The organism is Lentzea waywayandensis (assembly GCF_900115955.1).
Lineage (GTDB): Bacteria > Actinomycetota > Actinomycetes > Mycobacteriales > Pseudonocardiaceae > Lentzea > Lentzea waywayandensis.
The window spans coordinates 53,798-111,468 of sequence record NZ_FOYL01000002.1 but is presented as its reverse complement, the minus strand read 5'-3'; the positions used below and the strand labels follow the sequence as shown (position 1 = coordinate 111,468).

At 69.7% G+C, this 57,671-nt stretch carries 20 protein-coding genes (2 of these 20 running past the window's edge); 16 read left to right on the top strand and 4 right to left on the bottom strand.

Annotated features, from left to right (window positions below; genetic code table 11):
• Both BM417_RS05440 and BM417_RS05435 read right to left on the bottom strand, forming a co-directional pair.
• Positions 1-58: the 5' end (the start) of a DUF6891 domain-containing protein gene (locus tag BM417_RS05440; RefSeq protein ID WP_093588685.1), read on the bottom strand. Its footprint begins 860 nt before the window's first position; only the first 58 of its 918 coding nucleotides appear in the window; it begins with the start codon at positions 56-58; its stop codon lies beyond the left edge, outside the window.
• A gap of 52 nt (positions 59-110) precedes the next feature.
• Positions 111-1,622 (bottom strand): ArnT family glycosyltransferase, encoded by a 1,512-nt coding sequence (locus BM417_RS05435; protein ID WP_177320303.1) that lies wholly within the window; start codon positions 1,620-1,622, stop codon positions 111-113.
• A gap of 609 nt (positions 1,623-2,231) precedes the next feature.
• Between BM417_RS05435 and BM417_RS05430 the strand changes: the two genes are divergently transcribed.
• From BM417_RS05430 to BM417_RS05375, 12 genes are all read left to right on the top strand, one after another.
• Positions 2,232-29,066 carry a non-ribosomal peptide synthetase gene (locus tag BM417_RS05430; RefSeq protein ID WP_093588683.1) on the top strand — a complete coding sequence of 8,945 codons (26,835 nt, stop codon included), beginning with the start codon at positions 2,232-2,234 and terminating at the stop codon, positions 29,064-29,066.
• Positions 29,067-29,258: 192 nt separating this feature from the next.
• Complete coding sequence (locus BM417_RS05425; RefSeq protein WP_093588682.1) at positions 29,259-41,063, top strand: non-ribosomal peptide synthetase; 11,805 nt, start codon at positions 29,259-29,261, stop codon at positions 41,061-41,063.
• 12 nt (positions 41,064-41,075) lie between these two features.
• Complete coding sequence (gntD, locus tag BM417_RS05420) at positions 41,076-42,086, top strand: guanitoxin biosynthesis L-enduracididine beta-hydroxylase GntD (protein ID WP_218164360.1); 1,011 nt, start codon at positions 41,076-41,078, stop codon at positions 42,084-42,086.
• Between the two features lie 14 nt (positions 42,087-42,100).
• The gene (locus tag BM417_RS05415; protein ID WP_093588681.1) at positions 42,101-43,945 is read left to right on the top strand and encodes an ABC transporter ATP-binding protein; all 1,845 of its coding nucleotides are present in this window, start codon (positions 42,101-42,103) and stop codon (positions 43,943-43,945) included.
• The gene (locus BM417_RS05410; RefSeq protein ID WP_093588680.1) at positions 43,938-45,722 is read left to right on the top strand and encodes an ABC transporter ATP-binding protein; all 1,785 of its coding nucleotides are present in this window, start codon (positions 43,938-43,940) and stop codon (positions 45,720-45,722) included. Before BM417_RS05415 ends, BM417_RS05410 begins: the two co-directional genes overlap by 8 nt.
• A 14-nt stretch (positions 45,723-45,736) precedes the next feature.
• Positions 45,737-46,855 carry a capreomycidine synthase gene (gene vioD, locus BM417_RS05405; RefSeq protein WP_093588679.1) on the top strand — a complete coding sequence of 373 codons (1,119 nt, stop codon included), beginning with the start codon at positions 45,737-45,739 and terminating at the stop codon, positions 46,853-46,855.
• Positions 46,842-47,873: a guanitoxin biosynthesis L-enduracididine beta-hydroxylase GntD gene (gene gntD / locus BM417_RS05400; protein ID WP_218164359.1), complete on the top strand. Its 1,032-nt coding sequence runs from the start codon at positions 46,842-46,844 to the stop codon at positions 47,871-47,873. The genes vioD and gntD (BM417_RS05400) overlap by 14 nt, the downstream gene beginning before the upstream one ends.
• A gap of 13 nt (positions 47,874-47,886) precedes the next feature.
• Positions 47,887-48,117: an MbtH family protein gene (locus BM417_RS05395; protein WP_093588678.1), complete on the top strand. Its 231-nt coding sequence runs from the start codon at positions 47,887-47,889 to the stop codon at positions 48,115-48,117.
• Between the two features lie 437 nt (positions 48,118-48,554).
• Positions 48,555-49,871, top strand: a complete 1,317-nt coding sequence (locus BM417_RS05390; RefSeq protein WP_093588677.1) for an alpha-lytic protease prodomain-containing protein — start codon at positions 48,555-48,557, stop codon at positions 49,869-49,871.
• Positions 49,872-50,493: 622 nt separating this feature from the next.
• Positions 50,494-51,885, top strand: coding sequence for an MBL fold metallo-hydrolase (locus BM417_RS05385; RefSeq protein WP_093590675.1), 1,392 nt, complete (start codon positions 50,494-50,496; stop codon positions 51,883-51,885).
• On the top strand, positions 51,882-52,457 hold the full coding sequence (locus tag BM417_RS05380) for a rhodanese-like domain-containing protein (protein WP_093588676.1): 576 nt from the start codon (positions 51,882-51,884) through the stop codon (positions 52,455-52,457). The genes BM417_RS05385 and BM417_RS05380 overlap by 4 nt, the downstream gene beginning before the upstream one ends.
• A gap of 5 nt (positions 52,458-52,462) precedes the next feature.
• On the top strand, positions 52,463-53,311 hold the full coding sequence (locus BM417_RS05375; RefSeq protein ID WP_093588675.1) for a sulfite exporter TauE/SafE family protein: 849 nt from the start codon (positions 52,463-52,465) through the stop codon (positions 53,309-53,311).
• Between the two features lie 89 nt (positions 53,312-53,400).
• Here BM417_RS05375 and BM417_RS05370 read toward each other — a convergent pair whose 3' ends face one another.
• Positions 53,401-53,574: a YbbN family protein gene (locus BM417_RS05370; RefSeq protein WP_407656081.1), complete on the bottom strand. Its 174-nt coding sequence runs from the start codon at positions 53,572-53,574 to the stop codon at positions 53,401-53,403.
• A 189-nt stretch (positions 53,575-53,763) separates the two neighbouring features.
• Between BM417_RS05370 and BM417_RS05365 the strand changes: the two genes are divergently transcribed.
• Positions 53,764-54,027 carry a metal-sensitive transcriptional regulator gene (locus BM417_RS05365; protein ID WP_093588674.1) on the top strand — a complete coding sequence of 88 codons (264 nt, stop codon included), beginning with the start codon at positions 53,764-53,766 and terminating at the stop codon, positions 54,025-54,027.
• Here the strand turns inward: BM417_RS05365 and BM417_RS05360 are convergent.
• Positions 53,994-55,721, bottom strand: a complete 1,728-nt coding sequence (locus BM417_RS05360) for an aminotransferase class V-fold PLP-dependent enzyme (RefSeq protein WP_093590672.1) — start codon at positions 55,719-55,721, stop codon at positions 53,994-53,996. The two genes, BM417_RS05365 and BM417_RS05360, sit on opposite strands and share 34 nt — an antisense overlap.
• Positions 55,722-55,832: 111 nt before the next feature.
• Here BM417_RS05360 and sqr point away from each other — a divergent pair, with 111 nt between their 5' ends.
• The 3 genes in view from sqr to BM417_RS05345 are tightly spaced (at most 20 nt apart) and all read left to right on the top strand, a layout consistent with a single transcriptional unit that may run on beyond the window.
• The gene (sqr, locus tag BM417_RS05355) at positions 55,833-57,071 is read left to right on the top strand and encodes a type III sulfide quinone reductase, selenoprotein subtype (protein ID WP_093588673.1); all 1,239 of its coding nucleotides are present in this window, start codon (positions 55,833-55,835) and stop codon (positions 57,069-57,071) included.
• Positions 57,072-57,084: 13 nt separating this feature from the next.
• Complete coding sequence (locus BM417_RS05350) at positions 57,085-57,402, top strand: TusE/DsrC/DsvC family sulfur relay protein (RefSeq protein ID WP_093588672.1); 318 nt, start codon at positions 57,085-57,087, stop codon at positions 57,400-57,402.
• Between the two features lie 20 nt (positions 57,403-57,422).
• Positions 57,423-57,671: the 5' portion of a DsrE/DsrF/DrsH-like family protein gene (locus BM417_RS05345; protein ID WP_093588671.1), read on the top strand. Its footprint extends 219 nt past the window's final position; 249 of the gene's 468 nt are visible here — the first part of the coding sequence; its start codon is at positions 57,423-57,425; the stop codon falls past the right edge of the window.

The window sequence follows — 57,671 nt, the reverse complement described above, 5'->3', positions numbered from 1 at the left end:
CGGAGGACACGCGGACGTGTCGTTCCCCGGTCTCCGCGCGCACCACGATCTCCAGCATGCGCAGACTCTATTAGGGCGGTCCGACCCTGTTCTCCGGCCCGCGGCCGTCTCTAATACGGCCCCACGAGCCGGTATCCGGGCCAGAGCTCGGCCCACGGCGCCCGTGGACCTCGGCACACCGAGACGGTCCGGCCCTGTTCCCTGGTCTCCAGTCCGTAGCCGTTGTCGATGCGCGCCACCGCCGTGCACTCGCGGAAGTCCCGTGCCAGCCGGTCGTCGTCCACACCCACCGCGATCACCACGTCCGCCGTGGCGGGCGGCGGTCCGCGGAAGTACAACTCGTTGTGCCCGCTGTAGATCCGGGGGAGCGGGTGGTCGTCCCGCATCCAGTGCAGCGCGCCCGCCTCGCCGAAGTTCCGTGTCAGCACGACGGCGCGCGGCTGTTCCTCTGCAGGCAGTGCGGCGTAGGCGTCGGCGACCTGAGCGACGAGTCGCGGCCAGCCGACGGTCTCCTCCGTGAGGCTCGTCAGCGTGTATCGCGCGGCCATCCGTTCCGGCCACACCGGCAGGATCAACGCCGCCTGCAGCACGGCGAACACCGTCAGCACCGTCACCGCCGCAGGCCACCGTGCCCGGCCTCGGGACAGCCACCCTGCCGCGACCACGGACCCCGCGGCGACCAGCGGCACCAGGTAGCCCTCGGTGTAGTCGATGCCGCTCGGCGCGAGGGCGAGCACCAGGGCCGTGCCGACGAGGTAGGCCACCGCGAGTGCCCGAGCCGGACGCCACTGCGGGCGGCGGAGCAGACCGGTCAGGCCCGCCACCAGGATCGGCGCCACCGCCGGCCCGACCAGGATCGCCACGTCGAAGGCGAACAGGATCCCGTCCGACCAGGTGCCCTCGGCCAGCGACCGCGCCATGACGAGCTGCGGCCAGCCGTTGACCGCCTGGTAGACCAGGTTCGGCGCGCTGATCAGCAGGGTCAGACCGGCACCGGCCCACAACCACCGGCTGCGCAGTTCCCGGCGCGGGCCCACCAGCAGCAGCGCCACGACCAGCGTCAACGGCAGCAGGAGAACGACGTACTTCGCGTACGTCGCGACCCCGCACGTGACACCCGCGGCCAGCCACCACCGGCCGTCCCCGCGCAGCAACGCCCGCAACGCGAACAACGCCACCGCGCACCAGGCGACCAGATCCAGGCTGTTGGTCAGCAGGAAGTGCCCCATGACGAGCACGGTCACCGAAGAGGCCGTCGCGGCCGCCGCGAGGACCTGCGCGCTGCGCCCGCCGCCGAGTTCCGCGGCGATGAGAGCGGCGAGCACCACGACCGCCACGCCGCACAGCAGGGCCGGCATCCGGACGCCCTGCACCGTGTCGCCGAACAGCAGCGCGCCCGCCTTCGCGAGCAGCGGTGTGAGTGGTGGCTGGTCGAAGTAACCCCAGCGCGGCTCGTCGCCCAGCATCCGGAAGTACAGCTCGTCGGCGGTGAGCCCGTAGTTCCCGGCGACCGCGAACAGCAGAGCGGTCTGGATCGCCGCGATCACCGCGACCGGACGTCGTGCGAGCGGTACCGCCGTTCTGGTCCGCGTTACCACGTCCTGCGGTGCCGTCACCGGCATTTCGCTCCTCCTCCGGTAGCGGGCGAAGGCGATGCTATCGACGTTATCGGCTTTTTCTATTGCTCCGATCGGAAGCATTTGTTTCGCGGTGAATTAAACATCTAGATGACTGAGTCGTCTGGAGGGCCTGTCATAGCACATTGCGGTGGCGAGGCGGCGTTCGGCGAGTGGCCATCTCATTTGGCCTGAGTGGTGCAAAGCCCTGCGAAATGGCGTTGCGGTCGTGTAGTGGCCAAAACTCGATGTATTTTTCCCGGGTGATCACTACGGGTGTTTGGTCGGGTGCGGGACGTGACGACATGCCAGGTGGTTGCCCGTGCGCGTATACGCGGAATCGATGAAATTTACATGATTGAAATTGGACTGTTCGGCGGATTCATGCTGGTTCTGAGCCTGGCTAATCTGCGTTAGTCCACTTCAGGTGGCACGGGGGTTTCTTCGGGGTGGGTGCTTGTCGCGGTCGGACGAGAAATGGTGCCTGTAATTGGGGGACGTGTACCACTTCGTTCGCGCGCGCGTTGGAAAGGTGCTCCTCCGTTCGCTGTATCTACGACTTGAGTCAACGCTCCGTGGTAGCGGGGCGGGTTCATACTTCGGAGGAGCGGTTCAGTGGTCGAGGGGGGTGCGCCTGGCGTTCGGCACTCGCTGACCGCGGCGCAGGTGGACATGTGGTTGTCGGCGGAGCTGTTGGGGGACGCTCCGGAGTTCAACCCTGCTCAGTACGTGGTGCTTCGCGGTCCTCTCGACGAGGAGCTCCTGCGCACGAGCGCCCGTGTCGTGGCCAGGGAGTCCGACGCCTATCGGCTGTTCTTCGGCGAGCACGCGGACGGCGCGCCGTGGCAGGCGTTCGCCGACGAGCTGCCCGCCGACGTCATGCCGGTGGTCGATCTGCGCTCGGAGGACGATCCGGCGGCTGCGGCGCGGGCGTGGATGCACGCCGACGGCGCCCGGCCGATCGACCACCGCACGGCACCGCTCTGGCGGTGGACGCTGCTGCGCGTCGCCGACGGCGAGAACTGGTGGTACCACCGCGCGCACCACCTCATCTCGGACATCTTCTCGTTCAACCTGCTCACGCAACGCGTGGCGGAGGTCTACGCAGGCGGGCACCGGCCCCGTTACTTCGGTGCCTGGGCCGACGTCGTCGCGGAAGACCAGGCGTACCAGCGATCTGCCGACCGGGCCGCGGACGAGCGGTACTGGCTGGACTCGGTCTCCGACACCGTGCGCGGTCGTCAGGACGAACGCCGCCCGGAACGGCAGCGGCCCTCACGGCGGCGCACGGTCGCGGTCGACGCGGCGCTGCGCGGCGCGGTTCTCGCCCGCTGCGCCGAGCTCGGTCTGCGCGTCCCGCACTTCCTCGTGGCGGCGTTCGCCGCCTATCAGCGGCAGCTGATCGATCGCGACGACGTGGTGTTCAGCCTCCCCACGGCCGCCCGCCGCAGTCCGCTGACCCGCGCGACTCCCGGTTTGCTGGCCGGCGTCGCACCGGTGGTCCTGCACCTGCCTCAGGACACGACGGTGCGGCAACTCGCCGAGGCCACCACAGCACGGCTGGCCGAGATCACGGCCCACTCGCGGTACCGGGGAGAGGATCTCGCCCGGCATCTCGGAGTCACCGGCACCGGCGCCTGGTTCGGTCCCACGCTCAACGTCGTCGACTTCAACCGGCCGCGCGACTTCGGGCCCGACGTGCACGCCGACGCGCCCCGCAACCTGGCGGTCGGCCCCATTCGCGACCTCACCGTCACCACTTACGGCTGGTCCCGTGGTGACCAGGCCTGGCTGGACGTCGACGTCGAGGACGGCGTGGCCGCCGACGCCGAACTGGCACTGCACGAGGAACGCTTCCTGGACGTGCTCGACCGGCTCGCCCGCGGGCCGGTCGACGAAGTCGCGTCTCCATCCACTGTGGACTCACGCCTCACCGGGCAGTGGGGAGCAGGAGCCGCGCCGGTCAGCACCTCGAGTGTTCCCGACCTCATCGCGAGCCACGTCGCGGCTCGGCCGGAGAAGCCTGCGGTCGTGTGCGGCGAAGACCGGATCTCGTTCGGCGAGCTCGGGGAACGGGCCGGTGCGCTCGCCGCCCGGCTTCAGCGGGCCGGTGTGACGGTGGGTTCGTCGGTCGCCGTGCTGGTGCCGCGTGGGCTCGAGTTGGCGGTGGCGTTCCAGGGTGTGTTGCGTTCTGGTGGCGTGTACGTGCCGGTGAATCCTGGGCTTCCTGCTGAGCGGCTGGGGTTCCTGCTGGCTGATGCCGGGGTGGTGGCGGTGGTCACGGTGTCGGTGTTGGTGGGGGAGTTGGCCGGGTTCGGCGGGGAAGTGTTGCTGGTGGACGGCGTGTCCGCAGACGCCGATCTGCCGGGCGTCCCGATCGACCTGTCCGCAGACGCCGGCCTGCCGCGCGTCCCGATCGACCTGTCCGCAGACGCCGATCTGCCGCGCGTCCCGATCGACCCGTCCGCAGGTCCCGGCTGGTCGCCCACCCCGATCGACCCCTCCGCACTGGCGTACATCGCCTACACCTCAGGCTCGACCGGCCGCCCCAAAGGCGTGGCCGTCACCCATGCCGCTCTCTCGTCCTACGTGGCGGGCTGGCGTGCCGGACTGGCCGAGTTGGGCGGACCGGGCACCGTGCTGTCCATGTCAGGCCCCGGGTTCGACGTGTCGATCGGCGACATGACGCGTGCGCTGGCGTTCGGCCAGACCGTGGTGTTCCTGCCGCACGACGAGGTCGTGTCGGTCGAGTCCCTGCACCGCACGTTGCTCGACCACGAGGTCGAGGTCGCCGAGATCGTGCCCGGCATGCTGCTGCGCGATCTCGCCGCCCACTGCCGTGAGGCGGGTCCGGTCGACTCGCTGCGCCTGGTCATCTCCGGCACGGACATGTGGACGTACGACGCGCTCGTGTCCGCCGTCGCGGCCGTGGCGCCCAACGCCTTGCCGGGCAACGTGTTCGGCGTGACCGAGGCCGCGATCGACTCGATCTTCCACCCGGTCACGGCCCGGCCGGAGCACGAGGGCGAGATCGTCCCGATCGGCGGGCCGCTGGCCGGTGTCGGCACCTACGTCGTGGACGGTCTGCTGCGGCCGGTGCCCGTCGGCGTCGAGGGTGAGCTGCTGGTCGGTGGTGCAGGTCTGGCGCAGGGCTATGTGGGCCGCCCGGATCTGACCGCGGAACGGTTCCTGCCCGATGTGTTCGGCCAGTCCGGTGGACGGTTGTACCGCACGGGTGACCGGGCGAGGTGGCGTGCCGACGGAGTGCTCGAGTTCCTGGGCCGGGTCGACGAGCAGGTGAAGATCCGTGGCTATCGGGTCGAGCCGGGTGAGGTCGAGGTAGTCATCGGTGACCATCCCGGTGTGCGTGATGTCGTTGTGGTGGCACGTGATGGCGGGCCGCACGGTGGCAAGCGCCTGGTCGCCTACGTGGTGGCCGAGGACGCCGGCGGTCTTGAATTGCGCTCCTGGTTGCGTGAGCGAGTGCCGGACTACCTGGTGCCGTCGGTGTTCGTGGCGCTGGATCGGCTGCCGCTGACGCCCAACGGCAAGGTCGACCGCCGCGGTCTGCCCGACCCCGAACCCGAGACGACCGAGGCCTACGAGGCACCCCGAACGTCCATTGAGGACTCCCTGGCGACCGTGTGGTCGCAGGTGCTGGGCGTCGACCGCGTCGGCGTGCACGACAACTTCTTCGAACTGGGCGGCGACTCGATCCTGAGCCTGCAGATCGTGGCGCGCGCCCGTGCCGCCGGTCTGGGGCTCGGCGTCGCCGAGGTGCTGTCCCACCAGACCGTTGCCGAACTGGCGGCCGTCGTGCGCGACACCCCTGTGGTGACGTTGGCTGAGCAGGGTGTGGTCACCGGTCCGGTGCCGTTGACGCCGATCCAGCACTGGTTCCTGGCGCAGGACATCGACGACCGGGACCACTGGAACTGGTCGGGCGTGTTCGAGCTGGCACCGGGTACCAGCGCTGGTCGGCTGGCCGGGGCACTCGACGCGCTCGTCGCCCATCACGACGCGCTGCGCCTCCGGCTCTCGCCCGACGGCCAGCACAACGCTCCTGTCGACGGCGGTGGGTTCCTGCGCGTCGTCGAAGGTGACGAGGCGGTGGTCGCCGAGATGACCGCGGCGCAGAAGTCGTTGCGGCTGGCCGATGGTCCGCTCGTGACGGCGGTCTTCTTCGATCGTGGCTCGGAGCCCGCGTGGCTGGGGCTCGTCGTCCACCACCTGGTGATGGACGGCGTGTCGTGGAACGTGCTGCTGGAGGACCTCGACAGCGTCTACCGGGGCGGAAGGCTCGGACCGAAGACCACCTCGTTCCGGCAGTGGGCCGACCGGCTCCAGACGCTCGACCCCAGCGGCGAACGGGACCACTGGGTCGCGGCGACGTCGGACGTGGTCGCGCTGCCGGTCGACGGCGACGGGCTCAACGACGAACGCTCCGCCCGGATCCACACGACGCTGCTGGACGCCGGGACGACCGCCGCGTTGATCGGCGACGCGCACAAGGCGTATCGCACGCAGGGCAACGATCTGCTGCTGGCGGCGCTGGTGCGCACGCTGGGCCCGTGGGCTGGCACCGATGAGCTGACCATCGACCTGGAGAGCCACGGTCGCGAGGCGATCGCCGACGGGATGGACCTGTCGCGCACGGTCGGCTGGTTCACGTCGATCTTCCCGGTGCGGCTGAGCCGCCACGAGGATCTCGGCGCGACGGTGAAGACCGTCAAGGAACAGCTGCGCGCTGTGCCGCGCCGCGGTGTGGGCTACGGCGCGTTGCGTTGGCTGCACGGCGATCTGGCCGACGCGCCGGAACGTCCGGTGCTGTTCAACTACCTGGGTTCCGCCGCGGGCGCCGGGGATCTGCTGCGCCGCGAGCTGCCCGTGGCCTTGCGGGGCGCCGCGACGGCTGGGCGGGGCACCCGGTCCCACGTGCTCAACCTCGAAGTGACCCGCACCGCGGACGGGCAGCTTCAGGTCGAGTGGCACTACAGCGCCGGCCTGCACGAGGCGGCGACGGTCGAACGGCTGGCCGAGACCTACCGGCGGGAACTGGAGGCGCTGGTCGAGCACTGCCGGTCCGGCGTCTCGGGTGTCACGCCGTCGGACTTCCCGCTGGCGTCGTTGACGCAGAACGAGATCGACCGGCTGGCGGCGCGGTTCCCTGGGCTGGCGGACGTGTACCGGCTGGCGCCGGTGCAGTCGGGCATGCTGTTCGGGGTCGTGGGCGCGCCGGCCGAGGACGACGGGCTCTACTGGGGCCAGGGGATCTACGAGCTCACCGGCACCGTCGAGGCCGACCGGCTCGCCGGTGCGTGGCGTTCGGTGGTCGCCCGCCAGGCTGCGCTGCGCAGCGGGTTCGTGTGGGAGGGCGTCAGCGAACCGGTGCAGGTCGTGCTGGCCGACGTCGACGTTCCTCTTGAGCTGCGCGACTTCTCCGGCCTCGACGGGAACACCCAGCAGGATCGCCTGCGTGAGCTGCTGGCCGAGGATCGGGCGCTGGGCTTCGACCTGGCCGCGCCGCCGTTGACGCGCCTGTACCTCGTCGATCGAGGTCTTGGGCAGTACTGGCTGGTCTGGGGGCTGTACCAGGGTCTGTGCGACGGGTGGAGCCTGCCGGTCGTCCTGGACGAGGTGCTGGCCGCCTACGACGGCTCGCCGCTCGCGCCGGTGCGGTCGTACCGGGAGTTCATCTCGTGGCTGGACCGGCGTGATCCGGACGAGTCCGAGGCGTTCTGGCGGTCCTGTTTGGACGGTTTCGAGGCGCCGACGCCGTTGCCGGTGGATCGCCTGGCGGCCAACCACTACGCGCAGGACCGGCGGCGGACCGCGCTGTCCGCGGACGTCACGGCCAAGATCGTCGACCTGGCCCGCCGCGAGCGCGTGACGCTGTCGGCGGTGGTGCAGGCGGCATGGGCCAAGGTGCTGTCGGCGACCTCGGGTGAGGACGACGTGGTCTTCGGCCTCACGGTGTCGGGCCGCCCGCCCGAGCTGACCGGTGTCGAGTCGACCGTGGGTCTGTTCATCAACACGTTGCCGGTGCGGGTCGTGGTGCCCTCGGACGTGCCGTTCACGTCGTGGTTGCGCGAGTTGCGGGACAACCAGGTTGCGGTGCAACGGTTCGAGTACACGCCGTTGGTCGACGCGCAGCGCTGGTCGTCAGTGCCCGGCGGCCGCGCGTTGTTTGACAGCATCGTCGTGCTGCGCAACTACCCCGGCGGCCAGACCCGTGTCGCCGACTTCGAGCTGTCGCCGCTGCTCGACTCGGTGGAGCAGGGCAACTACCCGCTCACCCTCGCGGTCGACGTCGATACCACGCTCAAGATCGAGGCCGAGTTCTCGACCGCCGCCTTCGACGCCGCGACGGTCGAACGCGTCCTCGACCAGCTGATGGTCGTGCTCACCGCCGTGGCGGAGCGGCCTGACCTGGCCGTGCGGGACGTGCCGTTGCAGCGGCCGGAGCAGGCCGCGGCTTTGGTGGCGTGGGGAGAGACTCCCGAGCCCGCCACCGAACGGCCGGTGCCGGACCTGATCGACGGCTGGGCCCGGATCTCGCCCGAGGTCGCCGTGGTGTGCGGTGCGGAGAGCCTGACGTTCTCCGACCTGGGTTTCCGGGCCGAAGCGCTGGCCGGCCGGCTCCAGGACGCCGGCGTGACGGTCGGTTCGAAGGTCGCCGTGCTGGTGCCACGCGGGATCGAGCTGGCGGTCGCCTTCCAGGGCGTGTTGCGCAGCGGTGGCGTGTACGTGCCGATCAACCCTGGGCTTCCCGCCGAACGTCTGGCGTTCCTGCTGGCCGACGTCGGTGCTGCGGTGGCGGTCACCACCTCGGCTCTGGCCGGTGAGCTGGCCGGGTTCGACCGGGTGCTGGTGCTCGACGACGTGTCTCCGGGTTTCGGTGCGTTGCCGGTGCGGATCGATCCCGACGCATTGGCGTACGTGGCCTACACGTCGGGCTCGACTGGGCGACCCAAGGGTGTGGCGGTGACGCACGCGGCGTTGTCGTCGTACGTGGCGGGATGGCGGGAAGGACTCGCCGACCTGGGTGGTCCGGGCACGGTGCTGTCGATGTCGGGCCCTGGGTTCGACGTGTCCATCGGGGACATGACGCGTGCGCTGGCGTTCGGCCGGACGTTGGTGTTCCTGCCGCACGACTCGCACGTGACGGTGGAGTCGCTGCACGAGACCTTGGTGGATCACGAGGTCGAGGTCGCGGAGATCGTGCCGGGCATGCTGTTGCGTGACCTGGCCGCGCATTGCCGGGAGGTCGGCCCGGTCAAGTCGCTGCGCCTGGTGATCTCCGGTACGGACATGTGGACGCACGACGCGTTGACGACCGCTGTTGCCGAGATCGCGCCTAATGCGGTGCCGGGCAACGTGTTCGGTGTGACCGAGGCGGCCATCGACTCGATCTTCCACCCGGTCGGTGAGGATCATCCCGCCGCGGTGGTGCCGATCGGCACGCCGTTGGCCGGGGCTCGGGCGGTCGTGGTCGATTCCACGATGCGGCCGGTACCGGTGGGTGTTCCCGGTGAGCTGCTGGTGGGTGGGTCAGGTGTGGCGCAGGGGTACGTGGGCCGGCCGGATCTGACGGCGGAGCGGTTCGTTCCCGACGTGTTCGGCGCGTCTGGTGGGCGGTTGTACCGGACCGGTGACCGGGCTCGCTGGCGTGCGGACGGGACCATCGAGTTCCTGGGTCGTGTCGATGAGCAGGTGAAGATCCGTGGGTATCGGGTCGAGCCTGGTGAGGTCGAGGTCGTCATCGGCGACCACCCCGACGTGCGTGATGTCGTTGTGGTGGCACGGGATGGTGGGCCGCACGGTGGTAAGCGCCTTGTCGCGTATGTCGTCGCGGAAGGCGAGTTCAGCGGATCGGTCCTGCGCTCTTGGCTGCGGGAGCGGGTGCCGGACTACCTGGTGCCGTCGGTGTTCGTGGCCCTGGATCGGCTGCCGCTGACGCCGAACGGGAAGGTCGACCGTCGTGGTCTGCCCGACCCGGAGCCGGAGATTCTCGCCGAGACGTACGTCGCGCCCCGGACCGCTGTCGAGGAGACGCTCGCGGCGGTGTGGAGTGGCGTGCTGAGTGTTGACCGTGTTGGCGTTCATGACAACTTCTTCGAGCTTGGCGGCGACTCGATCCTGAGCCTGCAGATCGTGGCGCGGGTGCGCGCGGCGGATCTGGGCGTCGACGTGGCGGACGTGTTCGCCCACCAGACGGTCGCCGAGCTTGCTCTCGCCGTGCGCGAAACGCCGGTGGTCTCGCTGGCGGAGCAGGGTGTGGTCACCGGACCGGTGCCGTTGACGCCGATCCAGCACTGGTTCCTGGCACAGGACATCCCCGACCGCGACCACTGGAACTGGTCGGGCATGTTCGAACTGGCCCCCGGCACCGATCCTGGCCGGTTGGGACAGGCGCTCGACGCCCTTGTCTCCCATCACGACGCGCTGCGCATCCGGTTCGGCGCCGAGCAGCACAACGCGCCGGTCGACGGCGGCGGGTTCCTGCGCGTCGTCGATGGTGATCAGGCTGTGGTCGCCGAGATGACCGCGGCGCAGAAGTCGTTGCGGTTGGCCGATGGTCCGCTTGTCGCGGCCGTGTTCTTCGATCGCGGCTCCGAGCCCGCGTGGCTGGGTTTGACCGTGCATCACCTGGTGATGGATGGCGTGTCGTGGAACGTGCTGCTGGAGGACCTCGACACCGCGTACCGCTCGGAGGCGTTGGGGCCCAAGACGGCCTCGTTCCAGCAGTGGGCCGAACACCTGCTGGAGCTGGAGGCCGGCGGGGAACGTGACCACTGGGTCGCGGCGACCTCGGACGTGGTCGCGCTGCCGGTCGACGGCGCCGGCCCGAACACCGAGGCGTCCGGTGCCGTGGTGAGCACCTGGCTGGACGCCGACGCCACCGCCGCGCTGTTCGGCGAGGCGCACAAGGCTTATCGGACGCAGGCCAACGACCTGTTGCTCGCCGCCCTGGCGAACGTCCTGGGGGAGTGGGCAGGCACCGATCACGTCACGGTCGACTTGGAGAGCCACGGTCGCGAGGATCTGGATCTGTCGCGCACGGTCGGCTGGTTCACGTCGATCTTCCCGGTGCGGCTGAGCCGGCACGAAGGTCTTGGCGCGACGGTGAAGGCGGTCAAGGAACAGTTGCGTGCTGTGCCGCGCCGTGGTGTGGGCTATGGCGCTTTGCGCTGGTTGCAAGGTGAGTTGGCCGATGCGGTGGATCGGCCGGTGTTGTTCAACTACCTGGGTGCTTTCGACGCCGTCGACTCGGTCGGGCTGATCCGGCGCGAGCTTCCGGCCGAACTGGCCGGTCCGATGCAGGGGCCTGGTGGGACGCGGGCCTACCCGCTGCAGTTGGAGGTCGTCCGCGCGGACGACGGCCGGCTGCGGATCGACTGGCTGTACAGCACGAACCTGCATCTCGCAGGCACCGTGAAGCGGATCGCCGACCGGTACGTCGAAGCGTTGCGCGCGTTGGTGGCGCACTGTCAGTCCGGAGTTTCCGGTGTCACGCCGTCGGACTTCCCGTTGGCGTCGTTGACGCAGAACGAGTTCGACGGGCTCGCTGGGCGTTATCCGCTGACGGACGTGTATCGGTTGGCGCCGGTGCAGTCGGGCATGTTGTTCGGCGTCGTGGGCTCTCCTGTCGACGGTCTTTACTGGGGGCAGAGCGTCTACGACCTGGCCGGTCCGGTCGACGCCGAACGGCTGGCGCGGGCGTGGCGGTCGGTGGTCGGCCGGCATGCCGCTCTGCGCAGCGGGTTCGTGTGGGAGGGCGTCAGCGAACCGGTGCAGGTAGTGCTCGCCGATGTCGGCGTTCCGGTCGAGGTGCGCGACTTCTCCGGCCTGGACTCGGACACCCAGCACGTCCGGTTGCGCGACCTGTTGGCCGAGGATCGGGCGCTGGGCTTCGATCTGGCCGCGCCGCCGTTGATGCGGTTGTACCTGGTGGACCGCGGCGAGGGCCGGTTGTGGCTGGTGTGGGGCCTGTACCAGGGTTTGTGCGACGGGTGGAGCCTGCCCGTCGTCATGGACGAGGTGCTGGCGGCTTACGACGGTGCGTCGCTCGCTCCGGCGCGGTCCTACCGCGAGTTCATCGCGTGGCTCGACGGACGTGATCCGGACGAGTCCGAAGGGTTCTGGCGGAAGAACCTCGACGGCTTCGAGGCGCCCACGCCGTTGCCGGTGGACCGGCTGGCGGCCAGCCACTACGCGCAGGACCGCCGCAAGACCACGCTGGACGAGGCCGTCACCACCAAGTTGGTGGAGCTGGCGCGGCGTGAGCGCGTGACGCTGTCGACGGTCGTGCAGGCGGCGTGGGCCAAGGTCCTGTCGGCGTCGTCCGGTGAGGACGACGTGCTGTTCGGTCTGACCGTCTCCGGTCGTCCGGGCGATCTGACCGGCGTCGAGTCGATGGTCGGCCTGTTCATCAACACGCTGCCGGTGCGGACCGTGGTGCCCGCGGACGTGCCGTTCACGTCCTGGCTGCGCGAGCTGCGCGACAACCAGGTCGCGCTGCAACGCTTCGAGTACACGCCGTTGGTGGACGTGCAGCGCTGGTCGGCTGTTCCGGGCGGCCGCGCGCTGTTCGACTCCATCGTCGTGTTCGGCAACTACCCCCACCGGGAACTACCGGACGACCTGGCCGCGATCCCCGACGGCTACGCCACCGTCGACTCGGTGGAGCAGGGCAACTACCCGCTCACCTTCGCGGTCGACCTGGAGCGCACGTTGCGCGTCGAGGCGGAGTTCTCGACGGCTGCTTTCGACGCCGTGACGGTCGAACGGATCCTCGACCAGCTGGTGGTCGTGCTGACGGCCGTCGCGGAACGGCCGGAGCTGACGGTCGCGGACGTGCCGTTGCAACGCCCGGAACAGGCCGCCGAGTTGGTGGCATGGGGCGAGACCCCGATCCCGGTCGCCGAGGCGCCCGTGCCCGAGCTGATCGCCGGGTGGGCCTCGGCTGAGGTCGCTGTGGTGTGCGGGGATGAGCGGCTGACGTTCGCCGAGTTGGGCGCGCGGGCGGATGCGTTGGCTGCTCGGCTCCAGCAGGCCGGTGTGGTGGTGGAGTCGCCGGTTGCTGTGTTGGTGCCGCGTGGGCTTGAGCTGGCGGTGGCGTTCCAGGGTGTGTTGCGTTCTGGTGGCGTGTATGTGCCGGTGAATCCTGGTCTTCCTGCTGAACGGCTGGAGTTCCTGCTGGCTGATGCCGGTGTGGTCGCGGTGGCGACGACGTCGGCGTTGGTGGGGGAGCTGGCCGGGTTCGGCGGGGAAGTGCTGCTGGTGGACGACGTGGCTGCGCACGCTGGCCCGCTACCCGCCCCGATCGACCTGTCCGTCGCCACCGGCGAGCCGCTCGCCCCGATCGACCTGCCTACGGACGCCGGCTGGTCGCCCACGCCGATCGACCCCTCCGCCCTGGCGTACATCGCGTACACCTCAGGGTCGACCGGCCGTCCCAAGGGCGTGGCCGTCACCCATGCCGCTCTTTCCTCTTACGTGGCTGGTTGGCGGGACGGGCTGGCCGCGTTGGGCGGACCTGGTCCGGTTTTGTCGATGTCGGGCCCTGGGTTCGACGTGTCCATCGGTGACATGACCCGTGCGTTGGCGTTCGGTCAGCGCGTGGTGTTCCTGCCGCACGACGAGCACGTGTCGGTGGAGTCGCTGCACGCCACGCTGGTGGGGCACCAGATCGAGGTCGCCGAGATCGTGCCCGGCATGCTGCTGCGCGACCTGGCCGCGTACTGCCGGACCGCTGGTCCGGTGGAGAGCCTGCGCCTGGTGATCTCGGGTACGGACATGTGGACGCACGACGCGCTCACCGCCGCGGTTGCCGAGGTGGCGCCTAATGCGGTGCCGGGCAACGTGTTCGGTGTGACCGAGGCGGCGATCGACTCGATCTTCCACGCCGTCACGGAGGACCACCCTGCGGCCGTGGTGCCCATCGGTACGCCGTTGGCCGGCGCTCGCGCTGTCGTCGTCGACTCCGCGCTGCGGCCGGTTCCCGTCGGCGTTCCGGGTGAGCTGCTGGTCGGTGGCGCGGGTGTGGCTCGTGGCTACCTGGGCCGCCCCGACCTCACCGCCGCGCGGTTCGTGCCCGACGTGTTCGGTGCTGGTGGCCGGCTCTACCGCACGGGCGACCGGACGAAGTGGCGTTCGAACGGCACGATCGAGTTCCTGGGCCGGGTCGACGAGCAGGTCAAGATCCGTGGCTACCGCGTCGAACCCGGTGAGGTCGAGGTCGTCATCGGCGACCACCCGGACGTGCGTGATGTCGTTGTGGTGGCACGCGATGGTGGGCCGCACGGCGGTAAACGGCTGGTTGCCTACGTTGTAGCGGAAGGCGAGTTCAGCGGTTCGGCACTGCGTTCTTGGTTGCGGGAACGGGTTCCGGACTACTTGGTGCCGTCGGTGTTCGTGGCGCTGGAGCGGTTGCCGCTGACGCCCAACGGCAAGGTCGACCGTCGTGGACTGCCCGATCCGGAGCCGGAGACGACGGGCGAGGCCTATGTCGCACCCCGGACTGCCGCCGAGGAGACTTTGGCGGCGGTGTGGAGCGGTGTGCTGGGTGTCGAACGCGTTGGGGTGCTTGACAACTTCTTCGAGCTCGGTGGCGACTCGATCCTGAGCCTGCAGATCGTCGCGCGCGTTCGCGCGGCCGGTCTGGGTGTGGACGTGGCGGACGTGTTCGCCCACCAGACGGTCGCCGCCCTGGCAGGTGTCGTGCGCGACACGCCTGCGGTGACTCTGGCTGAACAGGGCGTTGTCACCGGACCGGTTCCGCTGACACCGATCCAGCGCTGGTTCTTGGCGCAGGACATCCCGAACCGCGACCACTGGAACTGGTCCGGCATCTTCGAACTGGCACCCGGTACCGACCCTGCCCGCCTTGGCCAGGCGCTCGACGCCCTTGTCTCCCACCACGACGCGCTGCGCATCCGGTTCGGCGCCGACCAGCACAACGCGCCCGTCGGCGACGGAGGATTCCTTCGGGTCGTCAACGGGGACGAGGCTGTGGTCGCGGAGATGACCGCCGCGCAGACGTCGTTGCGGCTGGCGGATGGTCCGCTGGTGGCGGCCGTGTTCTTCGATCGTGGCTCGGAGCCCGCGTGGCTGGGGCTCGTCGTCCACCACCTGGTGATGGACGGCGTGTCGTGGAACGTGTTCCTGGAGGACCTCGACACCGTCTACCGGGGTGGAAAGCTCGGGCCGAAGACGACGTCGTTCCAGCAGTGGGCCGAGGTTCTGCAGGAACTGGACGCCGAGGCGGAGCGCCAGATCTGGCTGGCCCAGACCGCTGACGTCGTGGAACTGCCGCAGGACCGTCGCGGGCTCAACACCGAGACGTCGGCCGGTGTCGTGCGGACTTGGCTGGACGCCGCCACCACCGCAGCGCTGCTCAGCGACGCACACCGCGCCTACCGCACCCAGGGCAACGACCTGCTGCTGGCCGCTCTCGCCCAGGCACTGGGGGAGTGGGCGGGCACCGGCCACGTGACGGTCGATCTGGAGAGCCATGGCCGCGAGGCGGTGGCGGACGGCGTGGACTTGTCGCGCACCGTCGGATACTTCACGTCGATCTTCCCTGTCCGCCTCACGCACGAGGACGCTCCGGCGGCGGCGATCAAGGCCGTCAAGGAGGAGCTGCGCGCGGTGCCGCGTCGCGGCGTCGGCTATGGAGCCTTGCGTTGGCTGCGGGGCGAGTTGGCCGATGCGGTGGATCGGCCGGTGTTGTTCAACTACCTGGGTGCGTTCGACGCCGTCGACTCGGTCGGTCTGATCCGCCGGGAACTGCCCGCCGAGCTGGCCGGTCCGAGCGAGGGGCCGGGCGGGACGAGGTCGCACCTCCTCCAGATCGAAGCCCAGCAGGACGCGGACGGACGCCTCCAGGTCGAGTGGCACTTCAGTCACAACCGGCACGACACCGCCACGGTCGAACGGGTCGCGGCTCGGTACGTCGAGGCGTTGCGTGAGTTGGTAGCGCATTGCCGTTCCGGGGCCTCGGGCTTCACGCCGTCGGACTTCCCGTTGGCGTCGTTGGCGCAGAACGAGGTCGACCGGCTGGCTGAGCGCTATCCGCTGGTGGACGTGCACCGGTTGGCGCCGGTGCAGTCGGGCATGTTGTTCGGTGTCGCGGGCTCTCCCGTCGACGGCCTCTACTGGGGCCAAGGGGTCTACGACCTGACCGGTCCGCTGGACACCGGGCGGCTTGCCGACGCCTGGCGGTCGGTGATCGCCCGGCACGCCGCGTTGCGCAGCGGCTTCGTGTGGGAGGGCGTCAGCGAACCGGTTCAGGTCGTGCTCGCGGACGTCGATGTCCCGCTGGAGCAACGCGACTGGTCTCGTCTCGGCGACGCTGAACAGCAAGCGCGATTGCGTGAGCTGCTGGCCGAGGATCGGGCGTTGGGCTTCGATCTGGCCGCGCCGCCATTGACGCGGTTGTACCTGGTGGACCGCGGTGAAGGTCGTCTGTGGCTGGTGTGGGGCCTGTACCAGGGTTTGTGCGACGGGTGGAGTCTGCCCGTCGTCATGGACGAGGTGTCCGCCATCTACCAGGGCAAGTCTCTTGAGCCCGTGCGGTCCTACCGGGACTTCATCGCGTGGCTGGGCCGGCGTGACTCGGCCGAGTCCGAAGGGTTCTGGCGCACCTACCTGGGCGGTTTCGAGGCTCCTACGGCACTTCCGGTCGATCGGCTGGCCGCGAGCCACTACGACCAGGACCGGCGCCGCACGCACCTGGACGAGACCGTCACCGCCAAGCTGGTCGAACTGGCCCGCCGCGAGCGCGTGACGCTGTCGACGGTCGTGCAGGCGGCGTGGGCGCTGCTGCTGTCGACGTACTCGGGCGACGAGGACGTGGTGTTCGGCCTGACCGTGTCCGGCCGCCCGGCCGACCTGGCCGGAGTCGAGTCGATGGTCGGCCTGTTCATCAACACGCTGCCGGTGCGAGCCGCGGTGCCGACGGACACGCCGTTCCGCGCGTGGCTGCCCGAGCTGCAGGACAATCAGGTTGCGCTGCAACGCTTCGAGTACACGCCGTTGGTGGACGTGCAGCGGTGGTCGGCCGTGCCGCACGGCAGGGCGTTGTTCGACTCCATCGTGGTGTTCGGCAACTACCCGCAGGAGGAGCTGCCGGAGGATCTGGGCGGGGCGCAGGCCGCCGACTCCGTCGAGCAGGGCAACTACCCGCTCACCTTCGCCGTGGACCTGGAACGCACGTTGCGCGTCGAGGCGGAGTTCTCGACGGCTGCTTTCGACGCTGTGACGGTCGAACGCATCCTCGACCAGCTCACGGTCGTGCTGACCGCAGTGGCGGAACGGCCTGAGCTCGCCGTCCGGGACGTGCCGGTGCAGCGTCCCGAGCAGGCGGCGGAGTTGGTGGTGTGGGGCGCGACCCCGGTGCCCTCCGCCGAGCGGCCGGTGCCGGAGCTGATCGCCGGGTGGGCCTCGGCTGAGGTCGCCGTGGTGTGCGGTGAGGAACGTCTGACGTTCGCCGAGCTGAGCGCGCGGGCGGATGCGTTGGCTGCTCGGCTCCAGCAGACCGGTGTGGTGGTCGGCTCGTCCGTTGCCGTGCTGGTGCCGCGTGGGCTTGAGCTGGCGGTGGCGTTCCAGGGTGTGTTGCGTTCGGGTGGCGTGTACGTGCCGGTCAATCCTGGGCTTCCTGCTGAACGGCTGGGGTTCCTGCTGGCTGATGCCGGGGTGGTGGCGGTGGTCACGACTTCGGTGTTGGTGGGGGAGTTGGTCGGGTTCGGCGGGGAGGTGCTGTTGGTGGACGGCGTGTCCGCAGACGCCGATCTGCCGCGCGTCCCGATCGACCTGTCCGCAGACGCCGGCCTCCCGCGCGTCCTGATCGATCCGTCCACGGGTCCCGACTGGTCGCCCATCCCGATCGACCCCTCCGCACTGGCGTACATCGCCTACACCTCAGGCTCAACCGGCCGCCCAAAAGGCGTGGCCGTCACCCACGCCGCTCTCTCCTCCTACGTCGCGGGTTGGCGGGACGGACTGGCCGCGCTGGGCGGACCGGGCACCGTCCTGTCGATGTCAGGCCCTGGGTTCGACGTGTCCATCGGTGACATGACCCGTGCGTTGGCGTTCGGTCAGCGCGTGGTGTTCCTGCCGCACGACGAGCACGTGACCGTGGAGTCGCTGCACGAGACCTTGGTGGATCACGAGGTCGAGGTCGCGGAGATCGTGCCCGGCATGTTGTTGCGCGACTTGGCCGCGTACAGCCGGACCGCTGGTCCTGTGGAAAGCCTGCGCCTGGTGATCTCGGGCACCGATCTGTGGACGCACGACGCGTTGACGACCGCTGTTGCCGAGGTGGCGCCTAATGCGGTGCCGGGCAACGTGTTCGGTGTGACCGAGGCCGCGATCGACTCGATCTTCCACGCCGTGACCGACGATCACGCGGCGGCGGTGGTGCCGATCGGCACGCCGTTGGCCGGTGCTCAGGCGTTCGTGGTGGACGGGTCGCTGCGGCCGGTTCCGGTGGGTGTGCCGGGTGAGCTGCTGGTCGGTGGTTCCGGTGTGGCCCAAGGCTATGTGGGCCGGCCCGACCTGACCGCGGAACGGTTCGTGCCCGATGTGTTCAGCGGCTCCGGCGAGCGTTTGTACCGGACGGGCGACCGGGCTCGGTGGCGTGCGGACGGGACGATCGAGTTCCTGGGTCGTGTCGATGAGCAGGTGAAGATCCGTGGTTATCGGGTCGAGCCTGGTGAGGTCGAGGTCGTCATCGGCGATCACCCCGACGTGCGTGATGTGGTTGTGGTGGCGAGGGATGGCGGTCCGCACGGCGGCAAGCGGCTGGTTGCGTACGTCGTTGCGGAAGGTGAGTTCAGCGGTTCGGCGCTGCGTTCTTGGTTGCGGGAGCGGGTTCCGGACTACCTGGTGCCGTCGGTGTTCGTGGCGCTGGAGCGGTTGCCGCTGACACCGAACGGGAAGGTGGACCGGCGAGGTCTGCCCGCCCCCGAACCCGAGACCACCGATGCCTACGAGGCGCCCCGGACCGCTGCCGAGGAAACGCTGGCGGCCGTCTGGTCGCAGGTGCTGGGCACGGAACGCGTTGGCGTGCACGACAACTTCTTCGAGCTCGGTGGCGACTCGATTCTGAGCCTGCAGATCGTCGCTCGCGTTCGTGCGGCCGGTCTGGGTGTCGAAGTGGCGGACGTGTTCGCGCACCAGACGATTGCCGAGCTGGCTCTGGCGGTGCGTGACGCTCCTGCGGTGACGCTGGCCGAGCAGGGGGTCGTCACCGGGCCTGTGCCGTTCACACCGATTCAGCGTTGGTTCCTGGCGCAGGACATCCCGAACCGCGACCACTGGAACTGGTCCGGCATCTTCGAGCTGGCGCCCGGCACCGACCCGGATCGACTGAGCCGGGCGCTCGACGCTGTGGTGGCGCACCACGACGCGCTGCGCATCCGGTTCACCCCGGACAGCCAGTACAACGCCGGCATCGAGACTTCGGGCCACCTGCGTGTCACTGGTGCGCACGACGTGGTCGCGGAGATGACTGCGTCGCAGAAGTCGTTGAGTCTGGCCGATGGCCCGCTCATCGCAGCCGTGTTCTTTGATCGTGGCGATGAGCCTGCGTGGCTGGGTTTGACCGTGCATCACCTGGTGATGGATGGCGTGTCGTGGAACGTGTTGCTGGAAGACCTCGACACCGTCTACCGAGGTGGAAAGCTCGCGCCGAAGACCACGTCGTTCCAGCAGTGGGCGTTGCAACTGAAGGCGGACGACGGCGAACGCGACCACTGGATCGCCGCGACCGCGGACGTGGCCGAGCTTCCTGCCGACGGCGACGGCCCGAACAGCGCCGCGTCCGAGGCGATCGTGCAGTCGTGGCTGGACGCCGAGACGACCGCGTCGCTGTTGGGCGAGGTGCACAAGGCGTACCGCACGCAGGGCCAGGACCTGTTGCTGACCGCTCTCGCTCAGACTCTGGGTGAGTGGACCGGCAGCGATCACGTCACGGTCGACCTGGAGAGCCACGGCCGTGAGGGCGCGGACCTGTCTCGCACCGTCGGGTGGTTCACGTCGATCTTCCCAGTGAGGCTGAGCAGTCACACCGATCCCGGCACGGCGATCAAGTCGGTGAAGGAGGAACTGCGGGCGGTGCCGCGCCGCGGTGTCGGGTACGGCGCTTTGCGTTGGTTGCAGGACGATCTGGCCGGTGCTCCGGACAGGCCGGTGTTGTTCAACTACCTCGGCGCATACGACGCGAACGACTCCACCGGACTGATCCGTCGAGAGCTGGACGGCGACCTGGCCGGGCCCAGCGAGGGCGAGGGTGGGACGCGGTCGCACCTGGTGCAGCTCGAGGTGCAGCAGACCGCCGACGGCCGGTTGTCGATCGAGTGGTTCCACTCGACCAACCGGCACGACACCGCCACCGTCGAACGGGTCGCGGCTCGGTACGTCGAGGCGTTGCGCGCGTTGGTGGCGCATTGCCGGTCTGGGGTCTCGGCCTTTACGCCGTCGGACTTCCCGCTGGCGTCGCTGGCACAGGGCGAGATCGACGGGCTCGCGGGACGTTATCCGCTGGTGGACGTGTATCGGTTGGCGCCGGTGCAGTCGGGCATGTTGTTCGGCGTCGTGGGCTCTCCTGTCGACGGCCTCTACTGGGGACAGAGCGTCTACGACCTGGCCGGCCCGATCGACGTCGAGCGGTTCGCGGCGGCGTGGCGTGAAGTGATCGCCCGGCACGCGTCCCTGCGCAGCGGGTTCGTGTGGGAGGGCGTCGCCGAGCCGGTTCAGGTCGTGCTCGGCGATGTCGAGGTGCCGTTGACGGCCCACGACTGGTCGGGTCTCGACGAGGCCACGCAGCAGGTGCGGTTGCAGGAGTTGCTGGCGGACGACCGCGCGCTCGGCTTCGACCTCGCCCGCCCGCCGCTGATGCGTCTGTACGTCGTAGACCGCGGCAACGGGCAGAACTGGCTGATCTGGGGTCTCTACCAGGGTTTGTGCGACGGGTGGAGCCTGCCCGTCGTGATGGACGAGGTGTCCGCCGCCTACCAGGGCAGCACCCTCGAACCGACCCGGCCCTACCGGGACTTCATCGCCTGGCTGGACGGGCGTGACCCGGCCGAGCCGGAAGCCTTCTGGCGCAACTATCTGGGCGAGTTCGAGGCGCCGACGCCGCTGCCCGCGGACCGGTTGGCCGCGAGCCACTACGACCAGGATCGCCGGCGCACCCACCTCGACGACGACGTGACGGCCGAGCTGGTGGCACTGGCCCGGCGCGAACGCGTGACGTTGTCGACGGTCGTGCAGGCCGCGTGGGCCAAGGTCCTGGCGGACACCGCGGGCGAGGACGACGTCGTGTTCGGCCTGACCGTGTCCGGCCGCCCGGCGGACCTGGCCGGGGTCGAGTCGATCGTCGGCCTCTTCATCAACACGCTGCCGGTGCGGGCGGTCGTGCCCGCGGACGTGCCGTTCACCTCGTGGCTGCACGACCTGCGGGACAACCAGGTCGCGGTGCAGCGGTTCGAATGGACGCCGTTGGTGGACGTGCAACGGTGGTCGGCCGTGCCGCACGGCAGAGCGTTGTTCGACAGCATCGTGGTGTTCGGCAACTACCCGCAGGAGGAACTGCCGGAGGACCTGGGCGAGGACTGGTTGCAGGCCACCGACTCGGTGGAGCAGGGCAACTACCCGCTCACCTTCGCGGTCGACCTGGAGGCCACGCTCAAGATCGAGGCCGAGTTCTCCACGGCGGCGTTCGACGCCGCGACGGTCGAACGGATCCTCGACCAACTCGCGGTCGTGCTGACGGCGGTGGCGCGGCGGCCGGACCTGCTCGTTCGGGACATTCCGCTGCACCGCCCGGCCCAGGCCGCCGAGATCGTCGGATGGGGCAGCACGGCAACGCCGGCGGCCGAACGGCCGGTGCCGGACCTGGTCGCCGGATGGGCTTCGTCCGATGTCGCCGTCATCTGCGGCGACGAACGGCTCACGTTCGCGGAGTTGGGTGCTCGGGCCGATGCTCTGGCCGCTCGGCTTCAGCAGGCCGGTGTTGCGGTCGGCTCGTCGGTTGCTGTTCTGGTGCCGCGTGGACTTGAGCTGGCGGTCGCTTTCCAGGGGGTTCTGCGCGCAGGTGGCGTGTACGTGCCGATCAACCCCGGGCTTCCTGCTGAACGGCTGGCGTTCCTGCTGGCTGATGCCGGGGTGGTGGCGGTGGCCACGACGTCGGCCTTGGTGGGGGAGTTGGTCGGGTTCGGCGGGGAGGTGCTGCTGGTGGACGGCGTGTCCGAAGACGCCCGCCTGCCGCTCGGCCCGATCGACCTGTCCACCGGCTCCGGCTGGTCGCCCACCTCGATTGACCCCTCTGCCTTGGCCTATGTGGCTTATACCTCGGGTTCGACCGGGCGTCCCAAGGGCGTCGCCGTCACCCACGGCGCGTTGTCGAGCTATGTGGCGGGGTGGCGTGACGGGTTGGCCGCGCTGGGCGGACCGGGCACGGTGCTGTCGATGTCAGGCCCTGGGTTCGACGTGTCCATTGGGGACATGACACGGGCCTTGGCGTTCGGTCAGACGGTGGTGTTCCTGCCGCACGACGAGCACGTGTCGGTCGAGTCGTTGCATCACACGCTGCGTACGCATGACGTGGCGATCGCGGAAATCGTGCCGGGCATGCTCCTGCGTGACCTGGCAGCACACTGCCGCAGCGCCGGGCCGATCGAGAGCCTGCGTCTGGTGATCTCCGGTACCGACATGTGGACACACGACGCGCTGACCACCGCGGTGGCAGAAGTGGCACCGAACGCGGTGCCGGGCAACGTGTTCGGTGTGACCGAGGCGGCGATCGACTCGATCTTCCACCCGGTGTCCGAGGACCATCCCGCCGCTGTGGTCCCGATCGGTACTCCTCTCGCGGGCGCGCAGGCGTTCGTGGTGGACGGGTCGCTGCGGCCGGTTCCGGTGGGTGTGCCGGGTGAGCTGCTGGTCGGTGGTTCCGGTGTGGCCCAGGGGTATGTGGGCCGGCCGGACCTGACTGCGGAACGGTTCGTGCCGGACGTGTTCGGCACGTCTGGTGGTCGGCTCTACCGCACGGGCGACCGGGCGAAGTGGCGTTCGGACGGCACGATCGAGTTCCTCGGCCGGGTCGACGAGCAGGTCAAGATCCGCGGTTACCGGGTCGAGCCGGGTGAGGTCGAGGTAGTCATCGGTGACCATCCCGGTGTGCGTGATGTCGTTGTGGTGGCACGGGATGGCGGGCCGCACGGAGGCAAGCGCCTGGTCGCGTACGTGGTGGCCGAGGATGCCAGCGGTCTGGAACTGCGCTCCTGGTTGCGTGAGCGAGTGCCGGACTACCTGGTGCCTTCGGTGTTCGTCGCGTTGGAGCGGCTGCCGCTGACGCCCAACGGCAAGGTCGACAGGCGAGGCCTGCCCGATCCCGAGCCGGAGAGGACGGGCGAGGCGTACGTCGCGCCACGGACCGCCGCCGAGGAGACGCTCGCCGCCGTGTGGGGCGGTGTTCTGGGTGTCGAACGTGTTGGCGTTCATGACAACTTCTTCGAGCTCGGTGGCGACTCGATCCTGAGTCTGCAGATCGTGGCTCGGGCCCGCGCCGCCGGACTCGGCATCGACGTGGCCGACGTGTTCGCCCATCAGTCGGTGGCCGAGTTGGCGCCGGTCGTGCGCAACGCCCCGGAGGCGACCAGCGCCGAGCAGGGGATCGTCACCGGACCGGTGCCGCTGACGCCGATCCAGCACTGGTTCCTGGCACAGGACATCCCGAACCGCGACCACTGGAACTGGTCCGGCATCTTCGAACTCGCACCCGGCACCGATCCGGCCCGACTGAGCCGGGCACTCGATGCCGTGGTGGCGCACCACGACGCGCTGCGCATCCGGTTCACCCCGGAAAGCCAGTACCACGCTCCGGTCGACGGCGGGTTCCTACGCGTTGTCCAAGGGGACGTGGTCACGGAGATGACCGCGGCGCAGAAGTCGTTGCGCCTGGCCGACGGCCCGCTCCTTGCTGCCGTGTACTTCGAACGCGGCGAGCAGCCTGCGTGGCTGGGACTGACCGTCCATCACCTGGTGATGGACGGCGTGTCGTGGAACGTGTTGCTGGAAGACCTCGACACCGCCTACAACGGCGGCAGACTCGGGCCGAAAACGACGTCGTTCCAGCAGTGGGCGTTGCAGTTGCAGGACGACGACGCCGGCAGCGAACGTGAGCACTGGGTTGCGGCGACCGCGGACGTGGTGACGCTTCCTGCCGACGGCGACGGACCGAACACGGACGCGTCCGAGGCGATCGTGCAGTCGTGGCTGGACGCGGACACGACGGCGGCCCTGCTCGGCGACGCGCACAAGGCGTATCGCACGCAAGGCAACGACCTGCTGCTCGCGGCCTTGGCACAGGCGTTGGGTGAGTGGGCAGGCACCGATCACGTCACGGTCGACCTGGAGAGCCACGGCCGCGAGGGCGCGGACCTGTCTCGCACCGTCGGGTGGTTCACGTCGATCTTCCCGGTGCGCCTCACGAACGAGCGCGACCCGGCGACGGCGATCAAGTCGGTGAAGGAACAGCTGCGGGCGGTGCCGCGCCGTGGCGTGGGCTACGGCGTGTTGCGCTGGCTGCGGAACGAGCTGACCGAGGCGCCGGCCAGGCCGGTGTTGTTCAACTACCTCGGCGGGTACGACGCGGACGACTCCGCCGGGTTGATCCGCCGCGAACTGGACGGCGACCTGGCCGGGCCGAGCGAAGGTGAAGGCGGGACGCGGTCGCACCTGGTGCAGCTCGAGGTGCAGCAGACCGCCGACGGCCGGTTGTCGATCGAGTGGTTCCACTCGACCAACAGCCATGACACCGCCACCGTCGAACGGGTCGCGGCACGGTACGTCGAGGCGTTGCGCGATCTGGTCGAGCACTGCCGGTCGGCCGTCTGTGGGTTCACGCCCTCGGACTTCCCGCTGGCGTCCCTCACCCAGGCCGAAGTCGACGGCCTGGCCAGACGCAGTCCGTCCCTTGTGGACGTCTACCGGCTGGCACCGGTGCAGTCGGGCATGTTGTTCGGTGTCGTCGGCGCCCCGGAAGAAGGCGACGGGCTCTACTGGGGTCAGGGCGTCTACGACCTGGCCGGTCCGATCGACGCCGAACGGCTGGCCGAAGCGTGGCGTCAGGTGATCAGCCGCCACGCCGCGCTCCGGAGCGGGTTCGTGTGGGAGGGCGTCAGCGAACCGGTGCAGATCGTGCTGGCCGACGTCCACGTGCCGCTGACCACCCACGACTGGTCGGAGCTGGACGAGGCCGCGCAACAGCAGCGGCTCCAGGATCTCCTGACCGACGACCGCGCGCTCGGGTTCGACCTGGCGCGGCCGCCGCTGACGCGCCTGTACCTGGTCGACCGGGGTGACGGGCAGAACTGGCTGATCTGGGGCCTCTACCAGGGTTTGTGCGACGGGTGGAGCCTGCCCGTCGTGATGGACGAGGTGTCCGCCGCGTACCAGCGGCAGGCGCTGCGACCGGTGCGTCCGTACCGCGACTACATCGCCTGGCTCGGCCGGCGCGATCCCGCTGCCACCGAAGGGTTCTGGCGCACCTACCTGGACGGGTTCGAGGCGCCCACGGCGTTGCCGGTGGACCGCCTGGCCGCGAGCCACTACGCCCAGGACCGGCGGCGCACGGACCTCGACGAGCACGTCACCACCAGGCTCGTGGAACTGGCCAGGCGCGAACGCGTCACGTTGTCGACGGTCGTGCAGGCGGCGTGGGCCAAGGTCCTGTCCGCCGGCTCGGGCGAGGACGACGTGGTGTTCGGCCTGACCGTGTCGGGGCGCCCGGCCGATCTGGCCGGGGTCGAGTCGATGGTCGGGTTGTTCATCAACACGCTGCCGGTGCGGGCCGCGATCCCCGGCAGGACGCCGTTCTCGACGTGGTTGCACGAGCTGCGGGACAACCAGGTCGCGTTGCAACGGTTCGAGTTCACGCCGCTGGTCGACGTGCAGCGGTGGTCCGCCGTGCCGCACGGCCGCGGGTTGTTCGACAGCATCGTCGTGTTCGGCAACTACCCGCAGGAGGAGGCACCCGCCGACGCCGGCGAGGACTGGGCCGACGCCGTCGAGTCCGTCGAGCAGGGCAACTACCCGCTCACCTTCGCGGTCGACCTGGAGGCCACGCTCAAGATCGAGGCCGAGTTCTCCACGGCGGCGTTCGACGCGGCCACGATCGAACGCGTTCTCGACCAGCTCGTCGTCGTCCTCACCGCCGTAGCCCACGAGCCGGAACTGCCCGTCGCCGAGCTGCCGTTGCAGCGTCCGGACCAGGCCGCCGCGCTCGTCGCCCAGGGCGAGACCCCGGTACCGGTCGCCGAACGGCCGGTGCCCGAGCTGATCCACGGCTGGGCGCACACCGACGCCGTGGCCGCGAAGTGCGGTGACGAGCGCCTGACGTTCGCCGAGCTCGACGCACGGGCGGATGCGTTGGCTGCTCGGCTTCAGCGGGCTGGTGTGACGGTGGAGTCGCCGGTCGCCGTGCTGGTGCCGCGCGGGATCGAGTTGGCGGTGGCGTTCCAGGGCGTGCTGCGTTCCGGTGGCGTGTACGTGCCGGTCAATCCTGGTCTTCCTGCTGAACGGCTGGAGTTCCTGCTGGCTGATGCCGGGGTGGTGGCTGTGGTCACGGTGTCGGCGTTGGTGGGGGAGTTGGCCGGGTTCGGCGGGGAGGTGCTGCTGGTGGACGGCTTGGCCGTGAACGCGGGTCCGTCGCCCACCCCGATCGACCCCTCCGCACTGGCGTACATCGCCTACACCTCAGGCTCGACCGGCCGCCCGAAGGGCGTGGCCGTCACCCATGCCGCTCTCTCGTCCTATGTCGCGGGTTGGCGGGACGGGCTGGCCGAGTTGGGTGGCCCAGGCCCGGTGTTGTCGATGTCCGGTCCGGGCTTCGACGTCTCCATCGGCGACATGACCCGTGCGCTGGCGTTCGGCCAGACCGTGGTGTTCCTGCCGCACGACGAGCACGTCTCCGTGGAGTCCTTGCACAGCACGCTTTCTAATGACGGTGTCGCGATCGCGGAGATCGTGCCGGGCATGCTCCTGCGGGATCTGGCGGCACACTGCCGCAGCGCCGGGCCGATCGAGAGCCTGCGGCTCGTGATCTCCGGCACCGACATGTGGACGCACGACGCGCTCACCACTGCGGTGGCCGAGGTGGCGCCGAACGCGATACCGGGCAACGTGTTCGGCGTGACCGAGGCCGCGATCGACTCGATCTTCCACCCGGTCGGCGACGACCACCCGCAGGCCGTCGTACCCATCGGCACGCCGCTCGCCGGGGCCCGCGCCGTCATCGTCGACGACGCGATGTGCCCGGCCCCTGTCGGAGTTCCGGGTGAGCTGCTGGTCGGTGGTCCGGGTGTGGCTCGTGGCTATGTGAATCGGCCGGACCTGACCGCGGAACGGTTCGTGCCGGACGTCTTCGGCATGGCCGGTGGCCGGCTCTACCGCACGGGCGACCGGGCGAAATGGCGCTCAGACGGCACGATCGAGTTCCTCGGCCGGGTCGACGAACAGGTCAAGATCCGCGGCTACCGCGTCGAACCGGGTGAGGTCGAGGTCGTCATCGGCGACCACGCCGGTGTGCGTGATGTCGTTGTGGTGGCACGGGACGGCGGCCCGCACGGCGGCAAGCGGCTCGTCGCGTACGTCGTCGCGGAAGGCGAGTTCAGCTCGAAGGACCTGCGGTCATGGTTGCGCGAGCGGGTGCCGGACTACCTGGTGCCATCGGTGTTCGTGGCACTGGACAGGCTCCCGCTCACCCCGAACGGCAAGGTCGACCGCAACGGCCTGCCCGACCCCGAGCCCGAGACGGCGGCCGAGGTCTTCGAGGCGCCTCGTACGTCCATTGAGGACGTTCTGGCCGAGGTGTGGTCGCAGGTGCTGGGCCTGGAACGCGTTGGCGTGCACGACAACTTCTTCGAGCTTGGCGGCGACTCGATCCTGAGTCTGCAGATCGTGGCGCGGGCACGCGCGGCCGGTCTGGGTGTGGACGTGGCGGACGTGTTCGCCCACCAGACCATCGCCGAGCTTGCACCCGTCGTGCGCGACACACCCCAGGCCATGCTTGCCGAACAGGGTGTCGTCGCCGGTCCGGTCCCGCTCACGCCGATTCAGCACTGGTTCGTGGAGCAGGACATCCCCGACCGCGACCACTGGAACTGGTCGGGAGTGTTCGAGCTGGCGGCCGGCACCGATCCGGCGAAGCTCGCGCGGGCGCTCGACACCGTGCTCGCCCACCACGACGCCCTGCGCATGAGGTTCCGCCAGGACGGGGACGTCTGGGTGCAGGACAACGACGGTGAACTGGAAGGAGTCCTGCGCGTCGTCACCGCCCAGGACGACGACGAGGTCATCGCGCACATGACCGCGGCGCAGACGTCGTTGCGCCTGGCAGACGGTCCGCTGGTGGCCGCGCTGTACTTCGACCGCGGTGCCGCCCCGGCGTGGCTGGGGCTCACCGCGCACCACTTCGTCATGGACGGCGTGGCGTGGAACGTCCTGCTGGAAGACCTTGATACCGCCTACCGAAGCGGATCGCTCGGGCCGAAGACGACCTCGTTCCAGCAGTGGGCCGAGGTGCTGCACGCCGACGACCCCGCTGCCGAACGCGATCACTGGGCGGCGCAGACCGAGCGGGTCACCGCGGTGCCCGTCGACAGCCGCGGTGCCAACACCGAGGCGTCGGCCGACACCGTGCGCACCTGGCTCGACGCGAAGTCCACCGAGGTGTTGCTCGGCGAGGCCCACAAGGCCTATCGGACGCAGATCAACGACCTGCTGCTGGCCGCGCTGTTCAAGACCCTGGGCGAGTGGGCCGGCACCGGTGACGTCACGATCGACCTCGAGAGCCACGGCCGCGAGGCGATCGCCGACGGCGTCGACCTGTCCCGGACCGTCGGGTGGTTCACGTCGATCTTCCCGGTGCGTCTGCGGCACAGCAGGCTGACCGACAGCGGCGAGCTGATCAAGGCGGTCAAGGAACAGTTGCGGACTGTGCCGCGGCGCGGTGTCGGATACGGGCTTCTCCGTTATCTGGAACGCGACGAACGATTGGTCACCGCATCGGCGCGGCCCGTGTTGTTCAACTACCTCGGCGCATTCGACGCGGCGGGCGACGACGCGGTCGGGCTGATTCGTCGGGAACTGCCCGCCGATCTCTGCGGACCGACGGAGAACGAGCAGGGAAGCCGTTCGCATCTGCTCCAGATCGAAGTCGAACAGACATCGGACGGCCGTCTGCTGGTCGAATGGTATTTCAGCGCCAACGTGCACAGGCAGGGGACCGTCGAGCGACTCGCGGCGCGTTATGTGGACGTGCTGCGGGAGTTGGTGGAGCACTGCCAGTCAGGGGCCGGCGGCGTCACCCCGTCCGACTTCCCGCTGGCCAACATCGATCAGGCGAGTCTCGCGGCCGTGCTCAAGCAGATGGGTGGGTGATCGGCAAAACCTCGGGGGGCATCCAGCGCACTGGTTTTCCGCGATTGGACCAGTGAATTGCACTGAGTTCGAAAGGTCTATTCGGCGTGCCATTTTAAATGCGCGATGACTCTTGTTGATGAGCCTCATTCGGATGTCCTATGACCGCATATCGGGATTCCTTGTCCTTTAAATGTCCGTTGTGTAAAAAGTATGTCAGGGGAGGGGCGAGCATCTGTGATCGAAGACATGTATCCGTTGGCGCCTGTTCAGCAGGGCATGCTTTTCCATGTCCTGGAGGCGCAATCGGACAAGGGCGTCTACTGGGCGCAGGGGCTTTACGAGTTCGACGGGGTCCTTGACGTCGGCGCGATGCGCCGCGCCTGGGAGCTGGTGGTCGACCGGCACGCCGTGTTGCGCACCGGTTTCGTGTGGGAGGGCGTGCCCGAGCCGCTCCAGGTCGTCATGAGCGGCGTCGAGGTGCCCTTCGAGGTGCACGACTGGACCGCCGTGACCGACCGGCAGGCCGCGCTCGACGACCTGCTCGCCCGCGACCGCGCCCAGGGTTTCGACCTCACCAAGCCGCCGCTCATGCGCGTGCACGTCATCGACGACGGCACCGGCCACCACCGCATGGTGTGGGCCCTCTACTCCGGACTCTGCGACGGCTGGAGCGTGCCCGTCGTCCTGGAAGAGGTCGGCGCCACCTACGACGCTCTGTGCCGTGGCACGATGCCCGCCCTCGAACCCGTGCGGCCGTACCGGGACTTCATCGCCTGGCTCGGCAAGCGCGACCGCGCCGAGGCCGAGTCGTTCTGGCGCGGCTACCTGGCCGGCATCGACGCCCCGACGGCGTTGCCCGTCGACCGTTCCGTGCGCGACCACTGGGCCCAGGGACGCCGCCGCGCCGAACTGCCGGAGAGCCTGACCACCGGCATCATGGATCTCGCCCGGCGCAGGCGCGTCACGCCGTCGACCGTGATCCAGGCGGCGTGGGCACTGCTGCTGTCCGCCTACTCGGGCGACGACGAGGTCGTCTACGGCCTCACCGTGTCCGGCCGCCCGGCCGACCTGCCCGGCGTCGAGTCGATGGTGGGCGTCTTCATCAACACGCTGCCGGTGCGCGTGCGGGTCTCGTGGGAGCGTTCGTTCGCCGACTGGCTGGGCGAGCTCCAGGAGAACCAGATCGCGGTGCAGCGCTACGAGTTCACCGCGCTGCCGGACATCAAGCGGTGGTCGGAACTGCCGCGCGGCAGCGGTGTCTTCGACAGCATCGTGGTGTTCGGCAACTATCCGCAGGCGTTGCTGTCCGAGGAGGAAGAGGAGAGCGACGACGAGGACCGCTTCGGCGCGATCGACTCCATCGAGCAGATCAACTACCCGATCGGGCTCGCGATCGACCTGGAGGACACGCTCAAGATCGAGGCCGAGTTCTCCACCGGCGCGTTCGACGAGGCCACGGTCGACCGGCTGCTCGACCAGTTGCAGGCGTTGCTGACCACCGCCGTGGCCCGTCCCGACCAGCTCGTGCGCGAGGTGACGCCTTCTCCCGTGACCGGGTGGGGTGTCGGTACCGCGTTCGATGAGCCGTTCGTCGGCCTGGCTGAACGCTTCCGCTTTGCTGTCAACGACTTCGCTGACCAGGTCGCGGTTCGTGACGGTGGTTCTGAGCTGACCTATGCCGAGCTGGGCGAGCGGGTGGCGCGTGTTGCGTCCGGCCTGCGCGCTGCCGGTGTCGGTGTGGAGACGCGGGTCGGGCTGTGGTTCGAACGGTCGGTGGACCTGGTCGTCGCGATTCTCGGTGTGGTGCAGGCGGGTGGTACGTACGTGCCGCTTGATCCCGCGTTGCCGCACGGGCGGTTGCGTGACGTGCAGGCGGCTGCCGGTGTCGAGTTCGTCGTGTCCCGTGGCGACTACGCCCTGGACGGTCCGAGGGTCGTCGAGTTCGCGGAGTTGGTGAGCGGGCCTGCCGAGTGGCCCGAAGTCGTTGCTGTGCCTGAACGTCTGGTCTACGTGATGTTCACGTCGGGCTCGACCGGTGTGCCCAAGGGCGTCGAGGTCACCGAAGAAGGTGTCGCGCGCGTCGTGCTCGACCCGGCCGTGGCCGCAGTGCCCGGCGACGTGGTCGCGCACATGGCGGCGGTGTCGTTCGACGCGTCCACGTGGGAGATCTGGACGGCGTTGCTCAGTGGCGCGACGCTCGCGGTGGCCCCCGCGAACCTGGCCGAGCGACTGGACGTCGCGAAGCTCTTCACCCGGCATGGCGTCACGTTGTCGTTCATGACCACCGGTCTGTTCCATCAGCTGGCGGACACCGATCCCACTGTGTTCGCCGGGCATCGCCTGGTGCTGGCCGGTGGCGAGGCGATGTCGCCCGTCCAGGCGCGCAAGGTGCTCGACGCCAACCCGGCCGTGGCGATCTACAACATGTACGGGCCGACGGAGTCCACGGTGTACGCGTCGTTCCACGACATGCACACCGGCCGGCTCGGTCCGTCGTCGGTTCCGATCGGCACCGCCTTGCGGGGCTTGCGTTTCTACGTGCTGGACCGCTGGCTCCAGCCGACACCCGTCGGCGTGCCGGGAGAGCTGTACATCGGCGGAACCGGGCTGGCCCGTGGCTATGCGGGTCGTGCGGACCTGGCGGCGGAGCGGTTCGTCGCCGACCCGTACGTGCCTGGTGCGCGGATGTACCGCACCGGTGACCTGGTGCGGTGGGGTGCGGACGGCGCGGTCGACTTCGTCGGCAGAACCGACAACCAGGTGAAGATCCGCGGGTTCCGGGTCGAGCCGGGCGAGGTCGAGCACGTGCTCGTCCGCCACCCCGACGTCGCCAACGCCGCGGTGATCGTGACCGAGAAGCGCTTGATCGCCTACTTCGTGGGCACTGCCGACTCGGCAGACCTTCGTGGCTTCCTCGCCGAACGTCTGCCCGAGTTCCTGGTGCCGTCGGCGATCGTGCCGCTCGACGAACTGCCGTTGAACGCCAACGGAAAGCTCGACGTGCGTGCGTTGCCCGACCCCGGCGCGCCCGAGACCACGACCGCGTACCAGGCGCCCAGCACGGAGGCCGAGCGCACGCTGGCCGAGGTGTGGTCGCAGGTGCTCGGCGTCGAACGGGTCGGCGTGCACGACAACTTCTTCGAACTGGGCGGCGACTCGATCGTCAGCCTCCAGATCGTCGCACGGTCCCGCGCCGCCGGACTGCGGCTGGAGATCGCGGACCTCTTCACGCACCAGACCGTCCACGCGCTCGCCGCCCGCACCACCACGTCCGAACCCAGCGCCGTCGACCAGGGCGCTGTCACCGGACCCGTGGCCTTCACGCCGATCCAGCGCTGGTTCCTTCGCGAGGACCTGCCACAACAGGACCACTTCAACTGGTCCGGCATGTTCGAACTGGCACCGGGAACGGACGCCGACACGATGCGGGCCGCGCTCGGCACCGTCGTCGCCCACCACGACGCCTTGCGGCTGCGCCTGCGCGGCGACACCCAGGAGAACGCGCCGGCCGAGACCGCCGACCTGGTGACCGTGCTCGAGACGGACCTCGACGAGGCCGTCATCGCGGCCATGACCGCCGCGCAGACGTCGTTGAGCCTCACGGACGGCCCGCTGCTGCGCGCCGTGTACGTCGATCGCGGCGATCAGCCCGCCTGGTTCGGCCTCACCGTGCACCACTACGTCGTGGACGCGGTCTCGTGGAACGTCCTGCTGGAGGACCTCGACACCGCGTACTCCGCCGGAGCCCTCGCGCCGAAGACCACCTCGTACCAGGAGTGGGCCGCCGCGCTGGAGGCGTTCGACCCCCAGGACGAGCTGCCCTGGTGGCGGGAGGTCGTGCGGACGACCACGGCCGTGCCCACCGACCTCGACGGCCCGAACACCGAGGACTCGACCGAGTCCGTGCGCGTCTCGCTCGACGTGGCCCGCACCTCGGTGCTGCTCACTCAGGCCCACCGCGCCTACCGCACCCAGGGCCACGAACTGCTGCTCGCCGCACTGCTTCAGGTGCTCGGAGGATGGACCGGTGCCAACGCCGCCGCCATCGACCTGGAGAGCCACGGCCGCGAGCCGATCGCCGACGGAATCGACCTGAGCCGCACCGTCGGCTGGTTCACCGCCATCCACCCCGTCGGGCTGCACCACACCGACCTCGGCGACATCGCCGGCGTCGTCAAGGCCGTCAAGGAACAGCTGCGGGCCGTGCCGCGCCGCGGTGTCGGTTACACCGTGCTGCGCGAGCGGGACGAGCAGCTCCGTTCCGCGCCGGACCGTCCGGTCGTCTTCAACTACCTCGGTGGCGTCGACGCCGTGGAGGACTCGGACGGGGGCCTGTTCGCCCGCGAACTCTCCGAGGACCTGTGCGGCCCCGCCGAGGGCGATGGCGGACTGCGCTCGCACGTGCTCGGCGTCGAGGTGGCCCAGTCCGCCGACGGGACGCTGTCCGTGGAACTGCAGTACAGCACCAACCTCCACGAGCGTTCGACGATCGAGCGGCTCGCCGCCGCGTACGTGCAGGCGTTGGCCGACCTCGTCGATCACTGCCGGTCGGGTGCGCACGGCCTGACGCCGTCCGATGTCCCGTTGGCGCCCCTCTCACAGTCCTCTTTGGACGCGCTGGTCGCCCGCACGCCTGGGCTGGCCGACGTCTATCCGTTGTCCCCGCTGCAACAAGGCATGCTCTTCCATGCCGTCGAGTCGCCGGACAAGGGCGTCTACTGGACGCAGGACGTGCGTGAGCTGACCGGTCCGCTCGACGTAGACGCCATGCGCGCGGCCTGGCAGCTCGTGCTCGACCGGCACCCCGCGTTGCGCACCGGTTTCGTGTGGGAGGGCGTGCGGGAACCGCTCCAGGTCGTCGTCGGTGACGTCGAAGTGCCGTTCGAGGTGCACGACTGGACTTCGGTCACCGATCCCGACGCCGCCATCGAGGAACTGCTGGCCGCCGACCGCGCCCGCGGCTGCGACCTCTCAGCGGCGCCGCTGCTGCGGGTCGTCGTCGCGAGCGGCCGTGACCGGCACTGGATCCTGCTGGCGTTCCACCACCTCTACGCCGACGGGTGGAGCATTCCTCTGCTCTGGGACGAGGTCACGGCGGCCTACCAGCGCGAGCCCCTCCCGCCGGTGCGGCCGTACCGGGACTTCATCGCGTGGCTCGGTCAGCGAGACTCCGCCGAGGCCGAGTCGTTCTGGCGGGATTACCTCGCCGGCTTCGACTCGCCGACGCCGCTGCCGGTGGACCGCGTGGTGCGCGAGCACTGGGCCCAGGACCGGCGCGAACTGGCGTTGCCCCGCGACGTCACCGGCGCGCTGGTCTCGTTGGCTCGCGACCAGCGGGTCACCCTGTCGACGGTCGTGCAGGCGGCGTGGGCCGTGCTGCTGTCGGCCTACTCGGGCGAGGACGACGTCGTGTTCGGCCTGACCGTCTCCGGTCGCCCGGCCGACCTGCCCGGCGTGGAGTCGATCGTCGGCCTGTTCATCAACACCCTGCCGGTGCGCGTGCGGGTGGCGTGGGAGACGTCGTTCGCCGACTGGCTCGCCGAGCTGCAGGAGAACCAGGTCGCCGTGCAGCGGCACGAACACACGCCGCTCGCCGACATCCAGCGCGTCGCCACGGGCGGCCTGTTCGACAGCATGCTCGTCTTCGGCAACTACCCGCAGGGCGCGGCGCCGGAGGAGGGCGAGGAGGACCCCGAGGAGTTGTTCGCCTCGACCGACTCCGTCGAGCAGATGCACTACCCGATCATCCTGGCCGTCGATCTCGAGGCGACGCTGAAGGTGGAGGCCAACTTCTCCACCGGCGCGTTCGATCCGTCCACTGTGGAACGGTTGCTCGGGCAGCTCGCCGAGGTGCTCACGGCGGTCGCCCGCCGGCCTTCCGCGGTGGTGCGGGAGGTGACGCCTTCGCCCGTGACCGGGTGGGGTGTGGGGGCCGTGGTGGACGAGCCGTTCGTGGGCTTGGCGGAGCGGTTCCGGCTGGCTGTGGACGAGTTCGGCGACCGGGTGGCCATCCGTGGTGGTGCCGGGGAGCTGGACCGCGCCGAGCCGGGGCAGCGGCCCGGCGGAGTTGAACTGACCTATGCCGAGCTGGGCGAGCGGGTGGCGCGGGTGGCGTCCGGCCTGCGTGCTGCCGGTGTTCGCGAGGAGACGCGGGTCGGTCTGTGGTTCGAGCGGTCGGCTGACCTCGTGGTCGCGATCCTGGGCGTGGTGCAGGCGGGTGGTACGTACGTGCCGCTGGATCCCGCGTTGCCGCATGCGCGGTTGCGTGACGTGCAGACGGCTGCCGGTGTCGAGCTGGTCGTGTCCCGTGGCGACTACGCCCTGGACGGTCCGCGGGTCGTAGAGTTGGCGGAGTTGATCGGGCCTGCCGAGTGGCCCGAAGTCGTTGCCATGCCTGAACGTTTGGTCTACGTGATGTTCACGTCGGGCTCGACCGGCGTGCCCAAGGGCGTCGAGGTCACCGAGGAAGGCGTCCTGCGGGTCGTGCTTGACTCCGCGGTGTCTGCCCGGCCCGGCGACGTCGTGGCGCACATGGCCGCGGTGTCGTTCGACGCGTCGACGTGGGAGATCTGGACGGCGTTGCTGACCGGCGCCACCCTCGCCGTGGCGCCCGCCGACCTGGCCGAACGGCTGGACGTCGCGAAGCTCTTCACCCGGCACGGCGTCACGTTGTCGTTCATGACCACCGGCCTGTTCCATCAGCTGGCCGACACCGATCCGGCCGTGTTCTCCGGGCACCGGCTGGTGCTCGCCGGTGGCGAGGGCATGTCGCCCGTCCAGGCCCGCAAGGTCCTCGACGCCAACCCCGCGGTCGAGATCTTCAACATGTACGGCCCCACCGAGTCCACGGTGTACGCGTCGTTCCACGACATGCACACCGGCAGGCTCGGCCCGGCCACCGTGCCCATCGGCAACGCCCTGCGGGGCTTGCGTTTCTACGTGCTGGACCGCTGGCTCCAGCCGACGCCGGTCGGCGTGCCGGGAGAGCTGTACATCGGCGGAACCGGCTTGGCCCGTGGCTATGCGGGTCGTGCGGACCTGGCCGCGGAGCGGTTCGTGCCCGACCCGAACGTGCCTGGTGCGCGGATGTACCGCACCGGTGACCTGGTGCGATGGGGTGCGGACGGCGTGGTCGACTTCGTCGGCCGGACCGATGACCAGGTGAAGATCCGCGGCTTCCGGGTCGAGCCGGGCGAGGTCGAGCACGTGCTCGCCGGCCATCCCGGTGTCGCCAACGCCGCCGTGGTCGTTCGTGAGTTGCAGCAGGGCAAGCGGCTCGTCGCCTACGTCGTGGGCACGGCCGAGTCCGCTGACCTTCGCGGCTTCCTCGCCGAACGGCTGCCCGAGTTCCTGGTTCCGTCGGCGATCGTGTTGCTCGACGAGTTGCCGTTGAACGCCAACGGAAAGCTCGACAAGCGCGCGTTGCCGTTGCCCGAGGCCCCGGACAGCGGCTACGAGGCACCCGGCACCGATGCCGAACGCGCCCTCGCGAAGGTGTGGTCGGAGGTGCTCGGCGTCGAGCGCGTCGGCTTGCACGACAACTACTTCGAACTGGGCGGCGACTCGATCGTCAGCCTCCAGATCGTGGCCAGGGCACGGGAAGCGGGCCTGGAAATCAGGATCGCCGACCTCTTCACCCACCAGACCGTCCAGCAGATCGCTCTCCACACGGGAGTCGCCGGCAGGTCCGAGGTCACCGCGAAGCCGTTGGCCGACTTGGAACCGCTCCAGGCACGGGTGCCGGGGCTGGTCGACGCCTATCCGTTGTCTCCCATGCAACAGGGCATGCTCTTCCACGTCCTGGAGGCGCCCGCCGACACCGCGGTGTACTGGGCGCAGGACGTGCGTGAGCTGCGCGGTCCGCTCAACGTGACAGCGATGCGTGATGCCTGGCGCACTGTCGTGGGACGGCATCCCGCGTTGCGCAGCGCGTTCGTGTGGGAAGGCGTCGAGGAACCGCTGCAGGTCGTCATCGGCGAGGTCGACGTGCCGTTCGAGGTGCTCGACTGGACTTCCGTCGCCGATCCCGGTGCCGCGCTGGACGAGCTGCTCGACGCCGACCAGCGGCGCGGGTTCGACGTCACCACCGCGCCGTTGCTGCGGGTGTACGTGGCCGACCGGGGCGATCGTCAGTGGGTCGTGTTCACGTTCCACCACCTGTACCTCGACGGCTGGAGCATCCCGCTCGTCTGGGACGAGGTGTTCGCGGCCTACCAGCGGAAATCGCTGCCGCCGGTGCGTCCGTACCGCGACTACATCGCCTGGCTTCAGCAGCAGCCTCCCGCCGACGACTTCTGGCGCGAGTACCTGGACGGCTTCACCTCGCCCACGGCCCTGCCCGTCGACCGCACCACCCGCGTGCACTGGGAGCAGGGCAGGCGGCTCCGCGAGCTGCCCGAGAACGTCGCTCTCGAACTCGAGACGCTGGCACGGCGTGAACACGTCACGATCAGCGCTGTCGTGCAAGCGGCGTGGGCGTTGTTGCTGGCGTCGCACGCAGGTGAGGACGACGTCGTCTTCGGCCTCACCGTGTCGGGACGCCCGGCCGAGCTGGCCGGGGTGGAGTCGATCGTCGGCCTGTTCATCAACACGCTGCCCGTGCGGATCAAGGTCCCCGCCGACCGCACCCCGTTCGACCGGTGGCTGCGGACCGTCCAGGACGGACAGGTCGCCGCGCAACGGTTCGAGCACTCGCCGCTGGTCGACATCCAGCGGACGGCCGGCGTGCCGAGGCTGTTCGACAGCATCGTCGCGGTCCAGAACCTGCCCGGCGGCTTCGACGACGGCGAGGACGCGGACGAGTTCGACTCACCCGCCTTGCTGGAACAGGGCCGCTACCCGCTGAAGCTCGTCGTGGACGTCGACGGCCAGCTGGCCCTGCTGTGCGAGTACTCCACCGGCGCGTTCGACGACGCCACCGTCGAGGCGCTGCTGGACCAGCTCGAACGCATCCTCACCACCGTCGCCGTCCTGCCCGGTACGCCGGTGCGGGAGATCGCCCTGCTCGACGCCGACCAGCGCGCCGAGGTGCTCGCGTGGAGTTCGCCGGAGTCCCGTGAGATGCCGGAAGCGCACCTGGCCGCGTTGTTCGGACGCCAGGTCGTGGCCCACCCGGACCGCCCGGCGTTGCGCGGCGGCACCGAACTCACCTACGCCCAGCTCGACCGCAGGGCCTCGGGCGTCGCCGAGTGGCTGCGGGCGCACAGCGTCGGCACGGGCACCCGCGTCGGACTCCACCTGGACCGCGGCCCCGAGCTGATCATCGCCATGCTCGGCGTGATCGGCGCGGGCGGCACCTACGTTCCGCTCGATCCCGCCCAGGGCACGGCGCGCCTCGCCCAGATGATCGAGGCGGCCGGCGTCGAACTCGTTGTCACGACAGGGGAGTGGCCGCTCGACATCCCTCGCGTCCGCGTCCTGGAACTGACCAGGGCAGAGGCCGAGGGACCGCTGCCGGTCGTCGGCGGACCGGGCAGCGAGCTGTACGTGCTGTTCACGTCGGGCTCGACGGGCGTGCCCAAGGGCGTCTCGCTGACCCACGAGGGCGTGGCCAGGGTGTGCACCGACCCGGCCGTGCGCGTCGAGGCAGGCGACGTCGTGTCGCACCTCGCGGGCATCGGCTTCGACACCGGCGCGTTCGAGATCTGGCTGGCGCTGCTCAACGGCGCCACCCTCGTCGTCGGCCCCGCCGAGTTGGCCGAACGGATGGACGTCGGCAAGTTCCTGCGCGAGAACGACATCACCGCGTCGCTGCTCACCACAGGCCTCTTCCACCAGCTGGTCGAGACTTCGCCGGACGTGCTCGACGGCCTGCGCCTGCTCGTCGTGGGTGGCGACGCCCTGCAGGCCCAGCACGCCCGCACGGCCCGCGAACGCCGTCCGGACCTGCGGATCGTGAACGCCTACGGGCCCACCGAGACCACCATGACGTGCACCATCCACACTCTCGGCACCATCGGCACGCAGGTGCCCATCGGCAGGCCGTTCGCGGGGATGCGGGCGTTCGTGCTCGACTCGTGGCTCCAGGTGCTGCCACCCGGTGTGGCGGGCGAACTGTTCGTCGGCGGCCCCGGCGTTGCCCGTGGCTACGTCGGCCGCGCTGACCTCACCGCCGAGCGGTTCGTCCCCGACCCCACCCAGCCGGGCGAACGCCTGTACCGCACCGGCGACCGGGCCCGCTGGCGTGCCGACGGCACGCTGGAGTTCCTCGGCAGGGCCGACGACCAGGTCAAGATCCGGGGCTTCCGGGTCGAGCCCGGTGAGGTCGAGGCCCTGCTGGCGAGCCACGAGACCGTGCGGGCCGCGGCCGTCGTCGCCACGGCGTCCGGCATCGGCAAGCGGCTCGTGGCCTACGTGGTCACCGACGCCGACACCGCCGAGCTGAAGGCGTTCCTGCGCGAACGGCTGCCTGACTACCTGGTGCCGTCGGCGTTCGTGACGCTCGACGCGCTTCCCTTGACCCCCAACGGCAAACTCGACCGCCGAGCCCTGCCCGAACCCGCCGCACCGGAGACGGACGGCGCGTACGTCGCCCCGCGCACCGACGCGGAACGGGCGCTGGCGGGCATCTGGGCGAAGTTGCTGCAGGCCGACCGCGTCGGCGTGCACGACAACTTCTTCGACCTGGGCGGCGACTCGATCGCCTGCCTCCAGGTGGTGGCACGGGCTCGCGCCGCAGGTCTCGGCCTCGCGGTGGCCGACCTGTTCACCCACCAGACGATCGCCGAACTGGCCGCCGTCACCACGGTTCCCGTTCTCGTGCACCAAGGTCAGGCAACCGGGCCGGTGCCGCTGACGCCCATCCAGCGCTGGTTCACCAACGCCACCATCGACGACCCGAACCACTGGAACTGGTCGGGACTCTACGAGCTCGAACCGAACGCCGACGTCACGCGGGTACAAGCCGCGCTCAACACCCTTGTCACGCACCACGACGCCCTGCGCACCCGCCTGCACGACGGGCACCAGCAGGTCGTCGAACCGGGCGAGACGGTCACGTTGACGGTCGTCCAGGGCGACGTCCAGCAGCACATGGACGCGCTGCACCGGTCGCTGGACCTCGCGAATGGGCCGCTCGTGGCCGCCGTCCTGGTCGACCGCGGCGCCGAACCCGCGTGGCTCGGTCTGGTCGCGCACCACCTGGTGGTCGACGGCGTGTCGTGGAACATCCTGCTGGAGGACCTCGACGCGGCCTACCGCGGCGAACCCCTCCCGCCGAAGACGACGTCGTTCCGGCAGTGGGCGGAGTCCGTTGTGGACTTCGCGGGCAGCGACGAGGTCCGCGAAGAGCTGCCGTACTGGCTCGACCAGGCCGAGACGGGCTTCACGCTGCCGGTCGACGCCACCGGCGCCAACACCGAGGACTCCGCCGCCGTCGTGGAAGTCGCGATCGACGTCGAGGGCCTGCCGAACGCGCAGGTCCTCGACGTGGTCCTGGCCGCGCTGCACCAGACGCTGGGGGAGTGGGCCGGCACCGGCACGGTCGTCGTCGACCTCGAACACCACGGCCGCGAAAGCCTGGCGCCGGGCACGGACCTGTCCCGCACGGTCGGCTGGTTCACCTCGGTCTACCCGCTGGTGCTCCGGCACGACGACCTGAGCGACGGCGCCGGAGTCGTCGCAGCGGCACGGGAAAGCCTGAAAGCCTTGCCACGAAACGGAGTCGGCTACGGCGCACTGCGTCACCTCGCGGCCGACGACCCGGACGTGCGCCGCCTGCGGGCCGCGCCGGACCGGCAGATCAACATCAACTTCACGGGCGGGTTCGACGCCGTGAACGACGACGAGCAAGGGCTTGTCGTCGCCGAACTACCGGGTGACCTGTGCGGCGAAAGCACAAGTGGGGGCTTGCGCCCGTACGCACTGCACCTGGAGATCGAGCGCACCGGCGAGGGAGAGCTCCTCGTCGAGTGGCACCACAGCACGAACCTCCACCGGACCGAGACCGTGCGGCGGGTCGCCACCCGGTTCCGGCACGCCGTGGAGGGCTTGCTCGAAGACATGAACAGGAATTGAGGGGAGCAGTCCTTGTCCACGCCCAAGAGGACCTACCACCTGTCGGCTGAAGAGGCCGCCGAGGTCGAGAACCTGACGCTGCGGATAGCCAAGGAGTACACGGGCCCGGAAGACGAACAGCTGCTGCGCGACCTGCCGCTGCTCGCGACCGAACTGCCCGTGGGCCAACGCCGTTTCCTGCGCGACTTCGCGCTGGAGGACGAGCTGGGCTACTGCGTGGTCCGCGGTCACGTCTTCGACGACGCGCGCATCGGCCCGACGCCGCAGCACTGGCGCGGCCGGCCGACGCCGACCCCGGAGTTCGCCGAGGAGATCCTCCTGCTGCTGCACGGGTCCCTGCTCGGTGAGCCGTTCGGCTGGAAGACCCAGCAGGACGCCCGGCTGGTGCACGACATCTTCCCCATCAAGGGTTTCGAGACCGAGCAGATGGGGATCGGCAGCACCGACACGCTCACGCTGCACACCGAGGACGCGTTCCACCCGTGGCGCGCCGACTACCTGCTGCTGGAGTGCCTGCGCAACCCCGACGGGATCGCCACGATCGTCTCGGAGCCGGACCTCAAGCTGCTCGCTCCCGAGCACCTGGAGCTCCTGCACGAGCCGAACTTCCTGATCCGGCCGGACGACTCGCACCTGGCGAAGCACAACGTCACCCTGGGCGTCGACGCCGAGTTCTCCGAGATCGACGAGATGAAGGCCGACGACAACCGCGTCGCCGTCCTCTACGGGTCGCGCAAGCACCCGTACCTGCGTCTCGACCCGTACTTCATGGAGACGCCGAAGGACCCCGCCGCGGCCGCCGCCCTGAACGCGGTCAACGAGCTGCTGGAGGCGTCCTGCCTGGACGTCGCCCTGGAGCCGGGTGACGTGCTCATCATCAACAACCACCGCCTCGCGCACGGCCGGCAGGCGTTCCAGGCCCGTTACGACGGCACGGACCGCTGGCTCAAGCGGGTCAGCATCACCACCGACCTGCGCAAGTCCCACGAGCGGCGCGCCTCGGCGACCGCCCGGCTCATCTGACGGATACGGAACCCATGCCGAACCCGCTCCACAACCTCCCGCCCACCGCCAAGGGCATCGTCGCCGTCCTCAGAGTCCTGCCGCGAGTCAGCCGGCCGCGCACGGCGCTCCTGGCGGGCGGGGTGGTGGTGAGCGCTGTTCTGCCCATCGGGATCGCCGTCGTCACCGGTCTGCTGATCGGTGCGATCCCGATCGCCGCACGCGACGGCGCGGACTCCCCGGCTGCGGACCGGGTGGGCACACTGCTGATCGCCGTGGCGATCGCGATCCTCCTCGAGCGCCTGACGTCCCCGCTGCTGCGGGCCGCCGTGTCGACGCTCGGCCGTGACGTCGACCGGTACCTGCAGGAGGTGGTGCTGTCGGCGCTGGCCCGGCCGCGGGGCATCGCCCATCTCGAAGACCCGAGTGTGATCGACGAGGTCCGCATCGTGCGGGGCCTCGGCATGAGCGCGCACCGGCCGGGACAGACCGTCGAGGCACTGCCGGAGGTGCTCACGTCGTGGCTGCGGGCCATCGGCTCGGCGGCCGTGCTCACCTGGTTCCACTGGTGGCTCGGACTGCTGTGGCTCGTGGTCTGGCCGATCATCGTCTACCGGATGCAGCGCGACTACCTGCGGGTCGGCGAGGAGGGCTTCGGGCAGAGCGCCCAGCTGCGCCAGGCCGAGTACGTCCGGGATCTGGCGCTCGATCCACCGCCCGCCAAGGAGATTCGCCTCTGGGGCGTCCTCGACTGGCTCGTCACCCGCTTCGACACGTTGTGGCAGGCGGGAATCGGCCCGATCCGCCGGGCCCGCCGCCCCCGGCCCGGCATGGTGCTGGGCTCCGCGTCCGCGATCCTCGTGATCAACGTGGTGTCGTACGGTCTGCTGGCCTACGCGGCGGTGCGCGGTGACCTGACGCTCGCTGCCCTCGCCGTGTTCGTGGGGGCATTGGCCGACGCCAACGAGTACGCCGTCGGCGACGAGCACCTGTACCTGTCGAACGCCGCCGTCACCGTGCCGAAGGTGCTCTCGCTGGAGAAGCGTCTGGCCGGCGACTCCGCGGAGCCCGGCCTCCCGGTCGGTGCGGACGTCCCGGCGCAGGAGATCCGTTACGAGGGAGTGCTCTTCCGCTATCCCGGCACCGAGCGGGACGTCCTCACCGGACTGGACCTCGTCATCCCCGCCGGGCAGTCGCTGGCGATCGTCGGCGACAACGGCGCGGGCAAGACGTCGCTGGTGAAGCTGCTCGCCGGTTTCTACGAACCGACCGGCGGCAAGATCAGCGTCGACGGCACGGACCTGGCGAGCCTCGATCCCGAGGCGTGGCGCAGGCGGGTGGCCGTGCTGTTCCAGGACTTCACCCGCTACCACCTGCCGGTGCGCGACAACATCGGCCTCGGCGCTCCCGAGCACGCGGGCGACGAGGACATGCTGCGCCGCGCCGCCGCACGGGCCGGCATCGGCGACCTGATCGAGTCGCTGCCGAACGGCTGGGACACCGTGCTGTCGCAGGCTTACACCGATGGCGTCGACCTCTCCGGCGGGCAGTGGCAGCGGGTCGCACTGGCCCGCGCGATGTTCGCCGTCGAGGCGGGCGCCAAGGTCCTCGTGCTCGACGAGCCCGCCGCCGCACTCGACGTGCGGGCGGAAGCCGAGCTGTACGAACGGTTCCTGGACCTCACCCAGGGGCTCACCACGATCCTCATCTCGCACCGCTTCTCGACCGTGCGGCGCGCGGACCGGATCGCGGTCGTGTCCGGCGGTCGTGTCATCGAGGCCGGCGGTCACGACGACCTGATGGACCAGGACGGCCGCTACGCCCACCTGTTCCGCCTGCAGGCCGAGCGGTTCCAGCCGGTGGGAGGCACCGATGCGTGACACCTGGCGGGCCTTCGTCACCACCATCAGCTTCGGGTTCCGCGCGGCCCGTTGGTACGCGGTCTTCCAGATCGTCACCGAGATCGCGCTCGCGCTGACCGGACCGATGATCGCCTACGGCGCCAAGGTTCTCGTCGACTCGGCCTCCGCGGGCGACCTGAACCGCGCGCTCACGGCCGGGCTCGGCATCGCCGCCGCCACCGGGCTGCTCATCGTCGGCCAGTACTACAACGCCCACTGCGTGTTCGCCGTGCTCGAACGCACCCAGGCGTTGTCGGACCGGACGTTGATGCGCCTGCTCGGCGGGATCGACAGCCTGGCCCCGCACGAGAATCCCAAGTACCTCGACCAGATCCAGCTGCTGCGCGAGGAACGCGAGAGCCTCGCCGAGATGACCAACGCCACGGCCGGGCTGATCAGCGCGTTCGTCGGGTTCGGCACCACGGCGCTGCTGCTCGCGGACGTCCACCCGGCGCTGATCTCGCTGGCACTGCTGGCGTTCATCTCGCTGTGGATCACCAGCCGGGCCAACGACCTCGCCGCCGACGCCCAGGAGGACACCGGCGAACCCGAACGGCTGCGCCGCCACCTGTTCGACATCGGCACCACCGCCGGTGCGGGCAAGGAACTGCGCGTCTTCGGGCTCACCCGCGAGCTGATCCGCCGTCACCACGAGGTGTCCGACGAGGTGCTCGACACGCGCAACCGCGCCGCCTGGCGTGGTGCCGCGTTGAAGAGCGTCGACGCGGTGATCAACGCGGCCGGGTTCGTCGGCGCCATCGCACTGGTGGTGTGGCTCGCCGTGAAGGGCCAGGCCACGCCCGGCGACGTCGTCATGGTCGTCGCCCTCACGATCGAGATGGCCGCGGTCGTCGCCACGTCCGTCGGCTACAGCGGCGACTTCCTGTGGTGCCTCAAGCAGGCCCGGCGCTACGTCTGGCTGGAGCGCTTCGCCGCTGCCGCCGGCAAGCGCACGGACGTGCCCGCCGCACCGCCCGCGTCGCTGAGCCACGGCATCGACCTGATCGACGTCACCTACCGCTATCCGGGCAGTGAACGCGCCGTCCTGGACGGCGTGTCCATGCACCTGCCCGCCGGGTCCGTGGTGGCGTTGGTGGGGGAGAACGGCGCGGGCAAGTCCACGCTCGTGAAGCTGCTGTGCGACTTCTACGAACCGGACGGCGGCGAGATCCAGATCGACGGCGTCGGCCTGAACCGCATCCCCACCCGCGAGTGGCGGACGCGGCTCAGCGGTGCCTTCCAGGACTTCGTGGAACTCCAGCTCGCGGCCCGCGAAACCGTTGGTGTGGCGGACATTCCACGAATCAACGACGATGCGGCGCTCCACGGTGCTCTCGGCAGGGCTGGAGCGCAGTCCGTTGTGGACGGTCTGCCGCGCGGCCTCGACACGCAGCTGGGCCGGGCGTGGGACGGCGGTGTCGAGCTGTCCGGCGGCCAGTGGCAGAAGCTGGCGCTCGCCCGCGGCCTGCTGCGCACCGACCCGTTGCTCGCGGTGTTCGACGAGCCCACCGCCGCGCTCGACCCGCAGACCGAGCACGCGCTGTTCGAGCGCTTCGCGCAGGCCGCTCGCGCCGGGAAGTCCAGGGGAACGGTGACTCTTCTCGTGTCGCACCGCTTCTCGACCGTGCGCATGGCCGACCTGATCGTCGTCCTCGACGGCGGCCGCATCCGCGAGATGGGCAGCCACGAGCAGTTGATGGCCCACCCCGACCTCTACGCCGAGCTGTACGACCTGCAGTCCTCGGCCTACCGCTGAAAGGAGTCGCCCTGATGAAGTTCGAACCAGCGCCCCTCGAGGACTGGATGCGTCTGTACTACTTCGCCGTGGACGACGACATCGGCAGCAGCGGGGTCGAGGACTACTCGCTCGCCGACCTGCGGGCCATGCTCGGCATCGGCCACGACGAGCTCGACGCCGTGGTGTTCCGCGACAGCACGTCGTTCGGCAGCGAGGAAGTACGCACCGCCATCGCCGCGCAGTGGGGGACCGGCGACCCCGACAAGGTCATGGTCACGCACGGCGGCAGCGAGGCGATCTACCTCGTGCTCAGCACGCTGCTCGACCCGAGCGACGCCGTCGTCGTCACCGAACCGACCTACCACACGCACACGTCCATCGCCCGGTCCATGGGCTGCGACCTGCGCGTGTGGCCGTTGCGCCCGGAGAACGGCTTCCGCCCCGACCTGGACGACCTGCGTGCGGTGATCGACGGCGCCAAGGCCGTCGTCGTGAACTTCCCGCACAACCCGACCGGCGCGTCGCTCACCCCGGCGCAGCGCGACGAGTTCGTCGCGATCTGCGCGGAAGCGGGCGCGTACCTGGTGTGGGACCAGGCGTTCCGCGAGATGGTCGTCGAGGGCGAGCCGCTCGTCGATCCCGTGCACGACTACGACAAGGCCATCTCCATCGGCACGCTGTCCAAGGGCTACGGCCTGCCGGGCCTGCGGGTCGGCTGGGCGATCGGGCCTGAGGACGTCCTGCGTGGCACCCTCGACCTGCGCGACCGCATGACGTTGCACCTTTCGCCGTTGGTCGAGCTGCTCGCCACCCGCGTCGCGCAGCACGCCGACCTCCTCGTCGGCCCGCGCATGGCCAACGCCCGCACCAACCTGGGCCTGCTGCGCAAGTGGGCCGCCGACCATCCCGACCTGGTGGACCTGCCGGAGCCGATGGGCGGCGTCACCACGTTCCCGCAGCTGATCGGCCACACCGACACCACAGATTTCTGCCACGACCTGGCCCGTGAACACCGCACGCTGCTCGTCCCGGGGTCGTGCTTCGGGGACCCGACCCGCGTCCGGCTCGGCTATGGCGGTGCACCCGCCGCGTTCACCCGCGGCCTCGACACGCTCGCACTCGTAGGGGAGAAGGCCCGTGTTCAGAGTTGACCTGTCCGCATCAGACCTGGCCGAGGCCGACGCCCTCGTCGCCACCTTGGCCGAGCAGTACCAGTCGGTCGAGAACCCGGCGTTCGTGCGCGAAGCCACCGTCCTCGCCCACGAACTGCCCCGCGCCCTGCGCGCCGGCCTGCTGGAGTTCCGCCTCACCGAGCCGCACCCGTTGTGCGTCGTCGGCGGCTACGTGATCGACAACGACCGCATCGGCCCCACACCGGCGCACTGGAAGGACTGCGGCGGCGAGGGCAGGCCCACGCTCGCCGAGGACCTGTTCTTCTACCTGTGCGCGTCGCTGCTGGGCGACCCCATCGCGTGGTCCACCCAGCAGGACGGCCGGCTGCTGCACGACGTGTTCCCCATCAAGGAACACCAGTACGAGCAGCTCGGCTCCGGTAGCGAGGAACTCCTCACCTGGCACATCGAGGACGCGTTCCACCCGATGCGCACCGACTACGTGGGCCTGATGTGCCTGCGCAACCCCGACGGCGTCAACACCACGTACGGCTCGCTGGAAGGCATCGACCTCCCGGCCGACGTCGTCGAGGTGCTGCGCCAGGACCGGTTCCCGATCCGCCCGGACCGCTCGCACCTCGCCGCCAACCGCCAGAACGACGACGGCGACGAACAGCTCCGCCGCCTGCGGGACCGCAGCTACGAGTGGATCTCCGGCCTGGACGCGAACCCCGAGCCCATCGCCGTGTTGTTCGGTCCGCAGGAGGACCCGTACCTGCGCCTCGACCCGTACTTCATGGAGGTCCCGGCCTCCGACCCCGAGGCCGCCGCCGCGCTGGACACGATCGTCAAGGCGATCGACGCCAACATCGCGGGCTACGCCCTGAAGCCGGGCGAGGTCCTGTTCCTCGACAACTACCGGGGCACACACGGCCGTGAGCCGTTCACCGCCCGCTTCGACGGCACCGACCGCTGGCTGACCCGCCTGAACATCGCCCGCGACCTCCGCAAGTCGCGCGCCCACCGCCGCACCGCGAACGACCGCACCATCTACTGAAAAGAGCCTTCTGATGCGCACGAGCCCTTTTGACGACGAGGACGGCCGCTTCTTCGTGGTCGTCAACGACGAGGGCCAGCACGCCCTCTGGCCGGCGACGCTGGCCGCCGTTCCCGAAGGCTGGACCGTGGCCCACGGCGAGGACACCCGCCAGTCCTGCCTCGACTACGTGAACCAGAACTGGACCGACATGCGCCCGCGCAGCGTGCGCGAGCAGCTGGACCGGCAGGCAGCCGGACGATGACCTCGCGGCTCGGCCTCGTCGGATCGCGAAGAGGCCGAGCCGCTGTGGCGAAACCGATCACACTGGCCGGTGACCACCCCTGGTCTGCGAAAGACGATCTTCGAGACGAGCCGGGGGGCTGCGTGGGGACGGCGCGATCGTCGCCCGGCTGCACAAGCTGCTGAACCCGCCGCAGTACCAGTTCACCCACCATCGGGCGGCGGCCCGTCCTCCCTCGCTCGCACCCTTGAATTCGTGCCCGGGCCAGCAGATTCCTTGCTGCTTGCTGTCCGTCTGGTGGTCGGCGAAATGCTCTGGCTCGGTTCCGGGGTGCAGGTGCACAGCGCGGATGCGTCGAGCACGGTGGCGTCCAACCTTATGGCCAATTGGTATGTACCACTTGGTGTGATCCTCGTCGTAGGGTCTGCGCGCAATCACCCTGCACGCAAGGAGCGGACATGAACCGCAAGCTCATCGCCGCCGCCACAGCGGCGGTCACGGCGGCCGGGCTGACCATCGCGGTGGCGCTGACAACCAGCGCCACCGCGGCGAACACAGCTGACCCTGCCATGCTGGCTGCGATGGCCCGTGACCTCGGCATCTCCTCGGAGCAGGCGCGTGAACGCCTCGACGCCGAGAAGGTCGCAGCCCAGACCGACGCCGCGCTGAAGTCGCGCCTCGGCCCGGCGTACGCCGGGTCCTGGCTGGACAGCACCGGCCACAGCCTCACAGTCGCCGTCACCGACCCGGCACTGGCGAGCGCGGTGCGCTCGCGCGGCGCCGTCGCCACCACGGCGAAGCACAGTGCGTCCGCTCTGGAGAGCGCGAAGATCAAGCTGGACGCCAAGGCCACCACCGCACCCGACACCGTCCCCGGCTGGTACGTCGACGTGCGCACCAACAAGATCGTCGTGCTCGCCCGCGCCGGCGGCGAGGAGCAGGCCAAGGCGTGGACGGCCGAGGCAGGCCTGCGCGGCGACATCGTCACCTTCGAGCCCAGTACCGAGAACCCCAAGCCGCTGATCGACATCGTCGGCGGCAACGCCTACGGCCTCCCCGGCGGCGGGCGCTGCTCCATCGGCTTCGCCGTCGAGGGCGGCTTCGTCACCGCGGGCCATTGCGGAGCCACTGGCGGCCGCACGTCCAACCCCGGCGGCACCATCCAGGGCAGTAGCTTCCCCGGCAACGACTACGCCTGGGTCCGTGCCGACGCGGGCAACACCCCACGCGCCCTGGTCAACCGCTACCCGGGCACCGTCCCGGTCGCGGGCTCCCAGGAGGCTCCGGTCGGCTCTTCGGTCTGCCGCTCCGGCTCCACCACCGGCTGGCGCTGCGGCACCATCCAGCAGAAGAACGCCTCGGTCACCTACCCCGAGGGCACCATCACTGGCCTGACCCGCACCAACGCCTGCGCCGAGCCCGGCGACTCCGGCGGCTCGTGGCTGACCGGCGACCAGGCCCAGGGCGTCACCTCTGGCGGGTCCGGCAACTGCCAGACCGGCGGCACCATCTACTTCCAGCCGGTGGCCGAGATCCTGCAGGCGTACAACCTGCGCCTGGTGACCTCCGCCGGTCCGACCACGACCACCCAACCGACCGGCACGACCACGACCACGACCACGCCGCCCGGCGGCGGCTCGTGGGCCCCGTACACCAACTACGGCAACGGCGCCCAGGTCACCTATGGCGGCGCGACCTACCGCATCATCCAGCCACACACGTCCGTCCCCGGATGGGAGCCGCCGAACACCCCTGCCCTCTGGCAGCGGCTCTGACGGCGACACCCTCCCACCGGCCCCCGACGGCTTCCGCTGTCGGGGGCCGGCTTCTGTTCGGCGCGGCTCCGAGGTCACGCAGGTGCTGCGCGTGGACGCGGACCGACGCAGGCGCGCCCCGAGTCGGCGCCGGCAGATGACGGCGCAGGCCAGGCTGAGGAAGGCTTCGTGGATGTCCTCGCGGATCTCCCACCGGATCCGCAGGCGGCGAACCAGTGCGGTCTGCTCAACGCCCCAGCGGTAGACGCCGAGGCCGGGAGCCGCGATCGCTGCCGCGACGGCCGGACGGTGTTCGAGGTTGGTGGCAGGCGCGACGGCGTACACGAGCCTTGTTGCGCAACGATGTCCTGCTCACTGCGGGCGTCGCGTCAGCCGTTGATCGGTGCTGGCCCAGCAGCCGTCACCTAGGTGCTGGGCTGCTCACCGACGCCGTGCTGGCGCGACAGAAGCATTGCGTTCCAATGCTTTCTCGATCGAGCGACCTGGTCTGGTGCATACCCCCGGGGGTAGTTGCGGCCCTGCGGGGTGAGGGCGTACGGTGAGAGGCAGGTACCCCCGGGGGTATATGGGACCGGTGTTGGACGCCGGTGATCCACAAGTTCTGTGAGAGACGGGAATGACCATGTCGTTGGAAGTCGAGGTCGTGTCGACATCGTCACTGGGTGACCGCAGCTACCTGGCGCACGACGGGCTGGTGGCGGTGGTGGTGGATCCGCAGCGGGACGTCGACCGCGTCGTGGAGCTGGCAGGCAGGCGCGGCGTGAAGATCACGCACGTCGTGGAGACCCATCTGCACAACGACTACGTGTCCGGTGGTCTTGCGCTGGCCAGGCTGACCGGTGCCGTGTACGCCGTGGCGGCGGCCGATGATGTCGCGTTCGAGCGGCTGCCGGTGAGCGACGGAGGCGAGATCGTCTTGTCGGACCGGATGCGGTTGACCGTGCTGGCGACGCCAGGCCACACGTTCCACCACGTGTCGTACGTGCTGCACGGCTCGGACGGACCGCTGGGAGTGTTCACCGGCGGGTCGCTGCTGTTCGGGACGACCGGTCGCACCGATCTGCTGGGCAAGCAGCACGCGGACACCCTTGCGCACCACCAGCATTCCTCTGTGCGCCGGTTGGCTGACCTGCTGCCGGACGGTGCGGAGGTGTGGCCGACGCACGGGTTCGGCAGCTTCTGCTCAGCTGCTCAAGCGGATGCTCCGTCGTCGACGATCGGCAGGGAGAAGGCGACGAATTCCGCGTTACGACTGGAGGCCGACGACTTCGTCGCCCAGATGCTCGCCGGATTGGACGTCTACCCCGCCTACTACGCGCACATGGGCGTGCGCAACGCGGAGGGTGCCGAGCTGGTCGACTTGACGCCGGTGCGGATCGCTGACCCGGCCGAGCTGCGCAGGCGCGTCGATGCGCAGGAGTGGGTGGTGGACCTGCGTTCGCGCAAGGCGTTCGCCCACCAGCACCTGGTCGGCACGCTGAGTTTCGGGCTGGACGGGCCGATGTCCACCTGGCTGGGCTGGATGGCCCCGTGGGGCGCGCCGATCACGCTGCTCGGCGAGTCCGCGGAGCAGGTGGCGCAGGCGCAGCGCGAGCTGGCGCGGATCGGCATCGACCGTCCGGAGGCCGCCGCGACGGGCGCACCGGAGCAGTGGGCCGAGGAGGAGAGTCGCCTGGGTGAGCTGGCCGTGGCCACGTTCGCGGATCTGGCCGCCGCACGGGCTGGGCGAGTGCCGCACGGGTTGCCGCCCGCGGACGTGGTGCTGGACGTGCGACTGATCGGTGAGTGGCGGCAGGGTCATCTCGACGGTGTCGTGCACATCCCATTGCCCGAGTTGCCGGAACGAGTGGCGGACTTGCCTGACGGCGTCGTGTGGGTGCACTGCCAGTCCGGCTACCGAGCCTCCATCGCGGCGAGCGTGCTGGCCGCGGCGGGTCGTCGGGTCGTGCACGTGGACGACGAGTTCGGTGCCGCGCGCGACGCAGGTCTCACCGTGGTGGGGGACCAGGCGTGAGCACTCCGGTGAAAGTGGACGTCGCACAGCTCCGGCAACAGGTGGGGGCCGGTCTCGGTCCGCGCCTGATCGACGTGCGTACGCCCGGCGAGTTCGAGACCGCGCACATTCCCGGCTCCTACAACGTGCCGCTGGACCTGTTGCGGGAACACCGTGAGGAGCTGCGCCGGCACCTGGACGAGCAGGTGGTGCTGATCTGCCGGTCCGGCCGGCGAGCGGTGGAGGCCGAACAGGCACTGGCCGCCGCGGGACTGCCCAACCTCCGGTTGCTCGACGGCGGCATCGTCGCGTGGCAGGCGGGCGGAGGGGAGGTGCGGCACGGTGCACCGCGCTGGGACCTGGAACGCCAGGTCCGTCTGGTCGCCGGCACGATCGTGTTCACCGCGGTCGTCGTCGGACTGCTGGTGCCGCCGGTCACCTGGCTCGCGGGCCTGGTCGGCGCCGGACTCGTCGTCGCATCGCTGACCAACACCTGCGTCATGGGCATGCTGCTGGCCAAGTTGCCCTACAACCGTGGCCCGCGCACGACCTTCGCGGCCGTCGTCGCGGCGCTGAGTGACCGGAGCGGGTGAGCGGGATGCTGGTGCTCACGCTGCTCGCCGCGGTGTTCGTGGGACTCGCACTGGGTGTGCTCGGTGGCGGCGGATCGATCCTGACCGTGCCGATCCTGGTCTACCTCGCCGGGCTGGAACCCAAGCAAGCGATCGCGATGTCGTTGTTCGTCGTGGGCGTCACCAGCGTCGTGGGCGCCGTATCTCACGCACGTGCTGGACGAGTGCGTTGGCGCACCGGGCTGGTGTTCGGCGCCGCCGGCATGGCCGGGGCATATGGCGGTGGGCGGCTCGCGCAGTTCATCCCCGGCACGTGGCTGCTGGTGGGTTTCGCGGTGATGATGATCGCGACCGCGGTGGCGATGATCCGCGGTCGCCGCGACGGAGCCCCTGCGAAGCCGCACGGAGAACTGCCGGTGGGGCTGGTGATCGCGGAAGGTGTCGCGGTCGGTGCGGTCACCGGCCTGGTCGGAGCCGGTGGCGGCTTCCTCGTCGTGCCCGCGCTGGCGTTGCTGGGAGGCCTGCCCATGACGGTCGCGGTGGGCACCTCGCTGGTGGTGATCGCCATGAAGTCCTTCGCCGGACTGGCGGGTTACCTGGCGACCGTCGACATCGACTGGAAGCTCGCGGTGATGGTCACCGCCGCGGCGGTGATCGGCAGCCTGATCGGTGGAAGGCTGGCCGGGCGGATTCCGGAGACGGTGCTGCGCAAGGGATTCGGCTGGTTCGTGCTCGTGATGGGCGGCTTCGTCCTCTCCCAGCAGCTGCCCGTGGCGGCTTGGATCGTCCCGGTCCTGCTCCTGGCCGGCGCGGGTGGCGGGTGGCTCGTCCGGCGCGGGCGCCGCAAGGTGACGGCAGGTGGCGGCCCCGAGTAGGGCCGCCACCCTTGCTTCACCGGTCGAACGCGGTCAGTCAGGTGGTGCTGCGAAGCGGTCAGCTCATACTTCACAGTGATGGCTCCTGATCAGAGGTGTGGCCGGGCCTCGGCGCGCGCCTGGTCCATGTCGTGCTCGCCGGCCCAGGTGATCAGTTCCTCGAGCGCGGCCGCGGGGAGTGCGCAGGGCTGTGCGCAGACGACGACACCGTCGCGGACGACCATCGGCGTCGGAATCGACGAGATGCCGAAGGTCCGCGCCACGACGCCCAGAAGTCGACCGGGACAGTGCCTGGCTGTTTCACGATCTCGGTGAAGTTGGACTTGGTCAGCTTGACGACTGCCGTGAGGTTCCCTCCTCATATACCCCTAGGGGTATCAGGGTCCGACGCTGCTCATGCCAGGGTAGTTCCGGTGCTCAGGTACCCTAGGGGGTACTGAAGGAGGTTCTTGGTGGAGCTGAACGAAGAAGTCCTCGGCGACGTGGTCAAGCGGCTGCGGCGGGTGCAGGGGCAGGTCGGCGGGATTGTCCAGATGATCGAGTCCGGACGTGACTGCAAGGACGTCATCACGCAGCTGGCCGCGGCGTCGCGTGCGCTGGACCGGGCGGGCTTCAAGCTGATCGCGAGCGGGTTGGAGCAGTGCATCGCCGACGGCTCCGAGCAGTCGGTGGCCGACCGCGCTCAACTGGAGAAACTCTTTCTGGCGCTGGCTTGACCGAGCAGGCAGACCGGCGGCAGGACGAACCAGCGCAGCGACTCGAAGTCCTCGGACAGCCCGGTGGGGCCATCGTCGAGCAGGTCCGCGCGTGCCGCGAGCAGGTGTCGGGCATCGTCCAGTTGCGTGGCCAGGACGGCGTCGTCGGCCTGAGCTGACGGGTGGGGCGGGGCAGTGTCGGCGGTGGCGACGGCGCGCAGGCCGGGTAGTCCCAGCGGGATGGTCGCGGTGGCGCGGTGCTGCCACAGTCCGGTGTGCGGGTCGAAGGTGTAGTCGGGCAGAAGGCGGTGGCCGTGCCTGGCGACGAGGCGCACGGCCTCGACGAGGTAGTCGCGGACGGCGTCGGTGATGAAGTAGTTGAAGTTGAGCCGCACCCAGCCCGGTTTGACCCCGTCGCAGCCGATGGCGACCTCGTGGTCGTAGCCGCGGGAGTGCGCGGTGTCGATGGCGAGCAGCCGGTGCCCGTACGGTCCGGCGCAGGAGCAGCCGCCGCGGGTCTGGATGCCGAACAGGTCGTTGAGCAGGGCGACCACGAAGTTGTGGTGCAGGAACCGGTTTCCGGAGCGGATGCGGAACGACACGATCGACAGCCTGGCCGCGTCGTGGTTGCCGAGGATCTCGATGCCGGGCTCCTCTTCCCACGTCGCCAGGGCGTGCCGCCACAGGCGTTCCTCCCGGGCCTGGATCAGCCGAGTGCCGACGGCATCCTTGAGCGCGAACACCAGACCGGCCCGGACGGATTCGACGATGGCGGGTGTGCCGCCTTCCTCCCTGGCGACGGGGTCCTCGAGGTAACGGTGCCCGTCCGGACGGACGAATGCCACCGTGCCGCCGCCTGGAACGGTCGGCACCGCGTTGGTGACCAGTTCCCGGCGGACCACGAGCACCCCGGGGGTCTGCGGGCCGCCCACGAACTTGTGCGGTGACAGGAAGATCGCGTCCTTGTGGTCGCCGCGGCCCGGCGCGCTCTCGCACATGCGGATGGGCACGTATGGGGCGGCGGCCGCGTAGTCCCAGAAGGACAGCGCGCGGTGCTCGTGCAGCAGGGCGGCGATGCTGTCGGTGTTGGTGAGCACGCCGGTGACGTTGGAGGCGGCGGAGAAGCTACCGATCCTCAGCGGACGGCCGGCGTACCGGACCAGTTGATGGCGCAGCTCGGCGACGTCGATGTGCCCGCGGGCGTCCTCGCCGATGACCACGACGTCCGCGATGGACTCGCGCCACGGCAGTTCGTTGGAGTGGTGCTCGTACGGGCCGACGAACACCACCGGGCGCTGGTCCTCGGGGATCTGGTCCACCAGCGAGTACTTCTCGTCGAGCCCTGCCGGGAGCAGCAGTTCGAGGATGGCGGCCAGCTTGGCGATCGCGGCGGTCGCACCGGAGCCGCAGAAGATCACCAGGTCGTCCTCGGTGCCGCCGACCGAGTCGCGGATGAGCCGCCGCGCCTGCTCGCGAAGCCTCGTGGTGTACCGGCCCGTGCCGGAGCTCTCGGTGTGGGTGTTGGCGTAGCGGGGGAGCACGTGCGCGCGGATGAAGTCCTCGACGAAGTCCAGTGCCCGGCCGGACGCCGTGTAGTCCGCGTAGATGATCCGGCGCGGGCCATAAGGTCCGTCGAGAACTTCGTCGTCGCCGATGAGACCGCGTCGGATGCGATCCAGCAGGGGTGAGGCCCCCACTTCGAGAACGTTGCCCATCACCAGACCATCGTGCATCCGGTACGTGCCCGTGGACGCGGTCGATGGGCACGTGTGTGCGGGGACGAAGGCCCCTGGGAGCCTGTCGCGCCGAGCCGAAGACTGGCGGGCATGACCAAGCGGATCGTGATCCTCGGCGGTGGCACCGGCGGCACCCTCGCCGCCAACAGGCTGCGCCGCGCCCTGGACGCGGAGTACGAGATCACCGTCGTCGACCGCGACGATGACCACGTCTATCAGCCGGGCCTGCTGTTCGTGCCGTTCGGGCTCGCGCAGGCGGATGACCTGGTCCGCTCGCGGCACCGCCAGTTGCACGACGGAATCGCCTACCTCGGCAGCGGTGTGGACCGCGTCGACACGGAGGCCGACCGCGTCCACCTCGCCGATGGTGGCGTGCTCGACTACGACGTCCTGATCATCGCGACTGGTGCCCGGCTGGTGCCCGAGGAGACCGACGGTCTGACCGGGCCGGGCTGGATGACCAAGGCGTTCAGCTTCTACGACCTGGAAGGCGCGACGGCACTGGCGCGGACGCTGGAGGAGTTCGACGGCGGCCGGCTGGTCGTCAACGTCGTGGACATGCCGATCAAATGCCCGGTCGCGCCGTTGGAGTTCTGCTTCCTGGCCGACTGGTACTTCCAGGAGCGCGGTATCCGCGACCAGGTCCGGCTGACCTACGTCACGCCGCTGGACGGAGCGTTCACCAAGCCCGTCGCCTCCCGCACGCTCTCCGGGATGCTGCAGGACAAGGGCATCGAGCTGGTGACCGAGTTCAACACCGGCGAGGTCGACGGCGAGGCGGGGAAGCTGATCTCCTTCGACGGCCGCGAGGTCGAGTTCGATCTGGCTGTCGTCGTGCCGGCGCACGGAGGTGCCGAGTGCATCGAGCGTTCCTGGGGGCTCGGTGACGCGCTCGGCTTCGTGCCCACCGACGAGCACACCTTGCAGTCCAAGGCCAGGGACAACATCTTCGTCATCGGCGACGCCGCGGCGATCCCCACCTCGAAGGCGGGGTCGGTCACCCACTTCGAGGGTGAGGTGCTGACCCGCAACGTGGCCCGGTTCCTCGCGGGGGAGGAGCTCGACGCGAGTTTCGACGGTCACACCAACTGCTTCATCGAGAGCGGCTTCGGCAAGGCCCTGCTGATCGACTTCAACTACGACACCGAGCCGTTGCCCGGCCACTACCCGTCGGCGGTGGGACTGCCGCTGCTGGCGGAGTCGCGGCTCAACCACCTCGGCAAGCTGATGTTCGCCTGGCTGTACTGGCACAGCCTCCTGCCCGGCCGGGACCTGCCCGGCGTTTCCACCGCGATGCCCCGCGCGGGCAAGCGGTTCGAAACCCGCTGAAAGGACGACACGGATGTCCACAAAGGTCTACGCCGGAACCGAGGTGCCGGTCAACGAAGAAGGCTTCTTCACCGACCCGGGACAGTGGCACGACGACATGGCCGCCGAGATCGCCCGCGAATCCGGTGTCGGTGAGCTCACCGAACGCCATTGGGTGATCATCAGGTTCATGCGCAAGGAGTTCGCCGAGAAGGGCACCGGTCCCACCGTCCGCGCCTTGGGCAAGACCTCCGGCGTCAGCGTGAAAGAGCTCTACCAGCTCTTCCCCAAGGGGCCGGCCAAACTCGCCGCCCGCATCGCCGGCATCCCGAAGCCGCGCGGCTGCATCTGACCAGGAAAGGACCACTCCCGATGTCGGACAAGATCGAGAAGATCTCCATCATCGTCTCCAAGGGTTCCCTGGAGGGGATCTATCCCGCGCTGATCATGGCCAACGGCGCACGCGCGGAAGGCATCGACGCCAACCTGTTCTTCACCTTCTTCGGGCTCGACGCCGTGCACAAGGCACGGCACGAGCACATCAAGCTCGCCACCGTCGGCAATCCCGGCCTGCACCTGGCGACCTGGGCAGGCGGTCTGCCCGGTGTGTCCACGGTGATG

Excerpts from the sequence above, each read along its gene's own strand:
- BM417_RS05435 (WP_177320303.1), bottom strand. The coding sequence starts at position 1,622 with ATGCCGGTGACGGCACCGCAGGACGTGGTAACGCGGACCAGAACGGCG.
- BM417_RS05425 (WP_093588682.1), top strand. The coding sequence starts at position 29,259 with ATGTCAGGGGAGGGGCGAGCATCTGTGATCGAAGACATGTATCCGTTG.
- BM417_RS05415 (WP_093588681.1), top strand. The coding sequence starts at position 42,101 with ATGCCGAACCCGCTCCACAACCTCCCGCCCACCGCCAAGGGCATCGTC.
- BM417_RS05410 (WP_093588680.1), top strand. The coding sequence starts at position 43,938 with ATGCGTGACACCTGGCGGGCCTTCGTCACCACCATCAGCTTCGGGTTC.
- vioD (WP_093588679.1), top strand. The coding sequence starts at position 45,737 with ATGAAGTTCGAACCAGCGCCCCTCGAGGACTGGATGCGTCTGTACTAC.
- BM417_RS05395 (WP_093588678.1), top strand. The coding sequence starts at position 47,887 with ATGCGCACGAGCCCTTTTGACGACGAGGACGGCCGCTTCTTCGTGGTC.
- BM417_RS05390 (WP_093588677.1), top strand. The coding sequence starts at position 48,555 with ATGAACCGCAAGCTCATCGCCGCCGCCACAGCGGCGGTCACGGCGGCC.
- BM417_RS05385 (WP_093590675.1), top strand. The coding sequence starts at position 50,494 with ATGTCGTTGGAAGTCGAGGTCGTGTCGACATCGTCACTGGGTGACCGC.
- BM417_RS05375 (WP_093588675.1), top strand. The coding sequence starts at position 52,463 with ATGCTGGTGCTCACGCTGCTCGCCGCGGTGTTCGTGGGACTCGCACTG.
- BM417_RS05360 (WP_093590672.1), bottom strand. The coding sequence starts at position 55,721 with ATGGGCAACGTTCTCGAAGTGGGGGCCTCACCCCTGCTGGATCGCATC.
- sqr (WP_093588673.1), top strand. The coding sequence starts at position 55,833 with ATGACCAAGCGGATCGTGATCCTCGGCGGTGGCACCGGCGGCACCCTC.
- BM417_RS05350 (WP_093588672.1), top strand. The coding sequence starts at position 57,085 with ATGTCCACAAAGGTCTACGCCGGAACCGAGGTGCCGGTCAACGAAGAA.